This window comes from Pseudoalteromonas sp. Ld19 (genome assembly GCF_045064135.1).
Classification (GTDB): Bacteria; Pseudomonadota; Gammaproteobacteria; order Enterobacterales; family Alteromonadaceae; genus Pseudoalteromonas; species Pseudoalteromonas aliena.
In genome coordinates this window covers 230,686-288,356 of the sequence record NZ_JBISHA010000018.1, presented here as the reverse complement: position 1 = coordinate 288,356, position 57,671 = coordinate 230,686, and the positions used below count along the sequence as shown (strand labels likewise).

56 protein-coding genes and 7 tRNA genes (2 of these 63 only partly in view) are annotated in these 57,671 nt (G+C 39.9%); 26 read left to right on the top strand and 37 right to left on the bottom strand.

Annotated elements, in window-relative coordinates; genetic code table 11:
* From uvrC to ACJJVZ_RS09120, 3 genes are all read right to left on the bottom strand, one after another.
* Positions 1–689, bottom strand: the beginning of a protein-coding gene (gene uvrC / locus ACJJVZ_RS09130) for an excinuclease ABC subunit UvrC (protein ID WP_405599883.1). It extends 1,135 nt beyond the left edge of the window; only the first 689 of its 1,824 coding nucleotides appear in the window; its start codon is at positions 687–689; its stop codon lies beyond the left edge, outside the window.
* 9 nt (positions 690–698) lie between these two features.
* On the bottom strand, positions 699–1,349 hold the full coding sequence (uvrY, locus tag ACJJVZ_RS09125; protein ID WP_007377972.1) for a UvrY/SirA/GacA family response regulator transcription factor: 651 nt from the start codon (positions 1,347–1,349) through the stop codon (positions 699–701).
* Positions 1,350–1,456: 107 nt separating this feature from the next.
* Positions 1,457–2,608, bottom strand: coding sequence for a dicarboxylate/amino acid:cation symporter (locus tag ACJJVZ_RS09120; protein WP_405599881.1), 1,152 nt, complete (start codon positions 2,606–2,608; stop codon positions 1,457–1,459).
* 372 nt (positions 2,609–2,980) lie between these two features.
* Between ACJJVZ_RS09120 and cysK the strand changes: the two genes are divergently transcribed.
* On the top strand, positions 2,981–3,949 hold the full coding sequence (gene cysK / locus ACJJVZ_RS09115) for a cysteine synthase A (RefSeq protein ID WP_193154369.1): 969 nt from the start codon (positions 2,981–2,983) through the stop codon (positions 3,947–3,949).
* Between the two features lie 142 nt (positions 3,950–4,091).
* Entirely contained in the window at positions 4,092–4,526 is a 435-nt protein-coding gene (locus ACJJVZ_RS09110; RefSeq protein ID WP_193154473.1) for a hypothetical protein, read from the top strand.
* Between the two features lie 212 nt (positions 4,527–4,738).
* Here the strand turns inward: ACJJVZ_RS09110 and ACJJVZ_RS09105 are convergent, their stop codons facing one another.
* Positions 4,739–7,015, bottom strand: a complete 2,277-nt coding sequence (locus ACJJVZ_RS09105) for an acyl-CoA dehydrogenase (protein ID WP_405599879.1) — start codon at positions 7,013–7,015, stop codon at positions 4,739–4,741.
* Positions 7,016–7,185: 170 nt separating this feature from the next.
* On the opposite strand from ACJJVZ_RS09105, the gene ACJJVZ_RS09100 reads away from it, so the two are divergent.
* Positions 7,186–9,033 carry a M2 family metallopeptidase gene (locus ACJJVZ_RS09100; protein WP_193154371.1) on the top strand — a complete coding sequence of 616 codons (1,848 nt, stop codon included), beginning with the start codon at positions 7,186–7,188 and terminating at the stop codon, positions 9,031–9,033.
* Positions 9,034–9,119: 86 nt separating this feature from the next.
* Here the strand turns inward: ACJJVZ_RS09100 and ACJJVZ_RS09095 are convergent, their stop codons facing one another.
* The 6 genes from ACJJVZ_RS09095 to ACJJVZ_RS09070 all read right to left on the bottom strand — a co-directional run bounded on the left by ACJJVZ_RS09095 (position 9,120) and on the right by ACJJVZ_RS09070 (position 15,162).
* Positions 9,120–9,923, bottom strand: a complete 804-nt coding sequence (locus tag ACJJVZ_RS09095; protein ID WP_077537560.1) for a putative porin — start codon at positions 9,921–9,923, stop codon at positions 9,120–9,122.
* 574 nt (positions 9,924–10,497) lie between these two features.
* Positions 10,498–11,406: an ABC transporter ATP-binding protein gene (locus tag ACJJVZ_RS09090; protein ID WP_405599877.1), complete on the bottom strand. Its 909-nt coding sequence runs from the start codon at positions 11,404–11,406 to the stop codon at positions 10,498–10,500.
* Positions 11,403–12,230: an ABC transporter permease subunit gene (locus tag ACJJVZ_RS09085; RefSeq protein WP_405599875.1), complete on the bottom strand. Its 828-nt coding sequence runs from the start codon at positions 12,228–12,230 to the stop codon at positions 11,403–11,405. Before ACJJVZ_RS09085 ends, ACJJVZ_RS09090 begins: the two co-directional genes overlap by 4 nt.
* Before the next feature lie 143 nt (positions 12,231–12,373).
* Positions 12,374–13,555: a cystathionine beta-lyase gene (locus ACJJVZ_RS09080; protein WP_405599873.1), complete on the bottom strand. Its 1,182-nt coding sequence runs from the start codon at positions 13,553–13,555 to the stop codon at positions 12,374–12,376.
* Positions 13,556–13,564: 9 nt separating this feature from the next.
* Positions 13,565–14,485: an NAD(+) diphosphatase gene (gene nudC, locus ACJJVZ_RS09075; protein ID WP_077538986.1), complete on the bottom strand. Its 921-nt coding sequence runs from the start codon at positions 14,483–14,485 to the stop codon at positions 13,565–13,567.
* Between the two features lie 173 nt (positions 14,486–14,658).
* Positions 14,659–15,162, bottom strand: a complete 504-nt coding sequence (locus ACJJVZ_RS09070) for an NYN domain-containing protein (protein ID WP_010555312.1) — start codon at positions 15,160–15,162, stop codon at positions 14,659–14,661.
* 137 nt (positions 15,163–15,299) lie between these two features.
* Between ACJJVZ_RS09070 and ACJJVZ_RS09065 the strand changes: the two genes are divergently transcribed.
* Both ACJJVZ_RS09065 and ACJJVZ_RS09060 read left to right on the top strand, forming a co-directional pair.
* The gene (locus ACJJVZ_RS09065; protein WP_193154378.1) at positions 15,300–15,923 is read left to right on the top strand and encodes a hypothetical protein; all 624 of its coding nucleotides are present in this window, start codon (positions 15,300–15,302) and stop codon (positions 15,921–15,923) included.
* Complete coding sequence (locus tag ACJJVZ_RS09060) at positions 15,923–16,678, top strand: DUF3307 domain-containing protein (RefSeq protein ID WP_405599870.1); 756 nt, start codon at positions 15,923–15,925, stop codon at positions 16,676–16,678. The genes ACJJVZ_RS09065 and ACJJVZ_RS09060 overlap by 1 nt, the downstream gene beginning before the upstream one ends.
* Before the next feature lie 125 nt (positions 16,679–16,803).
* Here ACJJVZ_RS09060 and ACJJVZ_RS09055 read toward each other — a convergent pair whose 3' ends face one another.
* Positions 16,804–18,198 (bottom strand): DEAD/DEAH box helicase, encoded by a 1,395-nt coding sequence (locus ACJJVZ_RS09055; protein ID WP_008172585.1) that lies wholly within the window; start codon positions 18,196–18,198, stop codon positions 16,804–16,806.
* A gap of 199 nt (positions 18,199–18,397) precedes the next feature.
* Positions 18,398–19,237 (bottom strand): isopenicillin N synthase family oxygenase, encoded by an 840-nt coding sequence (locus ACJJVZ_RS09050; RefSeq protein WP_149615410.1) that lies wholly within the window; start codon positions 19,235–19,237, stop codon positions 18,398–18,400.
* A 267-nt stretch (positions 19,238–19,504) separates the two neighbouring features.
* Between ACJJVZ_RS09050 and ACJJVZ_RS09045 the strand changes: the two genes are divergently transcribed.
* On the top strand, positions 19,505–20,707 hold the full coding sequence (locus ACJJVZ_RS09045; RefSeq protein ID WP_405599868.1) for an alpha/beta fold hydrolase: 1,203 nt from the start codon (positions 19,505–19,507) through the stop codon (positions 20,705–20,707).
* 58 nt (positions 20,708–20,765) lie between these two features.
* On the opposite strand, the gene ACJJVZ_RS09040 is transcribed toward ACJJVZ_RS09045, so the two are convergent.
* On the bottom strand, positions 20,766–21,533 hold the full coding sequence (locus ACJJVZ_RS09040; protein ID WP_405599865.1) for an alpha/beta hydrolase: 768 nt from the start codon (positions 21,531–21,533) through the stop codon (positions 20,766–20,768).
* Positions 21,534–21,662: 129 nt separating this feature from the next.
* On the opposite strand from ACJJVZ_RS09040, the gene ACJJVZ_RS09035 reads away from it, so the two are divergent.
* Positions 21,663–21,986 (top strand): hypothetical protein, encoded by a 324-nt coding sequence (locus ACJJVZ_RS09035; protein ID WP_002959968.1) that lies wholly within the window; start codon positions 21,663–21,665, stop codon positions 21,984–21,986.
* Positions 21,987–22,057: 71 nt separating this feature from the next.
* Here ACJJVZ_RS09035 and ACJJVZ_RS09030 read toward each other — a convergent pair whose 3' ends face one another.
* The 3 genes from ACJJVZ_RS09030 to aspS all read right to left on the bottom strand — a co-directional run bounded on the left by ACJJVZ_RS09030 (position 22,058) and on the right by aspS (position 24,955).
* Positions 22,058–22,648 (bottom strand): pentapeptide repeat-containing protein, encoded by a 591-nt coding sequence (locus ACJJVZ_RS09030; protein WP_405599904.1) that lies wholly within the window; start codon positions 22,646–22,648, stop codon positions 22,058–22,060.
* A gap of 20 nt (positions 22,649–22,668) precedes the next feature.
* Positions 22,669–22,899, bottom strand: a complete 231-nt coding sequence (locus ACJJVZ_RS09025) for a hypothetical protein (protein ID WP_138585234.1) — start codon at positions 22,897–22,899, stop codon at positions 22,669–22,671.
* Between the two features lie 277 nt (positions 22,900–23,176).
* Complete coding sequence (aspS, locus tag ACJJVZ_RS09020; RefSeq protein WP_405599863.1) at positions 23,177–24,955, bottom strand: aspartate--tRNA ligase; 1,779 nt, start codon at positions 24,953–24,955, stop codon at positions 23,177–23,179.
* A gap of 247 nt (positions 24,956–25,202) precedes the next feature.
* Here aspS and ACJJVZ_RS09015 point away from each other — a divergent pair, with 247 nt between their 5' ends.
* Both ACJJVZ_RS09015 and ACJJVZ_RS09010 read left to right on the top strand, forming a co-directional pair.
* Positions 25,203–26,051: a DUF72 domain-containing protein gene (locus tag ACJJVZ_RS09015; RefSeq protein WP_138584610.1), complete on the top strand. Its 849-nt coding sequence runs from the start codon at positions 25,203–25,205 to the stop codon at positions 26,049–26,051.
* 24 nt (positions 26,052–26,075) lie between these two features.
* Entirely contained in the window at positions 26,076–26,573 is a 498-nt protein-coding gene (locus ACJJVZ_RS09010) for a M48 family metallopeptidase (RefSeq protein ID WP_193154398.1), read from the top strand.
* Between the two features lie 142 nt (positions 26,574–26,715).
* Here ACJJVZ_RS09010 and ACJJVZ_RS09005 read toward each other — a convergent pair whose 3' ends face one another.
* Positions 26,716–27,402, bottom strand: a complete 687-nt coding sequence (locus tag ACJJVZ_RS09005; RefSeq protein WP_405599858.1) for a DUF3334 family protein — start codon at positions 27,400–27,402, stop codon at positions 26,716–26,718.
* Between the two features lie 117 nt (positions 27,403–27,519).
* Here ACJJVZ_RS09005 and cmoA point away from each other — a divergent pair, with 117 nt between their 5' ends.
* The 5 genes from cmoA to ACJJVZ_RS08980 all read left to right on the top strand — a co-directional run bounded on the left by cmoA (position 27,520) and on the right by ACJJVZ_RS08980 (position 31,837).
* Entirely contained in the window at positions 27,520–28,245 is a 726-nt protein-coding gene (cmoA, locus tag ACJJVZ_RS09000) for a carboxy-S-adenosyl-L-methionine synthase CmoA (protein ID WP_138584608.1), read from the top strand.
* A gap of 12 nt (positions 28,246–28,257) precedes the next feature.
* The gene (gene cmoB / locus ACJJVZ_RS08995) at positions 28,258–29,226 is read left to right on the top strand and encodes a tRNA 5-methoxyuridine(34)/uridine 5-oxyacetic acid(34) synthase CmoB (RefSeq protein ID WP_405599854.1); all 969 of its coding nucleotides are present in this window, start codon (positions 28,258–28,260) and stop codon (positions 29,224–29,226) included.
* Between the two features lie 169 nt (positions 29,227–29,395).
* Positions 29,396–30,448, top strand: a complete 1,053-nt coding sequence (gene purM / locus ACJJVZ_RS08990; protein ID WP_138584606.1) for a phosphoribosylformylglycinamidine cyclo-ligase — start codon at positions 29,396–29,398, stop codon at positions 30,446–30,448.
* Entirely contained in the window at positions 30,448–31,095 is a 648-nt protein-coding gene (purN, locus tag ACJJVZ_RS08985; protein WP_138584605.1) for a phosphoribosylglycinamide formyltransferase, read from the top strand. The genes purM and purN overlap by 1 nt, the downstream gene beginning before the upstream one ends.
* On the top strand, positions 31,049–31,837 hold the full coding sequence (locus tag ACJJVZ_RS08980; protein WP_404935926.1) for a DUF3108 domain-containing protein: 789 nt from the start codon (positions 31,049–31,051) through the stop codon (positions 31,835–31,837). The genes purN and ACJJVZ_RS08980 overlap by 47 nt, the downstream gene beginning before the upstream one ends.
* A 75-nt stretch (positions 31,838–31,912) precedes the next feature.
* Here the strand turns inward: ACJJVZ_RS08980 and ACJJVZ_RS08975 are convergent, their stop codons facing one another.
* The gene (locus tag ACJJVZ_RS08975) at positions 31,913–32,677 is read right to left on the bottom strand and encodes a class II glutamine amidotransferase (protein WP_138586868.1); all 765 of its coding nucleotides are present in this window, start codon (positions 32,675–32,677) and stop codon (positions 31,913–31,915) included.
* Positions 32,678–33,440: 763 nt separating this feature from the next.
* Here ACJJVZ_RS08975 and ACJJVZ_RS08970 point away from each other — a divergent pair.
* Together ACJJVZ_RS08970 and fadE are read left to right on the top strand one after the other, a co-directional pair.
* Positions 33,441–34,244 (top strand): SDR family oxidoreductase, encoded by an 804-nt coding sequence (locus ACJJVZ_RS08970; RefSeq protein ID WP_405599852.1) that lies wholly within the window; start codon positions 33,441–33,443, stop codon positions 34,242–34,244.
* Between the two features lie 775 nt (positions 34,245–35,019).
* Positions 35,020–37,476, top strand: coding sequence for an acyl-CoA dehydrogenase FadE (gene fadE, locus ACJJVZ_RS08965; protein ID WP_405599851.1), 2,457 nt, complete (start codon positions 35,020–35,022; stop codon positions 37,474–37,476).
* Positions 37,477–37,872: 396 nt separating this feature from the next.
* On the opposite strand, the gene ACJJVZ_RS08960 is transcribed toward fadE, so the two are convergent.
* Both ACJJVZ_RS08960 and ACJJVZ_RS08955 read right to left on the bottom strand, forming a co-directional pair.
* Entirely contained in the window at positions 37,873–38,772 is a 900-nt protein-coding gene (locus ACJJVZ_RS08960; RefSeq protein WP_405599902.1) for a DUF6136 family protein, read from the bottom strand.
* Between the two features lie 127 nt (positions 38,773–38,899).
* On the bottom strand, positions 38,900–39,490 hold the full coding sequence (locus ACJJVZ_RS08955) for an ATP-binding cassette domain-containing protein (protein WP_405599850.1): 591 nt from the start codon (positions 39,488–39,490) through the stop codon (positions 38,900–38,902).
* Between the two features lie 162 nt (positions 39,491–39,652).
* On the opposite strand from ACJJVZ_RS08955, the gene ACJJVZ_RS08950 reads away from it, so the two are divergent.
* On the top strand, positions 39,653–41,578 hold the full coding sequence (locus ACJJVZ_RS08950; protein ID WP_405599847.1) for an alpha/beta fold hydrolase: 1,926 nt from the start codon (positions 39,653–39,655) through the stop codon (positions 41,576–41,578).
* Between the two features lie 68 nt (positions 41,579–41,646).
* On the opposite strand, the gene ACJJVZ_RS08945 is transcribed toward ACJJVZ_RS08950, so the two are convergent.
* The 10 genes from ACJJVZ_RS08945 to dnaQ form a co-directional block, all read right to left on the bottom strand.
* Positions 41,647–42,366: a helix-turn-helix domain-containing protein gene (locus ACJJVZ_RS08945; RefSeq protein WP_405599845.1), complete on the bottom strand. Its 720-nt coding sequence runs from the start codon at positions 42,364–42,366 to the stop codon at positions 41,647–41,649.
* A 224-nt stretch (positions 42,367–42,590) separates the two neighbouring features.
* Positions 42,591–42,667, bottom strand: a tRNA-Asp gene (locus ACJJVZ_RS08940).
* 54 nt (positions 42,668–42,721) lie between these two features.
* Positions 42,722–42,798 (bottom strand) — tRNA-Asp (locus ACJJVZ_RS08935).
* A gap of 37 nt (positions 42,799–42,835) precedes the next feature.
* Positions 42,836–42,912, bottom strand: a tRNA-Asp gene (locus ACJJVZ_RS08930).
* Between the two features lie 38 nt (positions 42,913–42,950).
* A tRNA-Asp gene (locus ACJJVZ_RS08925) sits at positions 42,951–43,027 on the bottom strand.
* A 31-nt stretch (positions 43,028–43,058) separates the two neighbouring features.
* Positions 43,059–43,135: transfer RNA gene (locus tag ACJJVZ_RS08920), tRNA-Asp, on the bottom strand.
* Positions 43,136–43,176: 41 nt separating this feature from the next.
* A tRNA-Asp gene (locus ACJJVZ_RS08915) sits at positions 43,177–43,253 on the bottom strand.
* Positions 43,254–43,281: 28 nt separating this feature from the next.
* Positions 43,282–43,358: transfer RNA gene (locus ACJJVZ_RS08910), tRNA-Asp, on the bottom strand.
* Between the two features lie 97 nt (positions 43,359–43,455).
* Positions 43,456–44,823 (bottom strand): TIGR03503 family protein, encoded by a 1,368-nt coding sequence (locus ACJJVZ_RS08905; protein WP_405599842.1) that lies wholly within the window; start codon positions 44,821–44,823, stop codon positions 43,456–43,458.
* Positions 44,824–44,832: 9 nt separating this feature from the next.
* Positions 44,833–45,546 carry a DNA polymerase III subunit epsilon gene (gene dnaQ / locus ACJJVZ_RS08900; protein ID WP_182703350.1) on the bottom strand — a complete coding sequence of 238 codons (714 nt, stop codon included), beginning with the start codon at positions 45,544–45,546 and terminating at the stop codon, positions 44,833–44,835.
* A 68-nt stretch (positions 45,547–45,614) separates the two neighbouring features.
* On the opposite strand from dnaQ, the gene rnhA reads away from it, so the two are divergent.
* Entirely contained in the window at positions 45,615–46,079 is a 465-nt protein-coding gene (gene rnhA, locus ACJJVZ_RS08895; RefSeq protein ID WP_077537534.1) for a ribonuclease HI, read from the top strand.
* A 153-nt stretch (positions 46,080–46,232) separates the two neighbouring features.
* Here rnhA and ACJJVZ_RS08890 read toward each other — a convergent pair whose 3' ends face one another.
* Complete coding sequence (locus tag ACJJVZ_RS08890) at positions 46,233–47,018, bottom strand: class I SAM-dependent methyltransferase (RefSeq protein WP_193154410.1); 786 nt, start codon at positions 47,016–47,018, stop codon at positions 46,233–46,235.
* A gap of 53 nt (positions 47,019–47,071) precedes the next feature.
* On the opposite strand from ACJJVZ_RS08890, the gene gloB reads away from it, so the two are divergent.
* Positions 47,072–47,845, top strand: a complete 774-nt coding sequence (gene gloB, locus ACJJVZ_RS08885; RefSeq protein WP_405599839.1) for a hydroxyacylglutathione hydrolase — start codon at positions 47,072–47,074, stop codon at positions 47,843–47,845.
* A 133-nt stretch (positions 47,846–47,978) separates the two neighbouring features.
* Positions 47,979–49,562 carry a LysM peptidoglycan-binding domain-containing protein gene (locus tag ACJJVZ_RS08880; RefSeq protein ID WP_405599837.1) on the top strand — a complete coding sequence of 528 codons (1,584 nt, stop codon included), beginning with the start codon at positions 47,979–47,981 and terminating at the stop codon, positions 49,560–49,562.
* 65 nt (positions 49,563–49,627) lie between these two features.
* Here the strand turns inward: ACJJVZ_RS08880 and ACJJVZ_RS08875 are convergent, their stop codons facing one another.
* Genes ACJJVZ_RS08875 through ACJJVZ_RS08865 form a run of 3 tightly spaced genes read right to left on the bottom strand, consistent with a single transcriptional unit; the run spans position 49,628 to position 51,154 of the window.
* Positions 49,628–50,077, bottom strand: a complete 450-nt coding sequence (locus ACJJVZ_RS08875) for a flavodoxin (protein ID WP_121954066.1) — start codon at positions 50,075–50,077, stop codon at positions 49,628–49,630.
* Positions 50,077–50,841 (bottom strand): tRNA pseudouridine(65) synthase TruC, encoded by a 765-nt coding sequence (truC, locus tag ACJJVZ_RS08870; RefSeq protein ID WP_002963028.1) that lies wholly within the window; start codon positions 50,839–50,841, stop codon positions 50,077–50,079. Before truC ends, ACJJVZ_RS08875 begins: the two co-directional genes overlap by 1 nt.
* Positions 50,834–51,154, bottom strand: coding sequence for a YqcC family protein (locus ACJJVZ_RS08865; RefSeq protein ID WP_405599833.1), 321 nt, complete (start codon positions 51,152–51,154; stop codon positions 50,834–50,836). The genes truC and ACJJVZ_RS08865 overlap by 8 nt, the downstream gene beginning before the upstream one ends.
* A 104-nt stretch (positions 51,155–51,258) precedes the next feature.
* Here ACJJVZ_RS08865 and ACJJVZ_RS08860 point away from each other — a divergent pair, with 104 nt between their 5' ends.
* Both ACJJVZ_RS08860 and ACJJVZ_RS08855 read left to right on the top strand, forming a co-directional pair.
* The gene (locus ACJJVZ_RS08860; protein WP_405599831.1) at positions 51,259–52,287 is read left to right on the top strand and encodes a DUF3549 family protein; all 1,029 of its coding nucleotides are present in this window, start codon (positions 51,259–51,261) and stop codon (positions 52,285–52,287) included.
* The gene (locus ACJJVZ_RS08855; RefSeq protein WP_002963032.1) at positions 52,288–52,587 is read left to right on the top strand and encodes a DUF3301 domain-containing protein; all 300 of its coding nucleotides are present in this window, start codon (positions 52,288–52,290) and stop codon (positions 52,585–52,587) included.
* Between the two features lie 994 nt (positions 52,588–53,581).
* Here ACJJVZ_RS08855 and ACJJVZ_RS08850 read toward each other — a convergent pair.
* Positions 53,582–54,235: a GNAT family N-acetyltransferase gene (locus ACJJVZ_RS08850; protein ID WP_405599828.1), complete on the bottom strand. Its 654-nt coding sequence runs from the start codon at positions 54,233–54,235 to the stop codon at positions 53,582–53,584.
* A 152-nt stretch (positions 54,236–54,387) separates the two neighbouring features.
* On the opposite strand from ACJJVZ_RS08850, the gene ACJJVZ_RS08845 reads away from it, so the two are divergent.
* The 3 genes from ACJJVZ_RS08845 (at position 54,388) to ACJJVZ_RS08835 (ending at position 55,775) form a co-directional block, all read left to right on the top strand.
* Positions 54,388–54,624 carry a DUF2789 domain-containing protein gene (locus ACJJVZ_RS08845; RefSeq protein ID WP_405599825.1) on the top strand — a complete coding sequence of 79 codons (237 nt, stop codon included), beginning with the start codon at positions 54,388–54,390 and terminating at the stop codon, positions 54,622–54,624.
* A gap of 97 nt (positions 54,625–54,721) precedes the next feature.
* The gene (locus tag ACJJVZ_RS08840) at positions 54,722–54,988 is read left to right on the top strand and encodes a hypothetical protein (protein ID WP_193154423.1); all 267 of its coding nucleotides are present in this window, start codon (positions 54,722–54,724) and stop codon (positions 54,986–54,988) included.
* A 13-nt stretch (positions 54,989–55,001) separates the two neighbouring features.
* On the top strand, positions 55,002–55,775 hold the full coding sequence (locus ACJJVZ_RS08835; RefSeq protein ID WP_405599822.1) for a Zn-ribbon-containing protein: 774 nt from the start codon (positions 55,002–55,004) through the stop codon (positions 55,773–55,775).
* Positions 55,776–55,841: 66 nt separating this feature from the next.
* Here the strand turns inward: ACJJVZ_RS08835 and syd are convergent, their stop codons facing one another.
* On the bottom strand, positions 55,842–56,381 hold the full coding sequence (syd, locus tag ACJJVZ_RS08830; RefSeq protein ID WP_405599899.1) for a SecY-interacting protein: 540 nt from the start codon (positions 56,379–56,381) through the stop codon (positions 55,842–55,844).
* Positions 56,382–56,440: 59 nt separating this feature from the next.
* On the opposite strand from syd, the gene queF reads away from it, so the two are divergent.
* A complete protein-coding gene (gene queF, locus ACJJVZ_RS08825; protein WP_405599820.1) occupies positions 56,441–57,286 on the top strand; it encodes an NADPH-dependent 7-cyano-7-deazaguanine reductase QueF in 846 nt (281 codons plus the stop codon).
* 255 nt (positions 57,287–57,541) lie between these two features.
* Here queF and ACJJVZ_RS08820 read toward each other — a convergent pair whose 3' ends face one another.
* Positions 57,542–57,671 carry the final stretch of a peptidylprolyl isomerase gene (locus tag ACJJVZ_RS08820; protein ID WP_405599818.1) on the bottom strand. 776 nt of this gene lie beyond the right edge of the window, so only the last 130 of its 906 coding nucleotides appear in the window; its start codon lies off the right edge, out of view — the gene reads right to left on this strand; it ends in the stop codon at positions 57,542–57,544.

The window sequence follows — 57,671 nt, the reverse complement described above, 5'->3', positions numbered from 1 at the left end:
TGGTCGCGAACTTTTGCCGCCAGTTCAAAGTTGAGTTGCTGGCTGGCTTCTTCCATTTTTTTTATTAAATCAGCAATAACTTCGTGAGATTTACCCGTTAAAAATTTACGTACGTAATCTACTTGCTCACTGTAATCATCATCCGTTACTTTGTTCACGCACGGCGCTGAGCAACGTTTAAGCTGGTATTGTAAGCATGGGCGACTTCTTGCGCGGTAATAAGCGTCTTCGCATTGACGAACAGGAAAGATTTTTTGCATTAACCGCAAGCTTTCAGATACTGCGCCTGCGCTTGGGAAAGGCCCAAAGTATTCGCCTTTAATTTTACGACTACCCCGGTGAAAAGCTAAACGAGGGTGTTTATGGCTGGTCAATAAAATATAAGGATACGACTTATCGTCGCGTAATAATATGTTGTAACGAGGCTGGTATTTTTTTATTAAATTATTTTCAAGCAGCAGCGCTTCGGTTTCAGTATTGGTAAGAGTGACGTTAATATCACAAATATTACTCACTAAAACACGCGTTTTACTGTCCGTGATATTACTTCTAAAGTAGCTACTGACTCGTTTTTTTAAGTGTTTGGCTTTTCCAACATAAATAACTTGGCCACCACTATCAAGCATACGGTAGACACCAGGCTCACTTGATAGCGTTTTAAGAAAATGTGCATGATCAAATTCAGACATAGATTATGATTAGTACGACACGTCTATATCAATCATTTTATGGCGAATAGCCAAATGGGTCAGTTCAACATCTCCACCCACATTTAGCTTTTCAAACATGCGATAGCGATAGCTGTTTACTGTTTTAGAACTTAAGTTTAAACGCTCAGCTATATCTTGTGCTTTTTCACCTTTGGTGATCATAAGCATAATTTGTAGTTCGCGCTCAGATAAACTCTGAAAAGGGTTTTCGTCGGTACGACCTGTCACTTGCGCTAATGCAATTTGTTGTGCAATTTCTGGGGCTATATAACGTTGTCCAGCATGAACACAGCGAATAGCGCGGACCATTTCGTCAGAGCCTGCACCTTTGGTTAAAAAGCCATGTGCGCCAATTTGCATTACCTTGCTCGGAAATGGGTCTTCACAATTAACAGTAAGCACAATGATTTTTACATCAGGGCAATAGCGGCAAATCTTTTTAGTCGCTTCTAATCCGCCCATACCTGGCATGTTCATATCCATTAATACGATGTTTGGCGCATGCTGACGACAGAACTGCACAGCCTCTTCGCCGGTTTTAGCCTCGCCAATTACTTTAAACCCTCGTACGTCATCAAGAATACGCTTGATACCTGTTCGTACAAGTTCATGGTCATCAACTAAAAGTACATTAATCAATGGAACATCCTCATTTACCTAACAACACGCAATTTAATAAATTAATTTGCCATACAAACAGAGATAAAGCGAGACAATAACTAATATTATTGCCTCAGTCTAATAGTTTAAGATGATTTTTTATCGCTAAAACGATCAACCCATAATGCAATGATACCATCACCTGTTACATTACACGCAGTGCCAAAGCTATCTTGTGCTAAATAAAGTGCAATCATTAATGCAACAGCCCCTTCATTAAAGCCAAGCATGCTTGTTAATAGCCCAAGTGCCGACATAACGGCCCCACCTGGCGCACCAGGGGCTGCAATCATAACGACACCTAGCATCATAATAAATGGCATCATCTCCATTAATGAAGGTACTGCCATATTTGGCGATAAAAACATAACAGCCATTGCACAGGTTACTATTGTAATCGTTGATCCAGATAGGTGAATAGTGGCGCAAAGCGGCACAGTAAAGTTAGCTACATCTTCTTTTACATTATTTGCTTTACTTGATTGCAGTGATACCGGAATCGTTGCCGCACTCGACATAGTCCCTAATGCCGTAAAGTAAGCCGGTAGCATATTTTTAACTAATTCGATTGGATTGCGTTTAAGCAAGATACCTGTCGCTATATATAAAACGCTTAACCATAGCCAATGCATAACAAGTGCTGCAATTAGTACCACACCAAATGTTTGCAGCGTATCAATCACCGTCCCGGCTACTGTCATTTCCGCAAATACGCCCGCGATATAAAATGGTAAAGCCGGAATAATTACCTTTGACAGAAGCCCATCAATAACATCACGTCCCTGATCGGACACTTTTTTCAGTGTGTCTAATTCTAGCTGACTCATACCTATACCAAATACAAAGGCAGTAACTAATGCGGTCATAACCCCCATAAGCGGTGGAATTTCTAAATCTATAAAGCTACCTATTTCTGTTGCAATTTCTGATTCGAATGTTATGCCACCACTTAAAAATGGGATAACAGCACTCACTAATAAAAAAGCAAGCGTACCTGCAATAATTGTAGAGCTATAAGCAAACCCGACTGTTTTGCCAAGTAAGTGACCTGACCCTTTTGGTAGGCCTGCAATACCCGATGCAATAAAAAACAAAATAATAAGCGGAATAGTAAAAGAGATAATTTGACCTATCAGCTCTTTTACCGTAAATAAAAGTTCAACACCTGTAATTGGTACGTAGAGTCCGACCAGAATACCGGCAACAATACCGGCAATTAATTTTAAGATTAACTTCATTGTGATTGCTTTATTGAATTTAGATACGTGTTTTTATCATGTTTTACTTAGCTTGTGTCATAAAAATGTTCAACGGTGGTTCATTCGCACAAATAATCAACAACACATGAAGATTTTGCAGATAATATAGGGTAAATGAATAGATTTCATCCGCATTTCAAAGCCAATAAAATAAGCGCGACCTCTGTACATACCTTTAATAACTAAAGTGCCGGCTATTGTGGATTTTTATTTCACTTAGTTATAAGCTCAATAGATATATGTTATAGCCAAACTTTACTTTAGTTTTTTTTAACTCCCAGTAAAGTGTGTCTATATAGTTAGTAGCAAAGGCTGCTAATACGTTGATCAGATTGTATCCAAAGGAACATTATGTCTACTATTTTTGAAGATAACTCACTAAGCATCGGTAATACACCGCTGGTAAAACTTAACCGTGTTACAGGTGGGAATGTATACGCTAAAGTTGAATCTCGTAACCCTAGCTTTAGTATCAAATGCCGTATTGGTGCATCAATGATTTGGGAAGCTGAAAAATCAGGCCAGCTAACGAAAGATAAAGAACTTATCGAACCAACGTCGGGAAATACAGGCATTGCTTTAGCATTTGTTGCTGCGGCACGTGGTTACAAGCTAACGCTGACTATGCCAAACACCATGAGTTTAGAACGCCGTAAGCTATTGAAAGCATTAGGTGCAAACCTAGTGCTTACCGACGGTGCTAAAGGTATGAACGGCGCAATTGAAAAAGCAAAAGAAATTCAAGCAACCGCACCTGATAAGTATATTTTATTACAGCAATTTGAAAACCCGGCAAACCCTAAGATTCACTTTGAAACAACGGGCCCTGAAATTTATGATGCCCTTGATGGTAAAGTAGACTTTTTTGTAGCAGGTGTGGGTACTGGTGGTACAATTACCGGTGTTAGCCGCTACCTTAAAACAGAAAAAGGCCTAAACGTTAAATCTATTGCGGTTGAGCCAACTAATTCTCCCGTTATTAGCCAAACGCTTGCCGGAGAGGTTATTAAGCCAGGCCCTCATAAAATTCAAGGTATTGGTGCAGGCTTTATTCCTGGTAACCTAGATATGACACTAATTGATGGTGCAGAGCTTGTATCTAACGAAGATGCAATTGCAATGGCGCATCAATTAATGAAAAAAGAAGGCATTTTAGTCGGTATTTCGTCAGGTGCTGCCGTTGTTGCAGCCAAACGCATTGCCGAAAAGCCAGAAAATGCGGATAAAAACATCGTCGTTATTTTGCCAAGTGCTACTGAGCGTTACTTATCAAGCCCAATGTTTGATGAAGAATTTAGTGAACAAGAGCTCGTTCAATAAAACATTTTGTAAAAAAGGATGCTTTTGCATCCTTTTTTATTATTTATTAAAAATATTCACAGCCAATCTTTCCCGTCCTCTTTACATCTTCACTATTTAATTACACACTTTAAAAACTGAATAAATAACTATAACGATGATGATGAAAAAAATAGTAACCCTGCTTAGCCTAATAATCTGTCTATTCACTTTGGGGTGTAATGACGATATTAAAGTATCCAGTGACAGTCCTGGTGATTCAGCAGCCGCTTACTTTGATGCATTATATAATCAACAAGACTTACAAAAAGCCACTGCCTACGCAACGCCTAGGCTTACTCGTATAATGAAATCCTACGGTACTGCAAAACAGTTTGCGCGCAACTTAATAAACATGCAATACGATGAAGTGATTATTGAGGTTGATAGATCGAATACGAGCTTACGTGAACAATACGGTGATAAAGCTAAAATTAATATTGTTTTTACCGGTTATATTAATGGCAAAAAAGTTGATGAGATGCGCAGCGTAAATATGATACATACAAAAGGCAAATGGTATGTAGATAAAATACTTGCCGACCCTTACGCACGATAAACAGACTTAAGCAAAAGGCCTTATATTTATAAGGCCTTTTGTATTTTAATTATTATTTAACCTGAGCTCTGGTTAAGATATTTTCAGTGAAAACAAGGCGAATTTACGCGTCAATAGCGGGCCTATTGCACGTAAATTCAACGCGGTTAGCGCTAAAGATAGCTGCTCGAGATAGATTTATTACCCAGAGTTCAGCTTATTTAAGCACTCGCTCAAAGCTCACCTGCTTTAAAGTTATCAACCGCAATGGCTTGTTTTCGCAATTTATTAGCATGATGCATTGCATCTGCGTCAGCCTGTTCGAGTAACTTATTTTCAAGCGCATAGTTTATCGCACCTTCAATATCAAGCGTTGCAGGCACACTACCCTTACGTTGCCATTGTTTTAAGTCTTTAAACTGCGCTTGCATGTCATGCATTGCCAAAAATGCATTTTCCATCACCCCCGTACCCGCATTTTCGTCTACATAACATAAATGTGTTAAGCGGTTTCGAAACACACCCGGTTGAGTCATGTGCTCACAAATACTTTGCGCTATTTCATCACTTGCTCTGTGGTAATGATTACCCACAGGGAACACGATGCGTTTAAGGGTAAAATTAACAACAGGGTTTGAAAAGTTTTTAAAGAAGCCATTAAATGCTTGGCCAATTTCAAATAGTGAATTCTCAATTGCATATTTAACAAAGGGTAAATCTGCTTGTTGGCGTCCTTCGTCTTCGTAACGCTTTAAAACGGTTGATGCTAAATACAAATGGCTCAGCACATCACCTAAACGTGCCGATATCATTTCTTTTCGCTTAAGCTCACCGCCAAGCATTAACATTGCAACGTCGGTACAAATAGCCAAACCTCGGCTCATTCTAGTCAATTGTTTATAATAAACTGCGGTTTCACCGCTCACGGGCGCTTTAGCAAAATAGCTGCGTGTTAGGCCATGCACAAATGCCATGCTGGCATTACTTGCAGCAAATAGTATGTGGTTCATTAATAAACTATCGAACTGCCCAAGTGCTGCGTCATCATCTTCCATTGCAGCGGCTTCCATTTCTTTTAAAACAAACGGATGGCAGCGCGTGGCACCTTGGCCAAATATCATTAAATTACGGGTTAAAATATTCGCGCCTTCTACCGTAATCGATACAGGAATCCCCATATAGCCATGCGCTAAATAGTTATTTGGGCCAACTTGAATCCCTTTGCCCGAATGAATATCCATTGCATCGTTCATTACCGTACGCCCCATTTCGGTCATATGGTATTTAGCAATTGCGGTTACAACTGACGGACTTAGCTTTAAATCAATCGCACCTGCTGTCATTAGCCTGCACGACTCAAGTGCGTAAGTTAAACCACCAATACGCGCAAGTGCCTCTTGCACACCTTCAAATTGCCCTATAGATACACCAAACTGCTGGCGCACCATGGCGTATGCCGATGTCATTTTTGAAGCTAAATGTCCAGTTGCTGCACTCAATGCTGGTAGTGATATACCACGGCCAGCACTTAAACACTCAACAAGCATTCTCCAACCGCGCCCTGCGCATTCATGCCCACCTATAATCCAATCCAGTGGTATAAATACATCTTTACCGTACGTTGTGCCATTCATGAAGGCCATATTAAGCGGATAATGACGCTCACCCGTTTCAACGCCTAGATGATTTGTTGGTATAAGCGCACACGTAATTCCCAGCTCTTTTTTATCACCCAACAAACCATCAGGATCATACATTTTAAATGCCAAGCCCAGTACTGTAGCCACCGGTGCAAGTGTAATATAGCGCTTTGACCAGTTTAAGCGCAGACCCATCACCTGCTCGCCATTGTGCTCTCCCATACACACCACGCCTGAATCAGGAATACTGCCCGCATCAGAGCCCGCTTCTGGTCCCGTTAACGCAAAACAAGGCACATCTGTGCCATTAGCTAAACTTGGTAGCCAACGGTCTTGCTGCTCTTTAGTACCATAGTGAAGGAGTAACTCGCCCGGGCCTAAGCTATTTGGCACCATAACAGTCACTGCAGCAGTTAAACTTTTAGTCGAAATTTTTGACACTATCGTTGAATTAGCAATTGCTGAGAACTCACGACCACCAAATTTTTCAGGAATGATCAGCGCAAAAAAACCTTCCGTTTTTAGGTAATTCCACACTTCTTTTGGTAAGTCTTTATCTTTTTGTACAATTTGATAATCATCAAGCATTGCCAATAAAGTCTCTACTTGATCAGCCATAAATGCGTTTTCTTTATCGCTTAATTCAGGTTTAGGAAAGCGATGTAGCTTTTGCCAATCGGGGTTGCCACTAAATAGTTCACCATCCCACCAAACATCGCCGGCCTCCATTGCCTCTCGCTCTGTTTGCGATAATGGGGGAAGTACCTTTTTAAACATTTTAAATGCAGGACGACTGATCAGGTTTAGGCGAATATCTTTAACTGCAAAAATAACCACCACCACAACCAGTAAAATGATAAATACCGACATGCGCACATTCCTTACACATTAAATTAAATAGTGATTCAATTATGACCTATCCTGATTTAAATACAATCATTGCGAAATCCCTCAATCGGACCAACGCATTCATTTATTCTTTGAAAGTTCACTGTTATTATCACCGCTCTAAATAACAATAAACGAAGGGAATAAATACGATGAACACACCTCGCCATAAGCTGAGTATAAGCGCCTTAATGGTCGCAAGTACTCTTGCTTTAGCTGCCTGCGACGCAGAAATAAACATAGACACCACCGATTCAGCACACACTAAAAAAGCTGTAACAGCTAAAGATGCAAATACATTTATAACAAACACAGAAAAAGAATTGAGTGCACTTTATTTAGAATCGAGCCGTGCAGAGTGGATTTACGCAAACTTTATTACTCACGATACGTCAGCTTTATCTGCCGAGGTTAATCGTAAAATGACCGAAACTGTTGTGCGCTTAGCCAACGAAGCGGCTAAATACGATACACTCGTCCTTGATTACGATGCCCGCCGAAAACTTGATAAACTAAAACTAGCCCTTACATTGCCAGCACCACAAGACGCAGATAAAACAGCACAACTTTCAAATATTGTTGCACAACTTGGTGGTTTATACGGTAAAGGTAAATACTGCAAAGAAGATGGCAGCTGTTTGAGCCTAGGCGACATGACATCTACAATGGCCACCAGCCGAAATTACAACGAACTACTTGATTTATGGCAAGGTTGGCGTCAAATATCAAAGCCAATGCGCCCACTTTACGCGCAACAAGTAGTCCTGACAAACGAAGGGGCAAAAGAGCTTGGTTATGTCGATACCGGCGCGATGTGGCGCAGTAAATACGATATGCCTGCTGATGACTTCACCACCGAGCTTGATCGTATTTGGGGCCAAGTTAAACCATTATATAACTCACTGCACTGCCATGTTCGCGCTAAGTTAGGCGAAAAATATGGCACAGACAAAGTACCACAAAATCAACCTATTCCAGCGCACTTACTTGGTAATATGTGGGCGCAAGCATGGGGTAATATTTACGATGTCGTTGCTCCAGAAAACGCTGATCCGGGTTATGACGTAACCGAATTACTAGCAAAGCATGACTATGACGAACTCAAAATGGTAAAAGGAGCTGAAAGCTTTTTTACCTCAATGGGCTTTGATGCATTGCCAACTACATTTTACGAACGCTCACTGTTTATCAAACCAAAAGATAGAGATGTGCAATGCCATGCATCAGCATGGAACATCGACAGTAAAGACGATTTGCGTATTAAAATGTGTATTCAGCGTACAGGCGAAGAGTTTTCAGTTATTCATCATGAGTTAGGCCATAACTTTTATCAGCGTGCGTACAACAAACAACCTTTATTTTACCAAGAAAGTGCTAACGATGGTTTTCATGAGGCCATTGGCGATACCATTGCTTTATCTGTTACGCCTGGATATTTAAAAGAAATTGGTTTGCTTGAACAAGTTCCAGATGAATCAAAAGACATCGGTTTACTAATGAAAATGGCTCTCGATAAAGTTGCCTTTGTACCCTTTAGCCTAATGGTTGATCAGTGGCGCTGGCAGGTATTTTCAGGTGAAGTAACACCTGAGAACTACAATAAAGCATGGTGGGAACTGCGTGAAAAATACCAAGGAGTACAAGCCCCTATTGCACGTAGCGAAAACGACTTTGATCCGGGTGCTAAGTACCACGTTCCAGGTAATACGCCTTACACTCGTTATTTTCTAGCGCATATTTTACAATTTGAGTTTCATCGCAGTTTATGTGAAATTGCCGGTAACGATAAAGCGATTCATCGCTGCTCTATTTACAACTCAAAAGAAGCCGGCGAAAAGCTAAACGCCATGCTTGAAATGGGCTCATCTCGACCTTGGCAAGAAGCGCTTGAAAGCATAACAGGTAAACCACAGATGGATGCAACTGCAATGCTCGATTACTTTGCGCCATTACAAACATACTTAGATAAGCAAAATGAAGGCCGCAACTGCGGCTGGTAATAATGCACTTGTCTAATAACAACAAAGCCCGCTAAATTAGCGGGCTTTTCAATATTACTTTTGTATTAAATAAGTTTAAAACTTAATTAAAACTGAAAACGCATGTTAGCGAAGTAAGTATCGTTATCAGAGTCATCAGCGTTGTTTCCGTAACCTACTTTTAAACCGATGTTGTGGTTAAAGAAGTGTTGTGCACCAAAGCTGTAAGCATCTTCTTTATCGTAAGATGCAAATACTGATGTCGCTTTACTGAAGTAGTAATTTGTTTCAACATTCCAGTGATCATCAGCTTCATCAAGGCTTAAAAATGTACCTTCAACCGTTAAAAAGTTGCCTTGTTGTAAATCAACAAAGTATTTAGCAGCTACTGAACGAGAATCAAAATCATCATCTGACTCAACAGTTACGCCAACGTAATCTGTGTCATTAAGCATGTGGTTATATGCTAATGAAAATAATGTGTAATTATCGCCATCGTTATTATCAACAAATTTTACTTTTGCAAGTAAATCTGGGTTGAAAAAATAACCCGCTGTTAATGAGTAAGACTCATTGTTTGAACCAAAATCACTGTTTTCGTAAGAAGCACCAACAACAACATCTTTATAGAAGTATTCACCACCAATTGCAGTTACATCACCAGCATCGTTATCAGTGTAAGCACCATAAACGTTACTTTGCTTGTTAATGTATTCAAATTGGTCGTACGGACCTAATGTTTTTTTAGGAGAAAAATAATACGTAGAATCAATTTTAAATTGATCATCATTATTACTATCTGTGTATTGGTAGCCTAAATTGCTAATTGATTGGTAGCTATCTGCTGCCATTGCAGTGGTTGCAGCGCTTGATAATAAAATGCTTGAAATGATAACGGCTAATTTTTTCATTCTGAAATTTCCCTATGAATATTACTTTTTATGCTTAAGCTGTGTAGCTCAAGTCGGAGCGCATCCTAACGCCTAAAAAATGAATGAAAACTGAATGGTGGGTTATATAACAATCTGATTTTAATGAGGTATTTGTAATTAAATATTAGCAAATGTTAATTTAAAGTAGTTGCAACATTAAGTCAACAACTACTTGCAATAAGTATGATTTGAAAAGCCAGTAAATACGGTACAGTTTGCAGCTAAAGTGATCTCTTTTTCAATTATCCGATAAACTTCATTAATAGCATTACCGCAGTTAAAATTTTTACTAATTTAAATTTTTTTTAGTAAAAAATACTTTTTTAGGTATAAATTCAAACCACATTACCTTTTATTTAATTTATTAAGCTTTTTTTAATAACCCTCAAAAGTGTAATTAGCTTAATTTTAAAGCTAATTACACCTACTTTGACCATAGAAACAATTATTAATCAGTAAAAAAAATACATTGTGCACTACTTTATTTCTACTTTTGTTTTTGTCGTCAATAATTTTTCTAAAATAAACGTTATTGCCTTCTCACTATTAATCTTTATATGCTTTCTTGCTTAAATATTTGATTTTCTAGTGTGTGGCCATTAACTAATTGTCTATATTGCCAGTTATGCTGATGACAAAAATTTAGCAATACAACATCAAGCGGCTCGTCTGTTGGCTGATATTCAATAACATACTCTTTATGTTGACTCATATATACGCGACTCACTCCAGTAATTGCTTGAAGCTGTTGCTCAACATTTTGATAAGCTTCACTGAGCATTAATGTATAAAAGTGTTTATCGGTATTATTAGTTTTTGTTTGATGTTCGCTTAGTACACCTTTATCTAAATGAAGTACCTGTGAGCATAGTCGCTCAAGTTCAGTTAAATCGTGAGAGCTTAAAATAAAAGTAGCCTGTTCACTTAATTCAGATACCAGCTCGCGCACTTCTCTGGCATGAATCGGATCAAGCCCTGCCGTTGCTTCATCAAGCATGACAATTTCTGGTGAGCCAATAAGTGCTTGCGCTATCGTTACACGTTTACGCATACCGTGCGATAAGTCCCCTGCACGCTGCTTTGCAGTTTCTTTTAATCCCACTAAATCAAGTACACGTAGTGCTTCGGTTTGGCTTTGCTTGGCCCCCATGCCTTGTAACTTTGCATAAAAAGCGAGTTGCTTATCTATACTAAAGCGAGGGTCGAGCTGAGCATCTTGCGGTAGCGCACTTACCTTATTAAATAAAGCAGCACTGCCAGGCTTATGCCCTAATATTTCAAGACTGCCTTTACTTGGCGCTATATAGCCACATAACAAACTAAATAAGGTGGTTTTACCTGCACCATTTGGCCCAACAAGCGCCACTGGTGAGCCTTTGTTAATTTCAAAGTTCACATTATTAAGCGCCAATTTTGCACCGTACGATTTACTCAAACTGCTAGCTGTAATTAATGGTCTCATAGTGAGCTCCTTGCAAAAATACGTTGGGCAACGATAAGTAACACGGCGGTTTGAATAAGTGGAATACCCAACGCGCTTAATAATGGTAAATTTTGTCCGGCTAATAGCTCTATTTGCACACCCGGAAATAAATAATCAAGCATACTAAATGCGGGTATTTGCCATTCAAGTATGCCCACAACAATACCACCTGCCGCAAAGTATAAAATTGCCAGCACGATAGATAAACGCGATGATCGAGCAAAGGTATTTATTAACGTCATAAGTGCTACAAATGGGCATAAAGTAATCACTAATATTAAAAATATAGAAAACGCACGACCAAAACCACCAGCAAGTAAACTAGGATCTCTAAAGCCCAGCACTGCTAAAGTAGCTATAAGTGTTATACCCACCAAACACGCTAATACCGCCAATTGCCCTAAAAAACGACCAAACAGTATTTCAAAGCGAGTGGAGCGCAGTGATAAAAACCGAAGTGTACCACGCTCTCTATCACCTACCGTTTGGTCGCTACATATAAACAAGCCAAAAACAGGAAAGCTATAAAGCGCTATTAGCCAATACATAGCAAACTCAGATTCAGGCCAGTCTAGTAGTTTACTTAAACCAATGGAGCCTGATATATCACGCGCTATTTGCTCAAAATTGGGGGAACTGACGATGCTAACTGCTTGCCCTATTGGGTAGCGTAAAATTATAACCCACACTAGCGCAAAAGCAGCAAGAGCAATTAATCCACGTTTAGTTAAAAACATACGTACAAGCTCAAATCCCGCTATTTGCGTTAATCGCCCTACGTTTATCGGTAATGGTGTTGCCATTGACTATCCTTAATGACGTTTTATTTTCTGTGTATTTATCCACATTAAGTGTAAACATCTTGAATTACCAGCAAAAAAAAGCTCACCTATGGTGAGCTTTGTAACAATACATTTAAATGTAACAACATAAACTGTATTAAAAATTATAAATACTGTTTATAAACCTCAAGTGCTTGGCTTAAATCGCTAATTAAATCGTCTACATCTTCAAGGCCTATGTGCAGGCGAATAACCGGCCCTAAATCCCAGCCTGTATTTGAACGCAAGCCTTTCATGGTTAAATTAGCCGTTACTAAACTTTCAAAACCGCCCCACGAAAAGCCCATTTTAATATGCTCAAGACTATCTAAAAATTCATCAATCGCTTTTTGATTGCCGGTTTTCATCACAAAGGAAAACAACCCATTACTGCCATCAAAATCACGTTTAAAAAACGCATGCCCTGGGCATGTTGCAAATGCAGGGTGGCGAATATGATCAACAAGCTCATGTTGTTCAAGCCATTTAGCAACTTCTATTGCTGCTTTTTCATGTTGATTTAAACGCACACCCATTGTACGCAGGCCTCTAAGTGCTAAATACGCATCATCGGCACTGGTACATTGCCCTAGTAAGTACGAGTTTTCGCGCAAGGTTGGCCAATACTTTTTATTAGCAACAGCCACACCCATCATCACATCTGAATGGCCGACAATATATTTAGTTGCGGCTTGAACACTAATGTCTACACCGTGCTCTAGCGGGCGATAATGCAAGCCATTTCCGTAGGTGTTATCAAGCATGGTCATTACATTATGCTCATTGGCTACTTTTACCATAGCGGGTACATCTTGCACTTCCATCGTAATAGAACCTGGGGATTCTAAAAACAACACTTTGGTATTTGGCTGAATGTAATCTTTAATACCTGCGCCAATGGTTGGCGGGTAGAAGGTTGTTGTAATGCCCAATCCGGCTAAAATCTTATCGCAAAAATCGCGGGTAGGTTCGTATGCATTATCAACCATTAAAATATGATCACCGGTTTTTAAAAACGATAATAACACTTGGCTGATCGCTGCTGCGCCACAGGGATATAATGCACACCCTTCGCCGCCCTCAAGTTCTGTAATCGCTTCTTGTAGCGCAAAGTGTGTTGTTGTCCCTCGGCGCCCATAAAATAACGTTTTATCGCCACGGGTTTTAGCCGCTTCTTTTAAATCGGCTACGGTATCAAATACAATGGTAGATGCACGCTGTACAACGGGGTTTACTACGCCATGTGTATAGGCTTTTTTGCGCCCTGATGATACCAGCTGAGTGTTTTTATTACTTTTACTCGACATTGTTAATCCTTAAGGGTTTGTACGCCAATGCTCAATTAAATAACGAGAGATAGAATCGGTTCTAGGCAGCTTTAAATGCTCACCTTCTTCGTGCCAATTACCAAATTGTGCTAAGTCTTCACGACTAAACCATTTTGCATCGTCTAGCTCTTCTTTATCTACGTTAATTTGTTCAGACGTTGCCTCTGCAAAAAAACCAAGCATAATGGACGATGGGAACGGCCACGGTTGAGATGCAACATAACGTACGTTTCCAACCTCTATACCAGCCTCTTCTTTAACTTCACGCGCAACGGCTTGCTCAAGTGTCTCCCCAGGATCTACAAACCCAGCAAGCGACGAATACATACCAGCAGGCCACGCAGCTTGGCGACCTAACAAGCATCGCTCTACTCCATCAGCAAATACCTTAGTAACAACCATAATTACCGCAGGATCGGTGCGCGGAAATGTAGGATGCTTACAGTTTTCGTTTTCACACAACCGAGAGTGCCCAGCTTCCACTGAACGATTTTTACTACCACAACGTCCACAAAAACGATGCGTGGCATGCCAATAACATAAACCTCTCGCAAGGGCGGCTATTGAGGCATATTTAATGGTCACTTGAGGCCCATATTGGCGAATGTCAAAAAACTGCGCGTCCTCTATTAAAGGTGTAAGTACGCTTTCATCCAGATCAGAGACATCCAGTGCAAACACACCCTGTTTAGCATTGTTTAAACCAACAAAAATAGCACTCGTTAAATCTAAATGGGCCACTTGTTGATATCTTAAATAGCTTACTTTTGGGGTATCTTTAATAAATAGGGTTTGATTATTTTTAACTAAAACCCATTTACTTTGCGCCGACATTTGCGCTTTAAGCCACGATGGGTCTTTGCGAAAATTTGAGCCTCTGTCTAGTGGCATGTTGCTGTAATGAAGCATGTAAGTCCTTGGTAACTCGTTATGCTTTAAAATTACCATAATCATTTAGTAAACCCAATTGATTACAGTAATAAAAAAGCCTATATAAGGCTTAATTCATCTATTACGGCTTTGTATTAAAATCTCTCATGTTGCAGGCACTTAGCTTGCACTTTTTTAACTATTTTTTGCTGTTAAAGTAGCAAAGTATTATCAATTAAATGAAATTGCTCTGCGCTTTGTTTTAATACCTCAGCGGTTAACCTGTCGGCACCATAAACATCGCACGGTACATTATATTGATTTTTTAAATGTCCAAGTAACAAAGCAAAGTCACCATCGCCAGAGAGCAAAATAACCTTATCAAGATTTTTACCCTGCTCTAACATATCTATTGTTATGCCTACATCCCAATCGCCTTTAGCACTGCCATCACGGCGTTGAATAAATGGCTTTAGCTTTACCTCAAAACCAATCGCACGCAAAATATTTTGAAACTGATTTTGCTTTTCATCCCCTCGGTAAATTGCATATGCAAAAGCACATTCAATATTGTATTGCGCCTGCATTACTCGCCAAAACGCATTGTAGTCAAAGTTTTTTCCGTAACTCTCGCGGCACGTGTAATAAATATTTTGTACATCAACAAAAATACCGACTCGTGGTTTCGTGCTTTGCTGCTCGTTTTGTAAAGTCATTTAGTGTCCTAGTGAGGATTAATAGCAATTAAAATAAGTGTACCTTGCAATTTATATTTAAGTAACCTAAATTAGTTACATACTCTTATGTAACCAATATTGGTTACATATTAAAAAGTAACCATTTTGAGGTTTTTATGATTGGTGTGATCAGCGGCGATATTATTAAATCGCAAACTATCCCTAAGCAGCAGTACGATGCCATGCTTTACCAACTAGAGCAAAGTTTGCGAAATATTTCGGGTGAGCAAACACTTTGGAATATATATCGAGGCGATGCCTTTCAGTTACAAGTTAATAATCCTGAGCACCTTTTTAGAAATGCCATACTAGTGTATTTACACCTTAAATCCTCAGGTTATGAGCTACGCCAAAGCTTAGCGCTTGGGCAAATAGATAACCCACGCAGCGATATAAAAACAGCAACCGGCTCTGCTTTTACGCTTTCGGGGCAAGGCCTTGATAAAATAGGTAACCAACGCTTTGTTTTTAGTATTAACGAGCGGCAGCTCGATGAAAGCTTAAATCTTAATTTAGCCTTTGCTGACGTATTGCTCACTAAAATCACGCAAAAACAAGCAAATGCCCTTTATGTCTATTTAACATCACCAGACAACAGCCACGCTGCAATGGCTAAAGAGCTTAAAACCAGCCGTGAAAATGTAACTAAGCTACTAAATTTAGCGCACTACCAACTTATAGAACGCTTTATTAAGCACACACAACACGTTATAAAAAATATAATTAAAGGAGGTGAATAATGACGTTTTCACTTTTACTGGTCGCGCTTATTATTGGCCACTTACTCGCTGATTTTTACTGGCAACCTATGAGTTGGGTAAACGACAGAAACACCCGCCACTTTAAAGCCAATAAGCTTTATTTTCATGTACTAGTGCATGGTGTAACAAGTGCACTCATTATTACCGTGTGGGAATACACATTTGGGTGGCAGCAACTAAGCAGTGTTTTAATTGCCACAGCGAGCATTATGGTGAGCCATTACTTTATTGATATAGCTAAATCGTATTCTAATAAAGGCGTGGTGCCTTTCTTACTAGATCAAATAGCGCACATACTCGTTATTATTGCGCTCAGTATTTGGCTAACTGATAACAGTAGCTTTATGACAGCAATTAATAATATGCTCACTGATCCCAAAATACTGTGGGTGGTATGCGGTTATTTAATTATTTTAAGCCCCTGCGCCGTATTTATAAGAATGATGTTAGAGCGTTTAACAAGTAACTTTTCAAGTACTGGTAGCTTACCACTTGCAGGGCAAAGCATTGGTATGCTTGAGCGCGTACTTATGCTGAGCTTTATATTGCTTGACCAATTTGCAGGGCTTGGCTTTTTACTTGCCGCAAAATCGGTATTTAGGTTTGGCGATTTAAGTGCCAGTAAAGATAAAAAACTTACCGAGTACGTTATGCTCGGTACACTACTTAGCGTAAGTGTGACTTTATTTGTAGGTTTAGGTGTTAACTATTTAATCAGGCAGGAAATACAGTAAGTACAAATTACAGGCAATAAAAAACGCGCTGCTTCTATTTATTCAAAAGAAGGGAGCGCGTTTTTTGTATCAGCCTTTAACTAAATTCTAAATTAATTAAACGCCAACACAATCATTAATAATGATTAATCGTTATTTGTGCGACGACGGCGTTGGCCATTACCACCAACAGATTCACGCTTTGCCCATGGGTTTTGCGCGCTGTCATCTGTTTTAGCTGCTGGCTTTTTAGAACCACCACGGCGTGGGCCTGTACCATTACCACCATTGTTAGGCTTTTTACTGTTAGGCTTGCTGCTATCAGATTTAGGCTTATTAAAAGGCTGCTTTTTCTTAGGCTTTTTAGCCGGTAACGGACGAGCATCTAATGCGCGTTCAGCTACTGGGTTAATAGGCTCAAAACCATCTTCTTCAGCACGCGGAATAAGCTCGCCAATAAAACGTTCAATACCGTATAAATCAACAGCATCTTCTGTTGTTACAAACGAAATTGCATGACCCGATGCACCAGCACGGCCTGTACGGCCAATACGGTGAACGTAATCTTCATATACGTTTGGTAAGTCGTAGTTAACAACATGCGGTAATTCAACAATGTCTAAACCACGTGCAACAATGTCTGTTGCTACTAGTACACGTACTTCACCACTTTTAAAACCATCAAGTGCTTTAACACGTGCGCCTTGTGATTTATTACCGTGGATAGCCGCGCCTACAATATCATCGCGCTCTAGTTGTTTAACTAAGCGGTTAGCACCGTGCTTTGTGCGGCTAAATACTAACACTTGTTGCCAATCGTTAGTGCGAATCAAGTGGCTTAGCAATGCTGTTTTACGTGTTTTATCTACCGCGTAAACGCACTGAGTAACACTTTTAGCTGTGGTATTTTTTGCAGCAACTGAAATTTCAACAGGGTCATTAATTAGCCCTTTTGCTAGTGCACGAATTTCGTCAGAAAATGTTGCCGAAAACATCAAGTTTTGACGTTTAGCAGGCATTTTAGCAATTAAGCGTTTAATATCGTGAATAAAGCCCATGTCTAACATACGGTCAGCTTCATCGAGTACAAGCACTTCAACGCTATCAAATTTAACTGCATTTTGATTATGTAAGTCAATTAAACGACCCGGCGTTGCTACTAAAATATCAACACCTTTTCGAAGACGCTGCATTTGTGGGTTAATTTTAACGCCACCGTAAACTACAAACGAGCTCACATCTGAATGCTTAGCGTACTCTTCAACGTTTTCACTTACTTGCAAAGCAAGTTCACGTGTAGGCGTTAAAATAAGCGCACGTACGTGATTACTTTTAGCTTTAGGGCCCGACGACAAACGCTCAATAAGTGGTAATGTAAAACCAGCCGTTTTGCCAGTACCTGTTTGCGCAGCCGCCATAACATCACGACGTTCAATAATTGCAGGAATTGCTTGAGCCTGAATCGGCGTTGGCGTTTCATAGCCCTTTTCTAAAACCGCATTAACCAAAGACTGTGATAAACCTAAACCTTCAAAACTCATATAAACTCTCTTTTAAATAAGGCTACATTAGCCAGTTGCGCGCATTATACCTGTAGTAGCTAAGAATGCATGCCATTATTTGCGTTGCAGGCAATTGAGCATAGTTTATTAAAATTAAACCTTCGCTCAAGTTGCTCAAAATGCAAAAAACGGCCATAGGCCGTTTTTTGTTTATACTTAATTACTCTAAGTATTAGAGTTACTTAACACCTAACTCACGCAAACGTTCTTGCAAGTAGCTATCTGCCGTGTAGCGCTCTGACAACACAACATCTGGATGCGGGTGTAAAAATAACGGTAGTGAAATACGCGATTTAGTAGATGCTTTACCCGTTGGATTAATTACACGGTGAATTGTCGATGGGAAATACCCGCCCGACGCTTCTTGTAGCATGTCGCCGATATTAATAATTAAGCTGCCAAAATCACATGGCACGTCTAACCAACCGCCATCTGTTTTTTGAACTTGTAAACCAGGCTCATTAGAAGCTGGTAATACAGTCAATAAATTAATATCGCCATGGGCTGCTGCGCGAATAGCACCAGGCTCTTCATCACCCGTCATTGGTGGGTAATGTAGGATACGTAACAATGTTTGCTCAGAATCGGCAATCATGTCTTTTAAATCAATCGAAAACTTAGCACGTACATCGGCCGGCGCTTCAGCCTGAACCCAGCTTAACAACGTGCCCGCAAATTCACTTGCTAAACGGTAGTATTCACGTACATCAGCTTCAAGCTGGGCAGGAACGCGACCTTTAGGGTACACATGAAAGTACTCTTTAATGTCTTTTATTGTAAAGCCTTTCGCCACTTCCGATACTGAAGGCGGAAAGTAACCGTCTTGAGTGTCTTTAGAGAATAAAAAGTCGTGCTTTTGCTCTGAGTTAAAGAAGTCTTGCCAATTTTTGTAAATAGACTCAACTAAAGACTGTGGGATTGGGTGGTTTTTTAAAACGCCAAATCCAGTATTTCTTAACGATTCAACAAATTGTGCAGCCGCATCGGGAGCTTTATAATCAACAGTAGGTAATTGCATTGTACGTTCCAGTGAATAGGTTGTGTGAAGTGAGTTGCTTTCAATAGTGCTAAATTACTTATATAAAGTAGCAAAGCCTTCATTATAGCGCTATGTGAGGATAGACAAATGACCTCAAAAAAATAAGGACATATGTCCGCAAAGCTGCGCCACCATCGCTTGATTTGATCAAGATCAATTTACAAAAAAACGTTGAATTTGCAAGGTTTAGTACTTATATCTGGTCTACTATTGTAATGTATTTTATTTGTGTAAATAAGGCTTCTCATGCGACAAAAAGTATCTTTTAAAAGTGGTGATTTAGAACTTGCCGGCCAACTTGAACGCCCGTCTGGCGATATTAAGTTTTACGCGTTATTTGCCCACTGTTTTACATGTGGTAAAGACATAGCAGCAGCCACACGGATTAGCCGCGCATTAACACTACAAGGTATCGCGGTACTGCGTTTTGACTTTACAGGTTTAGGTAATAGCGATGGTGACTTTGCTAACAGTAACTTTTCATCAAACATTCAAGACCTAGTATCAGCGGCAAATCATTTACGTGAACATTTTGCGCCGCCGCAGCTACTTATTGGCCACAGTTTAGGCGGCGCTGCGGTACTTGCTGCTGCTGAGCATATTCCTGAAGTATCGGCTATTACAACTATTGGCGCACCGTCAGATGCGCAGCACGTAGCGCATAACTTTGCAGCACACCTTGATGAAATTAACGCAGCAGGTGAAGCTAAAGTAAACTTAGCCGGTCGTGAATTTACCATCAAAAAGCAATTTATTGACGATATAGCCAAGTACGATAAAAGCCACATTAGTAAACTTAAGCGCGCATTATTAGTAATGCACTCGCCTATTGATGCAACGGTAAATATTAGTGAAGCTGAAAAAATTTATGCATCAGCTAAGCACCCTAAAAGCTTTATTAGCCTAGATAACGCTGATCACCTTTTAACAAATAAAAACGATGCCGACTACGCTGCACAAATAATTGCAACGTGGGCAAACCGTTATGTTAAGTACGACAAAACAAAATACACGGCAAGTTTAACGGGTGGCAATGTACTCGTTGAAGAAAAAGACCATGTATTTACTCAGCACGTAAGCACAAAAGATCATACTTGGCTTGCAGATGAGCCAATAAAAGTAGGCGGTAAAAACTTAGGTCCCGATCCGTATCATCACTTATTAGCAGGGCTTGGTGCTTGTACGGCAATGACGTTGCGTATGTACGCTACACGTAAAAACTTACCACTGGAGCATGTAAAAGTAGAGCTTGATCACACTCGCGATTACAACAAGGATTGCAACGACTGCGAACAAACAGGTAACCTTGAGGCCATTACCCGTAAAATCACCTTACGTGGCGACTTAACTGAGCCACAGCGCCAGCGTTTACTCGAAATAGCCGACAAATGCCCTGTGCATAAAACACTGCATAATAACCCGGTTATTGTAAGTGAACTGGTAGAGTAACTACCATAAAATTAATATAGCGCAGGTAACACTGCGCTATGATTTAACTTTTATAAACCTAATTTTTACTATCTAAAAACGCCCCTACTTCTTTACTCATTCTATCCACCAGCCATTTTGGTCCACCATCGTACATATCATTATGGCGCGATTTTTCTATTAGTGTTTGTGTAACAGGAAACTTATCCAGCTCTGAATCGTTTAACAGCACATTCGCATCAGCTGGGTAATCATTACCGCGTAGTGTAAGCACGCGAATGTTTTTATTGCGTGGGATCAACATGCGGCGATGATCGAGCGTAATAATAGTGCGAACCTCGTTTGGATAAATAGAGCCGTATAACGCCGAAATATCCCCGCCGTTTGAGTGCCCAAATAAGGCGAGCTTTGTAAAATCATACGTTGGATATTTACTCGCGAGCTCATTAACTAAAAACTTAAGCGTTACTACACCACGATGCCAGTTTTCCATGCGAGTGGTTAAGTAAGGTTGCTCACGATTAAGGTAAGGGTCGGTTTTTAGTTCATGTGCTATAGCTACTGTTAAGTATCCGCGCTGATTGAACACATTACTAACAAACGTATATTCATTATGGCTAATCCCGTAGCCCGCATTAATAAACGCCACAGCGCATTTTACTTGTTTAGTGCACTTCGCACTGTTACTTGGTAGTGTAATATTGATAGGAATCGTGCGATTGCGGCTTTTATCAGTTATAACGTCATCGTTTGCAAATCTTGTTGTGCTTATTATTGGTGTACTTATTACTGGTGTACTTAGAGCTAGTGCGCTTAATATAAAAAGATTTTTAAGTGTTTTTTGCATATTTAAACTTATATAAATTATTGTTTTTAATTAAAAATAACTTTTACTTTATAGCTTTGCATTCTCTATTGTCAAACTATGCGATAATAGCCGCCATTGTTTTAATATATTTAGTAAAAGATCCAATAAATGAAATCATACAATAGCATTCAAGAACGTATAGAAATTTTAGAAGACAAACTAACAGCAATACATGACGAAATCGAAACACTAAAAACCCCTGCTAAAAACAACAATGAACGTATTATTTTTAAGTTTATTGAAACAGGCAGCACAGGTAAAACGAAGGATTTTGTTCGTGAGTTAGGTATTAAATCACCACGTGACGGTTTGTTTTCGTCAGGTGACGTTACAAAACTAATTAAAGATGGCGCTGAAGATATTTCACCAGCGTTATTAGAAATCGCAAGACAGCTTGCCAGTGCACGTAATAAAAATGGCCCAAGCCGTTAATTACGCAGTCACGCAGTATCTAGAAGCCCAGCCAAGCTGTCGCTTCTAGATATGTAACTATTTAAACTAAATTAATCACACAGCTCTATATTAAGGCTGCTAAGCAAATTAAGTGCTTCGAAGCGATCAAACTTAGCATTCGCTAAAATATTATTATTCAAATCTATATTAAACGCTGTAGCACCTACAAAATCACATTTTGTTAAGTTAGTTTGAAAAAACTCACTATCGCGAAAATCTGTTCCTGTAAATTCACTACCGCTTAAATCAGCGTGTCTAAAATCAACATTTTTAGCAAAGCAATGTGTTAGTTTGAGGGCTTTAAGGGTTAATTCAAAAAAAGAACTATTACTGAGCTCGCAATAATTAAAACTCACCGGTGCATTAATACTAAGCGCAGGCCAATCTACGTCAGCCCATTGCAAACTATTTAATTTACAGTGACTAAAATCCACATTTTCAAGCGAGCTGTAATTCCATTTAAGTGACGATAAATTACAGTTTTTAAAACTGCATTCTATAAATCGGCAATGTTTAAACTGACCGTCTGCAAAGTCGCAATCGGTAAATGTGCACTGTTCAAATTCTGAATTTTCAGTTGTTTGCTCTGCATGTTGCAAAGTACTAAATTGTTGTTCGAAATAATGAGTATGATTGGCAATTGGCACTGTTGACTTAATTTTTAATGAGCATAGGCGCTATTTTTAGGTAAATCTTTTCTTAGCGCAAGCACAGCAATAAAAATTAAACCAAATAGTGGGAATAATGCTAAGCATCCACCAACAAAGGCCAAAATGCTTGGCATGTTACTTTTACGCTTGCCGACTTTATAACTAATAAAGGCAAATATAGGGATGCAAAATAAAATGAAAAAAACTAAAAACTCACCAAATAGAGTTAAATTAACAGACATAGGAATTCCTTTTCATGATTGGTTAATACCAAACTGCATAAATCTGTGATCAATTTAACGAATTAAATTGCACTATAACGTCGTTAAAAATTTTTTATTTAGAACAACTAGATACAAAAATTTTTGCCTAGTTCTAGCGTAATTTTCTTAACGTTAAATAGACCCTATATATAAGCAGATTGGTATAAATTATGAACACCTCTAAATTTAAGCACAAAAAAACCCTTAAGCAAACAACTCAAGGGTTTTTATATTAATCGCTATTTGCTAAACAGAATTACTCTTCGCTAGAAGGCGCTTTTTCTACAACACTAATTGCAAGTTCAGCTAACGAATCAAGGTTAGGCTTACTTGGCGCGTTAGTTAATAAACACGACGCTTGTGTTGTTTTAGGGAAAGCAATAACGTCACGAATGTTATCAGTACCACATAAAAGCATAGCTAAACGGTCAAGACCAAATGCTAAACCAGCATGTGGTGGCGTGCCGTATTTAAGTGCATCAAGTAAAAAGCCAAACTTATCTTGTTGCTCTTGCTCGTTAATACCTAAAATTCTAAATGCGGTTTCTTGCATATCTGCATTATGAATACGTACCGAACCACCACCTACTTCGTAGCCATTTAATACCATATCGTAGGCATCTGAAATAGCCGCAGCTGGCTTTGCTTCAAGCTCACTGGCGTTAATGTCTTTTGGAGCTGTGAATGGATGATGCACAGCATGCAACGTGCCTTCGTCATCTTCTTCAAACATTGGGAAGTCTACAACCCAAAGTGGTGCCCAGCTATTAAGGTTAGTGATTTCTAAATCAACACCAATCTTAACGCGCAGTGCGCCCATAGCTTCATTTACTGTGTTGCGTTTATCAGCACCAAATAAAATGATATCGCCAGACTGTGCATTAGTACGTTCAAGCAATTTAGTAATTACGTCTTCGCTTAAAAACTTAGCCACTGGTGATTGAACGCCCTCAGCGCCCGCAGTGTGGTCATTTACTTTCATCCACGCCATGCCTTTAGCGCCGTAAATACCAATAAACTTAGTGTAATCGTCAAGTTGTTTACGAGAGAGCTTAGCGCCACCAGGAACAGTTAATACAGCAACGCGACCTTTTTCGTCGTTAGCAGGACCTGAGAAAACATTAAACTCTACGTCTTTCACTAAATCTGCAACATCAACTAATTTCATTGGGTTACGTAAATCTGGCTTATCAGAGCCGTACAGGCTCATTGCCTCGCTGTAAGGCATGATTGGGAAATCGCCTAAATCAACGTCTAACAATGTTTGCCACATTTCGCGGACCATTTTTTCAGTCATACCACGTACTTGATCAGAGCTCATGAACGAAGTCTCTATATCTATTTGGGTAAATTCTGGTTGGCGATCGGCACGTAAATCTTCATCACGGAAACATTTAACAATTTGGTAGTAACGGTCAAAACCCGACATCATCAACAATTGCTTAAACAACTGTGGCGACTGCGGTAATGCGTAAAAGCTACCTTTATGAACACGGCTCGGTACTAAGTAATCGCGCGCGCCTTCAGGTGTTGCTTTAGTAAGTACAGGTGTTTCGATGTCTAAAAAGCCGTTTTCATCTAAAAAGCGACGAACAAAGCTGCTTGCTTTAGCACGTAATTTAATACGGTCACTCATTTCTAGACGACGCAGGTCTAGGTAACGGTATTTTAAACGACGCTCTTCTGAGTTTACTTGGTTAAAATCAAGCGGTAATGGCTCTGAGCGGTTAATAATATTAAGCTCAGTACCTAAAATTTCAATCTCGCCAGTCGCCATGTCTTTATTTACTTGACTATCTGGGCGTGCACGTACAGTGCCTTTTAGCTGAACACAAAATTCTTGGCGAAGTGTGTTCGCTGAACTCATTAGCTCTTCAATGTCAGAGTCGAATACAACTTGCACTAAACCTTCTCTATCGCGTAAATCGACAAAGATAAGTCCACCAAGGTCACGTCGTTTGTTGATCCAGCCACATAGTTCTACTTCTTGATCTACGTGAGTTTTATTTAGCTGTCCGCAATATATAGAGCGCATAGTTTTCCTGTCAGATAAAAGGCTTAAACGGTTAAAGTTATTTGTTTTAAGGCGTGTGATTTAAAAAACAGGTCACCACAATACAAATAAAGCCGCTAGCAATCTAAAAATAATCAAATTAAGCTCTTCATTATACTCAACTAACATTAAGATGCTAGGGCGTGTACGGCTTTTACCCTTGAATTTACAGCAGCTCGTTTTGTTATTTGCTACACTATCGCCACTTTATAATAAGGCGCTAGTTTGTATGTTATATATTGGATGCCCACAGTGGTCGAGCAACGCATGGAAAGGCAATTTATTTTCAAGCCAATGTAAAAACGCCGATATGCTTAGCCAATACGCTCAGCATTTTAATTCAGTTGAAGGCAATACCAGCTTTTACGCCGATCCATCGCCAAGCACCGTGTTGCGCTGGGCAAACAGCGTTCCCGACGATTTTAAATTTACGTTTAAGTTTAATCGTCGCTTTAGCCACGAATTGCACCTTACTAATGTGCAAACCGAGCTTACTGATTGGCTAAACTTGTTTACTCCTATTTTAGAAAAAACTGGGCAAATCATGCTGCAATTACCTAAAGCATTTGGCCCTGACGACTTACCCAAACTCGCCCAATTTATTAGCCTATTACCAAAAGAGGTTAATTACGGTGTAGAGGTACGTCATACTGCGTTTTTTCAAAAAGGTGAAGCCGAAATAGCGCTTAATCAGTTATTAATGGCAAACAACATAAATCGCATATCGATGGATACTCGCGCCCTCTTTGCCGTAAAACCAACAACCGAAGCGCTAATAGATGCACAACAAAAAAAGCCGCATTTACCCGTGCATGCCATTGCTACAAGCACGCAACCCATGGCGCGCTTTGTTATAGCCGATTTACAAAACGACTATAAACCCTTTTATAAACCGTGGCTAAGTAAAGTAAAACAATGGCTTGATGAAGGAAAAACACCTTATGTGTTTTTTCATACGGCAGATAACCGAGAAGCGCCATTATTAGCAAGGCAGTTTTGTAAGGACCTTGGTTATAATCACAAAGCATTAAACCCATTTACTGGCGAAAAAGAAGCCCACCAGCAAGCACTTTTTTAAAAGTAAAACGACAGAGAAATAATAATGAGTGAATACGCACGTTACTTTACCGGCTACCCAGCTAACATTGTTGAGCAAGTATTAAGCCTTATAAGTAACAACAAGGTATGTGACTACTTACTTAAAAAGTATCCGCAAGCACACACTATTACCAGCGATAAACTACTTTATAGCTACGCCACAGAGCTTAAAAAACAGTATTTAAAAAACGCCCCACCGTTTGGTCGTGCGGCATTTAAAAAGCAAGGCGACATGATCACTAATGCACTTGGTACACATACGTATCGTATGCAAGGTAAAACCCGCAAACACGATTTAGCAATAAACAGCGACTTGCTGCGTGCCCCAGAGCCATTACTAAAAGCGTTAGTGGTACATGAGCTTGCCCACTTTAAAGAAAAAGATCACAACAAAAGCTTTTACCAACTGTGCTGCCATATGGAGCCGAGTTATCATCAGTTAGAATTAGATTTACGAATTTTTTGTGTGGTAGTGGCGATGGGGGCAAACCCTTATAACTAGATGCTTTACACTGAGCCTACATAATTTGCGATAAAAAGTTAATTGCGAAACTAAGATGCCTAGCAAAAACAGAAAAGCGCAATATAAAATCGCGCTTTTTGTTTTATCATTTATTACAAGCTACCAGCTTAAACGTTTCGCTTTAAAGCCCTAAGCCTGCCATGAAGTCGTCATCGTCATCATCTTGTCCAGAAGACGCAGCCGCTTTAGATTTTTCAGCTTGTTGCTTTGCTTCATTTTCAATGATGTCATCAGGGTCTATAGCTTCTATAATGTCAAAATCATGCAGTTTAATAAACTCAGTTTTATCCATAGCAAGCTCTAGATAAAAGATATTTTGCTTACTGGTGGTAAACGTTACGCGGCGGGCTTGTGGGCGATCCATCGTAGTATCTACCGAGATCTGAACTTGTTTGTTAATTGCCATCATTTTTGGCTGATTTTGCGTGATAGAGGTGTGTAATTGCTCGCGCACTTTTGAAGTAAAGTCGCCAACAATTTGGTTCATTAACTCACCTAACACGTTAGACACATCATCAGATAAATGGCTGTGCGCTATTTCTTCTTCAGGCATACCCATATTGCGCATGTAATCGCCATAAATTTCCATCGCAGCTTGCGAGGTAAAGTTTGTAATTACAAGACCGGTAAAACCACCATCAAACAATACAAAACAACCAATGTCTGGTCGCATACAAGTACGTGTTATTTTTTGAACCATAGCAGAATAACTAATGCCATTACCGCTGGCTGATGTAAGCACACCTGTTACCGAGTGACACAGGGTTGCTAAGATATCGTCTGTACTAATAACCTTACTTTTACTCATTTAATAATCTCTTTTTGTACTTATTATTCATAATTCTAGTCAAGCTACTGAATTTATCACTGACTATCCAGTATAAAATGTTAAAATAGCACTATTATTTTTAAAGAGACTGCTTTCGTGACCATAAAAGACAGTATTTATGCCTCTGAGCAACAAGTTAAAGACTTTAGTTTTGATCAAAATGTAGTCGAAGTATTCCCGGATATGATCCAGCGCTCTGTGCCTGGCTATGCCACTATTGTAAGTACGATGGGCAAACTTGCTGGGCAATATGCACAAAGTAATTCTAATTTATATGATTTAGGCTGCTCACTGGGTGCCGTCACGCTTAGCATGCGCCGTAACATTCGTACCGATAACTGCCATATAATAGCCGTAGATAACTCTCAAGCTATGGTTGAACGCTGTAAAGTACATTTACAAGGTTTTAAGTCTGATGTGCCAGTTACTGTCACTTTAGGCGATATTAATGAGCTTGAGATTCAAAATGCATCGGTTGTTGCAATGAACTTTACATTACAGTTTATTCCACATGCTCAGCGCCAAGCGGTGCTTGAAAAAATATACGCGAATTTAAAACCTGGCGGTGTATTGCTGCTAAGCGAAAAAATTAAAGCTGAAAATGAGCAATGCGATAATTTATTAATAGATTTGCACCACGACTTTAAACGTCACAATGGTTACTCTGAGCTTGAAATAAGCCAAAAGCGTACCGCTATTGAAAACGTAATGCGTCCCGACACACTCAGTACTCACGTTAATCGTTTAAGTGACATTGGCTTTAGCCAAACGCAAGTGTGGTATCAATGTTTTAATTTTTGCTCAATGGTAGCAATTAAATAAAGAGAGTTATTAATGTCTCAATGGTTTAATCAATTTTACGCATCTATTGCACAAAGCCCACTTAGCCACTGGTTAGAAACCTTACCTGCGCAATTAAAGCATTGGCAGTTAGAGGCAAGCCACGGCGATTTACCTAAATGGCAAAAAGTGCTTAAAAACTTGCCTGAGGTTTCAACACGTCATGTTGATATTTCTACTAAGGTAGAAATTGGCGCTGCTGGCGAAATAAGTGAAGGTGAACAAAAACAAGCACTGCATTTATTAAAACGCATGATGCCATGGCGCAAAGGCCCATTTAGTGTGCACGGTATTGAAATAAATACAGAGTGGCGCAGTGATTGGAAGTGGGACAGACTCCTACCGCATATTGAGCCACTAAAAGGCCGCACTGTTTTAGATATTGGTTGCGGCTCTGGTTATCATTTATGGCGTATGCGCGGTGAAGGTGCAGAATTTGTGGTGGGTATTGATCCATCTGATTTATTTTTATGCCAGTTTCAGGCTATTAAACACTACAACCCAGACGAAAATGTGCATTTACTGCCACTAGGCGTTGAAGCATTACCCGAGCTTAAAGCGTTTGATACGGTTTTTTCGATGGGCGTACTTTATCATCGTCGCTCACCTATCGACTTTTTGGCGCAGCTAAAAGCGCAGCTTCGCCCAGGCGGTGAGCTTGTACTTGAAACGTTGGTAATTGAAGGCGACGAAAACACAGTATTAGTCCCTACCGATCGTTACGCTAAAATGCGCAATGTGTGGTTTATTCCAAGTACTGCAGCACTAAAGCTATGGATGGAACGTGTTGGCTTTAAAGATGTGCAAATAAAAGATTGCGCTATTACTACTTTAGATGAACAACGTAAAACCGATTGGATGGAAAACGAGTCATTAATCGATTTTTTAGATCCAAACGATACCAGCAAAACCATTGAGGGTTACCCTGCTCCGCTTAGAGCCATATTAACGGCCAAAGCGTAAAACGTTAAAAGCACCTACGGGTGCTTTTTTGTGTAATTAACAACCTAACAGCGGACAAGTGTCCTTGTTAATTATTTCAAAGGTATATTTGCGCTAGCCGCGCTGTTGCAATTGTTGTAAAATACGCGCGTTTCTAAGCAACCCAAAACAACTATTTTGAGGAAAACCTGTGAGCGAACAAAAACAGTCTCTTAGCTATAAAGACGCGGGCGTAGATATCGACGCTGGTAATGCACTTGTTGAGCGTATTAAAGGCGTAGTTAAAAAAACGCGTCGTCCTGAAGTGATGGGCGGAATTGGTGGTTTTGGCGCACTTTGCGAAATTCCTGAAGGTTATAAGCAACCAGTACTCGTTGCAGGCACAGATGGCGTAGGTACTAAACTACGTTTAGCAATCGATTTAAAAAAGCACGATACGGTTGGTATTGATTTAGTTGCGATGTGTGTAAACGATTTAATAGTTCAAGGTGCTGAACCCCTGTTTTTCCTAGATTACTATGCAACAGGTAAGCTAGATGTAGACACAGCAGCCGACGTAGTGACAGGTATTGGTAAAGGGTGTGAAATTTCAGGTTGCGCCCTAATTGGTGGCGAAACAGCTGAAATGCCAGGTATGTATGATGGTGAAGACTACGACATGGCAGGTTTTTGTACAGGCGTTGTAGAAAAATCAAAAATTATTGATGGCACAAAAGTAGCCGCAGGCGATCAGCTTATTGCCCTTGCGTCAAGCGGCCCTCATTCAAATGGTTTTTCTTTAATTCGTAAAGTCCTTGAAGTGTCAAACGCAGATACCAGCGCTGACTTTGAAGGTAAAACATTAGGCGAAACCTTACTTGAGCCTACGCGTATTTACGTTAAGCCTTTACTTGAGTTATTTAAAAGCGTTGACGTACATGCTCTTTCGCACATTACTGGCGGCGGTTTTTGGGAAAACATTCCACGCGTATTGCCTGCGTCGGCAAAAGCTGTTGTTAAAGGGGATAGCTGGCAGTGGCCACCTATTTTTAACTGGTTACAGGAAAACGGCAACATTACTACACATGAAATGTACCGTACATTTAACTGTGGTGTAGGCATGGTTTTAGTGGTCCCTGCAGATAAACTTGAACAAAGCTTAACAATGTTAAAAGGCTTGGGCGAAAACGCTTGGCACCTTGGTGAAATTCAAGACGCAGCCGCTGGCGAAGAACAAGTTGAAATTGTAGGTGGTGCTAAGTAATGGCACCCACTCGTCTGGTAGTTTTGATCTCAGGTAGTGGCTCTAATTTACAAGCCATCATAGATGCCTGCGAACGTGGCGAGATAAACGGACATATAGCGGCTGTTATTAGTAACAAAGCAGACGCTTATGGCCTAGAGCGCGCTAAACAAGCAGGTATTGCCACAAAGGTGCTCAGTCATAAAGATTTTGACTCGCGCGAAGCGTACGACGCGCAATTAATGAACATTATCGATTCTTTTATGCCGAATCTAGTTGTATTAGCTGGGTTTATGCGTATTCTTACTCCTAGCTTAGTGCAAAAATATGTTGGAAAAATGTTGAACATTCATCCATCTTTGTTGCCTAAGTATCAGGGGCTGAATACCCACCAAAGAGCAATTGATGCAAAAGACGATGTTCATGGCGTAAGTGTTCATTTTGTTACTGAAGAATTAGACGGCGGTCCCGTTATACTTCAGGCGCAAATACCTGTACTCAAGGACGATACAGCAGACACATTAGCAAAACGCGTGCATGAGCAAGAGCATATAATTTATCCTTTGGTGGTCAAATGGTTCAGTGAACACAGACTTACTATGGAAGCAGATTATGCAGTTCTTGACAAAAAACAACTTCCTGCACACGGCGCGCACTACCCACAATAAAAAAATAAGTGCCTTGCTATTATGTGCGGGCGCTTTACTTCCAACTAGCCTGATTGCAGGCGAATTGACCCAGTATCAAGCTAACTATGATATTTTGCGTAAAGGTAAAAATCATGGTGAAGCTGTGCGTGAGCTCAAAAAAATAGCCGACAATACTTACCAGTTAACATACCACAGTAATATTGAGTGGATGATTTTCTCTGACTCTCGTGAAGAAACATCAAAATTTACTTTTCAAAATGGCAAGGTTACTCCGCATCATTACTCGATGATCCGCACCGGTACAGGCCCAGATAAAGACTACAAAATAGACTTTGATACGCAAAATAAAGTAGTCACTAGCAGCAGTAGTGAATACCCACTTGAATGCGAATGGACAGATGATTTTCAGGACGCTATTTCATATCAAGTGCAAGTACGCGAAGGCTTAAAAAAAGGTGAAACAAGTTTTTCATTCCCACTGATTGATAAAAAAGGTAATCGTCGCGACTATAACTTTGAAGTTGTAGGAAAAGAGATGATTCCGTTACCAATCGGAAACGTAGATACAATTAAAGTGAAGCGTTTATACGATAACGATAAACGCCAAGCTATTGCATGGTTTGCACCAGAGATGGATTACATGTTAGTGCGTATGTGGAAAGGTGAAAAAGGTACAGAGCAATTTGAAGTACAAATGAATTCCTTTACAGTTACCCAGCCAACTGCTGTTACAGCAGCGCCGACACCTGTCCAACAATAGCTATTTAGCCTGAACTCTGGATAATCAACCTATCTCGAGCAGCTATTTTCAGGTTATTTAAATAAAATGGGTGAGTTATATAAGTTCACCCATTTTAAATAACACAAACTCCCCTGGCTGCATTTTTTGCCATCGCTCATCATTAGTCAAAGGCCTTGTGGCTATCACTGTTACTACATCGTTTGGTGTGGTTTCTTGTTGAAAATCAACCACCATATCGGCATCAATTAATGTTGCTTTACCAAATGGCGCACGGCGCGTTATGTAATGTAAGTTATTAGTGCAATAAGCTAAAACAAATACGCCATCGGTAAGTAGCATATTAAACACCCCTTTTTCACGCAGTGTATGCGAAAGCTTAGCGGCATATCTGAAAACCGACGCCATATTACTTGGACGCTTAGGGTATTTTTCGCGAATTTTATCAAGCAACCAACAAAACGCCAGTTCGCTATCGGTATTTCCCACCGGACGATAATATTCTGTTTTTAAATCATGATAATTAGACAATTGCCCATTGTGTGCGTATGTAATCTCGCGCCCCCACAACTCACGTGTAAATGGATGAGTGTTTTCTAGGCATACTCGCCCGCGGTTACCTTGGCGAATATGGCTAATTACTGACACACTTTTAATAGGGTATGCTTTAACCAGCTTTGCAATTTCGGACTGATAACTCGGCTCAGGATCTTTAAAGGTTCTACAGCCTTTACCCTCATAAAAGGTAATACCCCACCCATCTTTGTGAGGTCCCGTATTCCCACCGCGCTCTAAAAGGCCTGAAAAACTAAAACAGATATCAGTAGGCACATTGGCTGACATACCAAGTAACTCACACATAAAATAAATTAACCTTTAAGTTTATATAGTTAAAAAATTAACCGAAGTAAAAAACCATTAGTGATCACAGTTTTGGTCACACATATATTCTTGTAATTGCTATATTATACCAATTCGCTTAATTTAAATGCTCTATTTTAAGGTGAGAAAATCGTGTCAATAACAAGGCAAAAAATTCGTTCTCTAGTTGCTCTTGGTAATTGCTCCTGTATTGCTCTATCTCCTGCATTCATGCAGTCGTTAGCGTCAGGTTTAATCCCTCAAATTAATTAACCTGAACTTTGGTTAAGAGATTTACTAACGTATTAAATAATGGTGATATTTAAATTTATTTTCTCTAGCCAGAGATTTTCAGTGAAAACAAGGCGAATTTACGCGTCAATAGCGGGCCTATTGCAAGTAAATTCAACGCAGTTAGCGCTGAAAATAGCTGCTCGAAATAGGTTTATACCAATCTGCTTATATATGGGGTCTATTTAACGTTAAGAAAATTACGCTAGAACTAGGCAAAAATTTTTGTATCTAGTTGTTCTAAATAAAAAATTTTTAACGACGTTATAGTGCAATTTAATTCGTTAAATTGATCAAAGATTTATGCAGTTTGGTATTACTATCCAGAGCTCAGATTAATTAGGTATTATTGCAAATGGGTATTACATATCCTGAATTCAGGGTACTTATTTTCAAAAATTTAATACAGTTATTTTAGAGTAAACACACTTAATTCGCATACCATTAAACACGTCATAATGAAGGAGCAATAATGCATAGATTAAAAGAAAAAGTGGTCTTAGTGACTGGCGCTGCGAGGGGAATTGGGCAAGCTATTGCACAATTATTTTGTGACGAAGGTGCAACTGTAATCCTCAGCGACATTAATGATGAACTAGGCCAAACAGTGTCATCTTCTATAAAAGGTAAAGCTGAGTATCACCATTTAGATGTTTCAAAGGTCGATGACTGGGAATTGATAAGACGTTATATTGAAAGCAAATATGGCAGACTTGATGTATTAATTAATAATGCAGGAATTACGGGATTTCTTGAAACAACAGGGCCTCATGATCCAGAAAATCTAAATATTGAGAGCTGGCATAAGGTGCACAGCGTTAACTTAGATGGTGTCGCTCTAGGGTGTAAAACGGCGATCGCATTGATGAAAAAGTCAACATCAGCAAGCATTGTGAATTTATCGTCTCGCTCTGGCATTGTTGGTATACCTGGAGCCGCAGCTTATGCATCAAGTAAAGCTGCAGTAAGAAATCATAGCAAAACAGTCGCCTTATATTGTGCACAAAACAATTACCCTATTCGCTGCAATTCAATACATCCAGGCGCAATTTTAACGCCAATGTGGGATGCAATGCTAGGTGAAGGAGATGCCAGAGAGTCAGCCATTAAAGCAATCTCTAGTGATATTCCATTAAATACCATGGGAGACGCTAAAGATGTTGCATATGCAGCACTTTACTTAGCTTCTGACGAATCGAAATATGTGACCGGAATTGAACTCAATGTTGACGGTGGTATTTTAGCGGGTAGCTCTGCTTCACCATCAGAAGAATAGTTCAAAAAAATATTTTTATCTGGATCTCTCAACGTTAGGGCATGTTGACCTTTGTGGATTGAAATTTGTTCAATCTGGGGGCAGTTGAATCGCGGCGCGAGGTTTGTAACCGAGTGGGCTAAGTAAAAACCGAGCAACAAAGAGTCAACCGTCCCTAGAATAAATCCAAAGGGCAGCACATGTTTGGCATTTATGCTGCGTTCTCGCCTATTTATGGGGAACAACCACACATCATAGGATCTGCCTTGCTTAAATACCAAACAGCCTGCTGAAAATTCAACCACCAAAGGTCATGTGCCCTAAGATCTATCGCCATTTCCAACACTCTGTTTGAGTCAGTATTCATAATGTAATAATAAACAGTGACACCGATTTTGTTATAAGATCATAAAATTATAGTTATGATCAACCTTAGCGCGCATAATAATACCAATTGCATCAAATGGTGATCTATTATAGCGCGAAGAAAATAGCACAATAACAAGGCGAAAATTGTGACATGCCGTTGTTCTATATGAATAATTTTCAACGCAGTTAGTGAATTATTTAATGCGATAGAATGATCATGTTTTTAATAAAATTGGTATATATATGCTGCCAAGGTTTAACCCACAAAGCTTTATTTATATAGCTAAGGTTTATCGTGCCGACTTTAGGTAAACTAATCTCGCCCTTTAACTATTTTTACTATAATTTAACGCTTCAATGTACTTGAAAATTACTGTCACTAGCGCTACTCTAAGTGAGGTGGTCTGACCTCTATTAAGGAATAAAAATGACACTCATATTTACACTCGGTTTAATCGTACTGCTTTGCACTGCGATTTACCACAGAGCGAGTTGGAACACAGCACTTGGTGTTTCTGCCGCAACCCTACTTATAGGTACCTTCGCCGGTGCTTTTGGTTTAATTAGCTGGTTGATCTTCTTGGTCATCGCGGTTCCTCTTTCTGTTACTGGCATTCGTCAGCAATATATCATCAAGCCAATTTTTGCTACGTTTAAAAAAGTAACGCCAAGCATGTCTGATACTGAAAAATCAGCCATTGCCGCCGGTACAACGTGGTGGGAAGCAGATTTATTTTGCGGTAACCCTGATTGGAAAAAGCTTCATCAATACCCTGTACCTAAGCTTACAATTGAAGAACAAGCTTTTGTCGATGGCCCAGTTGAAGAAGTGTGTGCCATGTTGGATGATTGGGAAGCAACACACGAACTAACCGACCTTCCACAAGATGTATGGCAATATCTAAAAGATAATAAATTCTTTGCTATGATCATCAAAAAGGAATACGGCGGTTTAGAGTTTTCTGCATTTGCACAATCATGTGTACTTCAAAAACTAACAAGTAAATCAACGTTACTCTCGTCAACTGTTGGCGTACCTAACTCTTTAGGCCCTGGTGAATTATTACAACACTATGGAACAAAAGAGCAAAAAGACCATTACTTACCGCGTTTAGCTAGCGGCCAAGAAATCCCTTGTTTTGCCTTAACCTCACCAGAGGCGGGCTCTGATGCAAGCTCTATCCCAGACTACGGTGTGGTGTGTAAAGGACAATGGAATGGTGAAGAAGTTGTGGGTATTAGCTTAACGTGGAACAAGCGTTATATTACACTTGCACCCGTTGCAACCGTACTTGGTCTTGCATTTAAATTACAAGATCCAGATGGCTTAATTGGCGACAATAAAGAGCCAGGCATCACCTGTGCACTTATCCCAACAGATACTCCTGGAGTTGAAATTGGTCGTCGACACTTTCCGCTTAACGTACCATTTCAAAATGGTCCTACTCGCGGTAAAGACATTTTTGTACCACTTGATTACATTATTGGTGGGCCAGATATGGCTGGTCAAGGCTGGCGCATGCTGGTTGAATGTTTATCGGTTGGTCGTGCAATTACATTGCCGTCAAACTCTGCCGGTGGCATTAAAATGATTGCTGTAGCAACGGGTGCTTATAGTCGCATTCGTCGTCAGTTCCGTTTACCTATTGGTAAAATGGAAGGTGTTGAAGAGTCACTAGCTAAATTAGCTGGTTATGCTTACAGCTCTGATGCTGCGGTTAGTATGTCTACGGGCGCGGTTGATTTAGGCGAAAAACCATCGGTTGTGTCTGCCATTATTAAATATCACCTTACAGAGCAAATGCGTGATGCAACGATTCATGCAATGGACGTACTTGGTGGTAAGGGCATCATGCTTGGGCCAAATAACTATTTAGGTCGTGGCTATCAAGGTGCACCTATTGCCATTACTGTTGAAGGTGCAAACATCTTGACCCGTAATATGATTATTTACGGTCAAGGTGCAATTCGCTGTCATCCATTTGTACTTACCGAACTAGGTGCGTGCGAAATTGAAGACCGCGAAGAAGCGCTTAATGTATTTGATAAAGCGCTAATGGGTCACATTGGCTTTACTATGTCAAACCTTGTACGTACTAAGTGGCTTGCACTTACTGGTGCTCGCTTTACAAGTGTGCCGTACAACGACGAAACCGCTGAGTTTTATCGTATTGCGTCACGCTTTAGTGCATCGCTTGCACTTATGTCAGACATAAGCATGGCTGTATTTGGCGGATCACTAAAACGTAAAGAACGTATTTCTGCACGTTTAGGTGATTTACTAAGTTACTTATACTTAGTGTCTGCAACGCTTAAGCGTTACAACGACGAAGGCCGTAAAAAAGAGGATTTTGCTCTAGTAAAATGGAGTTGCCAAGATCATCTTTACCATTGCCAACGTGCACTTGCTGACTTAATCAATAACATGCCTTCTGCACCACTACGTGGCGTATTAAAAGTATTGTTATTCCCATTTGGCCGCCCAGTACGCAAACCAACTGATCAGCTTGAGCATAAACTTGCTAAGTTACTTCAAGTACCAAGCGAAACACGTAATCGTTTAGCAAGTTACATATACTTAAAAAATGAGCCACTTAACCTTGTAGGTCGTCAAGAGCAAACGCTTAAAGATATCCTTGAGGTTGAACCGTTATTTGACCGTGTATGTAAAGAAAAAGGCCTTAAACTTCCATTTTTCCAGCTGGATAAAGTAGCGCAAATGGGACTAGAAGCTGGCATATTAAGCCAAGCAGAAGCTGATAAACTTGCTGCTGTTGAACAGTCTCGTTTAGATGTTATTAACGTTGATGACTTTGACCCTGCTGACTTACTTGCAGGTAAAGCCGCGCGTAATAGCGTAGTAAAAAATGCTGATGCGGCTTAACTAATTTAGTAAAGCAAGCAGCCCTGCTGTAAAAACAATCCAAACCAGCGCATAATGCGCTGGTTTTTTTGTGCAAAATAAACCTGCAACAAGCACCATGGTAAGCATAAACTCAACAAAATCATATTCAATCTATCAAACGTAATGCTGTAAGTTACAAAGGTCGCTAAAAATAACAGCATTCTAGGGCCTGTTGACCTTTCAGGATTAAAATTTGTTCAATCTAGGGGCGATTTAATCGCAGCGTGAGGTTTGTAACCTAGAGGGCTCGGTAACTGCTCCTGCGTTACTCTAATGGCTTACATCCCTGTAAGAATAAGTAAAAACCGAGCAACAAAGAGTAAATTGCCCCTAGGCAGAACCCAAGGGCAGCGCATGTTTGGCATTTATGCTGCGTTATCGCCTATTTATGGGGAATAACCACACTACATAGGCTCTGCCTTGCCTAAATACCAAACAGTCTGCTGCAAATTTAACCTCGAAAGATAAACAGGCCCTAGGTATAAACTGGCTAATATAAAACGTCCGTGCTTTTTGGCATGTCTTAAAAAACAAGCAATATTGTGCATAAACTTTAGCGCAATCAAATTGTAATGAGCTGCAAAATAATACAATAAAAGCCATAGCCACAGCATCAAGTATATTTACGAGATCAGCACGCTCAGCGACTAACGTAGTCGAGGCCATAAACACACATAAAAGTAACGACATACGCCATACTAGTGTCCAGCTGTGGTTTACAAAGTAGCAAAACCAAAAACCAAACAGTGACCGAACACTAACACGCCCATTTATATTAACTCTAGGTATAAGCAAGCTAATGCTAAAGATGATTAAAAAACCAATATGATAAATAAGCGGCGGTATGTTGATGGGAGTGAATAAAAAAAGGCCGCTTAACATAAAACCATAAACCAGTGCGCTAGGTTTGTATAAACACACAATGCCTAATCCTAACTGAATAAACATAAATACTATAAAATGCGGCACCTTTAACCACTGTGCAAAGGTAAGATCAAGCGCTATCAACAAACTAGCGATAAGCCAGCCATTGCTGATAAATAACAATTTAATATCGGCAAGGTGAAGCCAGCTAGGGTGAGCGATCGTAAGTTGGAACAGCCGTTGGTTACTATTTTTAATCGCCAGTTTCATTGCGCTTATCATCACGCTTTGCAATAACAAGTAAAATAGTGCCATTTGCGCGCCATATAAAGGCGTATCTGCACTATCTATAATTTTCCCTAAGCCTAAAAAAAGTAATAATACAAAACCAAGAGCGGATGATCCCAACACCACTAAAAATAACAAACCAAAGTTTTTAGCTGTTGAAGCAATTGCTTAAGCTCAAACGTGTACGCTAAATACCGGTAACCTATAAACGCGAGATACTGATTAAGTTTGCTTTTTATACTTATGATACTCATAGCGAGATACACTTAAAACCATGCTCAATAAACACAGCAGGCTCATGGCAAGTAATGATAATTTGCCCATTGGGTTTGTCAGCCAAATAAGCATCGAGTTGGCTTAAAAGATAATGAATACTGGTTTGATCGAGCGCAGCACTTGGCTCATCTAATAATAAATAAGGTGATTTACGCATCAATGCTAAAATTAGCTGGCATTTTTTTTGATTGCCCGACGACAGTGCTTCGAATCGCGTATTTAAAAATGCATTAAAGTTAAACCCGTTAACCAGCGAATGGGGCCAATCGCAACCTAATGTGTTAACAGATAAATCAATAATTTGATTTGCAGTTAAAAAATCTGGTAACGCAATACGGTCACTGGCAATTGCTACGGTTTTTGTTGGAGTGTTCAATCGGCTACCAGCAAATAAAAGTGAACCACTTTGCGGCTTTTCAAGTCCTGCTAGCATCATCAGTAATGTCGTTTTTCCTTGGCCGTTAGGCGCTTCAATACACCCCTTTTGATCTGAGAAAACTTTGTTGTAATCTTTAAAAACAACATTGCCAGAAAATTGCTTATTTAGGCCAATGACTTCAATCATAAATATATCCTTTAATGAGAAGTGTCATTATAGCTATTGATATATTTAAAACGACAGACCCTTTGTAACACTTTGTTGCAGTTAACAATCAGTAATCACTTGCGTTTAAAAAGTGTTCAGGTGAGACTAAAAATTCAAAACAATAAACAACAGGATGTCGATATGAAACAGTCTTTAAAATTAGCAAGCCTTACCTGTGCGATAACGCTGGCATTGGCTGGTTGTAGCCAGTCAACAGTATTTAATAGCACCGCGAATCCGCAAGTTACTCAAACTCAATCAGTTAAAAATTATGACGCTGGTACCTTTTTTGATACTACCTCTATCACAGGAAATAGTTTCTCCTCAACAGGCGACAAAATTTTAGTCAGTAGTGATGAAAGTGGTATTTACAGCTTGTACGAAGTAGATGCGAAAACTGGCGGAAAAACTCGTTTAACCAACTTTGAGGACAGCACTTATCCTGTGCGTTACTTTCCAAATGATGATCGAGTGCTATTTACCAAAGATTCAGGTGGGAATGAACGATACCATGTATACGTGCGTGAAGCTGATGGCACAATGACAGATCTAACGCCAGGGGATGAAACCCGCGCCAGCTTTGCCGGTTTTACCAACGATGGTAGCCAATTTTTCATCACCAGTAACAAGCGCGATGCTAAATTTATGGACTTATACCGAGTTGATAGTAAAACCTACGCAGTAACACCGGTTTATCAAAATACCTTAGGTTTAAATGTGGGGGCAATCAGCCCTGACGGCCGTTATATTGCACTATCCAAAAGTAATACTAACAAAGACAGCAATACTTTTATTCTTGATACCTATAAAAAGTCACTCAAACCGCAGTTAATTTCAAAGCATGATACACCAGCGCAATATAGCCCTGACACCTTCTCTGTTGATAGTAATTATTTATATTACTCAACAGACGCTAAAGGTGAGTTTTCACAGGTATGGCGTTATGACTTAGCCACAGGTGAACATAGCGCTGCATTAAAAGATGATTGGGATGTGAGTTTTATTTATTTCTCTAAATCGGGGCGTTATCAAGTAAGTGGTGTAAATGCTGACGCGAGCACCAAAGTAACCGTGATCGATACCCAAACAGGCAAAGAAATTGCGATGCCTACATTACCCGCAGGCAACTTACGCAGCGTTAACTTCTCAAATGACGAAAAAACGATGGCGTTTTATCTAAACTCAGATACGTCGCCAAGTAATTTATTTGTGTGGCAAGTTGGCAGCAATCAAGCAAAACAGCTTACAAATACACTAAGTAAAGAAATTAACCAAAACGACTTAGTTGAAAGCACAATCGTTCGCTTTAAAAGTTTTGATGGCCTTGAAATACCTGGCGTTTTATACAAACCAAAACAAGCAAGCAGCACAAATAAAGTCCCTGCGCTTATTTGGGTGCACGGCGGACCAGGTGGGCAAAGCCGCACCGGTTACAGTGCCATGCAGCAACATTTAGTGAATCACGGTTACGCCATTTTTGCCGTTAATAACCGTGGCAGCTCAGGCTATGGTAAAACATTTTTCCACCTAGATGATAAAAAGCACGGCACCGACGACTTACAAGATATTGTATTTGGTAAGCAGCACTTACAAGGTCTGGATTGGGTTGATGCTGATAGAATCGGTATTATGGGCGGCAGCTATGGCGGCTTTATGACCGCAGCAGCGCTTGCTTTTGAACCGGAAGAATTTAAAGTCGGCATTAATATTTTTGGCGTCACCAACTGGGTGAGAACGCTGAACTCAATTCCACCTTGGTGGGAAAGCTTTAAAAAGTCACTATACGATGAAATGGGCGATCCTGAAACTGATGGGGAACGCCATCGTGCTATATCACCATTATTTCACGCTAAAAACATTACAAAACCATTAATGGTGATCCAAGGTGCAAACGATCCGCGCGTTTTACAAGTAGAAAGTGATGAGCTCGTCGCGGCAGTAAAAGCCAATGGCGTACCCGTAGAATATGTGTTGTTTGATGATGAAGGCCATGGTTTTAGTAAAAAAGAAAACCGTATTACGGCCTCAAATGCTTACTTAAACTTTTTAGATACCTATTTAAAATAGTCCGTTAGCCCATACAAGTATGGGCTAAATTTAAGATAAAGGCTGTGTGCTTGTTCGCATGCAGCTTTTTATGGATGACGCGTTAATTTTGGTTCAAATAACGCAAGCGCTAAACCAAACACAACTGCAAATAGTCCAATAAATTCAAACCAGCTATTACCTGCATGTGAGGTGAAGCGTGGGATAGCATCTGTTGTATAAACACGTTTACCACCAGTCACTTCTTCAACAAATGATTCGCCAATATACTCATCCATTAATTTAAAAAGCTCAACACGCCTAACAAGCATCTCTTTAAGTTTTTCTGCACGCTTTTTAGCATTGGGATCTATTATATAATTTTTCCAATGATTGAAAACATTGAGTGGTTCATCAGCTTTAATAATTCCAATAGAGCGATACTCATAAAAGCGTTCATTAAACACATAATTTTTATGACCTACATAAAATAATGCACAACCAAACGAAATTAAAAACATGACTAAATAAATCAGTGTTCGTTGTTTAGCAGAAGTATTAACAGCTTGTTTTTTAAGCCACTGTTCAACATCTGCTATTTGTATTAACCTCGCTTTATCATGACTAGCTGCAAGCGGTTTCATAAATTCATCAATAGAGATATCTAATGCCAAAAGTAAAGATCTGAAAATGTCGTTAGAAGGAATTGATTTATCATTTTCTAGTTTTGATAAGTAACTTTGCTCTATACCCACTTGCTCTGCAAATTCAGGTTGGCTCAATTTTTTATTATTTCTCAGCTGCTTTAGTTGTTGACCTAATGTGCTCATTTTAGTGCTTCCTTTTTTAAAGTGAGACTAGATTCTTGGCTATTCATGCAGATATAAAAAGCTGAATATTAAAGAATAGGCAGGAATATTAGCAGGTTAGCAGTAAGTAGTCGATTTTTTAGCTGATAGCTGATAGCTGATAGCTGATAGCTGATAGCCAAAGAATTTTTTATTGAATTATTTAATCAAGGATTTTATAAACTTATTATTGAGGAAATAACAAGTGGCGGAGTGGACGGGACTCGAACCCGCGACCCCCGGCGTGACAGGCCGGTATTCTAACCAACTGAACTACCACTCCGCAGTGGTATGTGCATGGGGTAATGCACTTACTAATTTTAATCATGATATCAAATGGCGGAGTGGACGGGACTCGAACCCGCGACCCCCGGCGTGACAGGCCGGTATTCTAACCAACTGAACTACCACTCCGCAGAAATATCATTGTACTTGTTATTACTTAATTTGTTGGCGGAGTGGACGGGACTCGAACCCGCGACCCCCGGCGTGACAGGCCGGTATTCTAACCAACTGAACTACCACTCCAGCATACAAATTTTGTAATATAACAGCGTTTAAATAGTTGGCGGAGTGGACGGGACTCGAACCCGCGACCCCCGGCGTGACAGGCCGGTATTCTAACCAACTGAACTACCACTCCAGCGCATATTTAAACTGTTATTTTTTCTTATTGGCGGAGTGGACGGGACTCGAACCCGCGACCCCCGGCGTGACAGGCCGGTATTCTAACCAACTGAACTACCACTCCATAATAAGAATATGTTTTACAACCATACGTTGTGTAAGTGTTGGCGGAGTGGACGGGACTCGAACCCGCGACCCCCGGCGTGACAGGCCGGTATTCTAACCAACTGAACTACCACTCCAGCTTTTACTTACAAGTTTTTTCGAAAATGGCGGAGTGGACGGGACTCGAACCCGCGACCCCCGGCGTGACAGGCCGGTATTCTAACCAACTGAACTACCACTCCATATTTTCGTTGCTGTTTAGGTCTCCCTGACAGCGGCGTGAATAATACGAACCAACCCCTATTTCGTCAAGGGCTTTTTTGTTTTTTTATAGGTTTTTTAGTCATCTGACATCGAAAGGTTTAAAATTTCACCTGATTTGTCATTTTTTGAGCCGTTTTTACCAAGTTGATTTTTTTCTGAGTCGGTAACTTTGTCTTCGCTCACTTTCTTTTTCTTTAAAAAAGGCAGCTTCACGTTAAATTTTATCGATTTTTTCTGGACGAATACACGAATGGATAACCAACCTATTAATAAAATGATTAAATTACAACCAACTATGAGACTCGTTAGCATAGCCGCTGTCATTTTTTCTTCTTCTGGTTCGCTCTGAATTATTATCTCAGGTTCACTAATTGCGGGTATTTCGATTTCTGGAATAACTTCTATGGGTCGTGCAACTTCAAATTTATACGTTGGCAGGGTCGCCATAAATTCGCGACCATTAATATTTGTGCCAAAAATGGACAATTCGATATTATATCGCCCCCAATCATAATTTTTGGCACTTAGTTGGCGTGATTGATTAGCGACCGCATCTATCACAAACATTTGCTCTTCGTTGTTAGGGTAGTAAATCTTTCCTTGGATAATTACGGTGGCAGGGTCAACCATTGTGTTATCGATATTAATTGTTAGAAGATGATCGTCTCCATCTTTACCTAGCTCAATATCGTAACTTAGGGGAGGTTCGTGAACGATTAATGGGTTTTGCACTATTTGACGTTCAAGCAGAGGCGTTATAATAGAAAGTACGGGAGTCCACTCACCAGCAGGAAAACTAAACGTTAACTCTCCTGTAAATACGCCATCCCTCGCACGCTCATCTAAATCATAGCCATCATCTTTATACGTAGCAACATATTCCCTACCCGCCCCAAAATTTGCATATTTTTCTTTATTGGTGCTAATAAAGCTAAGGTCTAAGTTAACTACATCTTTGAAAAAATCAGCATTGATCAGCTCGCCATCATTTAGTATTTGGCCAGTAACTTTAATTGTTTCGCCTCTAAAGATTAAAGAAGGGAATGCTTGTACTTCTAAATCTATTTTCCCTAATGCAATAACTCGACTATTAGAGCGGATCCTACCTATGGCCTGCCAAGGGCCTGGCATAGGGTTTTTAATACTAACAATGTCGTAACTAATTTCATCATACCAGTCGACCTCTAGGTTTTTAGCAAGCTCACTCACTAAGTACTTACTTCCATCGGGCCTAACTAAAACGACGGCTGGAGAACCTGGTTCCCTAAAAATTAGCAATGTTATTTTATCTAGGTTGCTATCTATACGAAAACGATTATCCAGCAGAGGGATCTCATTTTGTTTCCCGTCGCGCTTTAATAGTTCAACTTGCTTAACGCCGTACGCGCTGCTTGTAAAAATACTAGCAACACATAACACGGTTACAAAATATATCGTTTTCATTATATCGCCTTATTCAGCGCGCCATATACATTGGCCGCCTTCTTTATTTACAAGATCTAATCGGGCTTCGTGTGCACTTTGCTCAGCATCGCTTGCTCGTAATACTATTAGTGGGGCTCTGTCACTATTTAAACGCTTAATACCCCCTTTTCGTTGTTCACTGCCTTCCTCTTTATTTTGATTTAAGTTTAGCTTTGTTTGACCGCCTGTCATGGCAAGGTAAACGTCGGCTAAAATCTCAGAATCCAGTAATGCGCCATGTAACGTTCGCTTAGCATTGTCTACATCGTAACGGCGGCATAACGCATCAAGGTTGTTCTTTTGGCCTGGGTGCAAGTCACGCGCCATTTTAAGCGTGTCGAGCACTTGGCAGAATGTATTCGTTTTAGGATAGCCCTGATTAAGCAATGCAAATTCGTTATCCATGTGGCCAATATCGAACGGCGCATTATGAATAACTAGTTCAGCCCCTTCAATATAGTCGAAAAACTCTTGGGCAATTTGATGAAACAGTGGTTTATCACGCAAAAACTCGTTAGTAATACCGTGAACGTCGATTGCTTCCTCTTCGCTTGGTCGTTGTGGGTTTATATAAACGTGAAAGTTATTGCCTGTTAAACGACGGTTTACTAACTCCACACAACCAATTTCTATAATACGATGCCCTTGTTTAGGGTCGATGCCGGTGGTTTCTGTATCTAAAACTATTTGTCTACGTGCCATATCGAATTTAGCCTGATTCTGGTATCTTTCTATAATCACTTTATTGTACATAAAATCAAGGTAAAACAGTGCAAAAAACCGTAGAGATTTACACCGATGGCTCATGTTTAGGTAATCCAGGCCCCGGCGGTTATGGTATTTTTATGATTTACGATGCCCATGAGAAAGAATTAAGCCAAGGCTATAAACTCACAACCAATAACCGAATGGAAATGCTCGCGGCCATTGTAGCCCTTGAATCACTCACTCGAGAATGCAAAGTAAACCTAACAACCGATAGCCAATATGTTAAGCAAGGTATTGAATCGTGGATCACTAACTGGAAAAAACGTGGCTGGTTAACATCCGCTAAGAAACCGGTTAAAAACGTCGATTTATGGAAACGCCTAGATAAGGCATGCAGTGAACACACTGTGACATGGAAATGGGTTAAAGGGCACAGCGGCCACAAGTACAACGAAATAGTTGACGACTTAGCACGCGATGCCGCAGGCAGTAAAGATTTACTAGAAGATGTAGGTTACCAACCTTAATTAGCTGTTGTTACCCAATTTTATTAAAAACATGTTCATTCTATCGCATTAAATAACTCACTAACTGCGTTAAAAATGATTCATATAGAACAACTATATGTCACAATTTTCGCCTTGTTAATGTGCTATTTTCTTAGCGCTATAATAGATCACTTATTTAATGCAATTGGTATTATTTTCTTGGTCGCACGTTTTGTAATGCTGCTTTGATGTTTGCCTAAGCCCCGCGCCTTTTACAGGTGAAAATTGCGGCCTTGCATGCCATTTAGGCTTTATTGGCGTAAGTGGTGCCACTCTTTTTCGTGCCACCAGCATATATACACTGCCCATAGGCTTTAAATACTGCTTTGCAAATGTACGCCAAAACTCAAACCTTGAGAGCCTATTACCTCTTGCCAGTGATGAGTAGATAAAACGTTCATCACTAACAATTTCAAAACCAAGTAAATTTAACCAATCTTTAACCCTCGCAGGGGTAAAAAAGCGCCCTGTCCACGGCAGCTTTTGACCACTAAAAGGCAACATTTGTGCAAGCCCGCACAAGCTAAACGGATTAAAGCCAGTAATTAATATATAGCCGCCAGGAATAAGCGTGCGATGCGCTTCTCGTAAAATATGATGTGGATCTGAGTGATACTCTAAGCAGTGGCTTAATATACAGGCATCAATACTGTGCTCATAAAATGGCAGCTCATCGATATCTGCCACAACACCTGTATGAGGCCCTGGCTCTGCTACGCACACCTGATGTTTAATCATACTTATGCTTGTGTTCAACTCGCCACTTAAATTACCCAACTTAAGCATATGATAGCCAAACATACGCGGCAGCCATTGCTCCATCTTACGTTCGATATCTGTGCGCAAGTAATCCCCATGAGGAAACTGCTGCCACGACAGTGGTTTGGGTCCTTCTTGAAAACTAAGGGCTGGTTTCATTTTTTGAGCTCGTTATACTATGTGGTAAGTGTCACTTTATAGAGCAATTTACAATGGTGCAAGTCAAAGCAATCAAAGCCTTTTCTGATAATTACATTTGGTGTCTAACTACCGATAACAGTAACCAAGCATGGGTGGTTGACCCAGGACAATCCGAGCCTGTATTGACGTATTTAGCGCAGCATAACTTAACGCTTGGTGGGATTTTAATTACGCATCATCACTACGACCACACTGATGGCGTCACTGCATTAGTTAACGCTTATTCAGGAACCTCGGTTTATGGCCCTGCTAATAGCCCGTTTAAAGGCGTTACCCACCCACTTAATGATGGTCAAAGCATTAGCGTACTTAATATTAACTTTACTATTTTAGCGACGCCTGGACATACACTTGACCATATTTGCTATACAAATGATGAACTTGCTTTTACAGGTGATACATTGTTTAGCGGTGGATGTGGGCGATTATTTGAAGGCACACCAAAGCAAATGTGGGAATCGTTTAATAAACTAAGAGCGCTGCCTGCAAGCTGTAGTGTGTATTGCACACACGAATACACGCAAGCTAATCTTGCCTTTGCCAAAGCGGTTGAACCACGCAACCCTGAACTCCTTGCCTACAGTAAAAAAATAGATGAATTACGTAGTAACAATCAAATTTCCCTACCGACCTCTATCGGGCAAGAGCTGAAAATAAACCCATTTATGCGCAGTGACCTACCAATAATGACAGAGCAGGTACCAAAAGAGTTTATATTACTCACAAAAAATAATGAACCTTGGGAAAACTTTGCTAGTCTTAGGATGTTCAAAGATAATTTTTAGCGCATTTTAATTTAAAATCATAGACTTAAAATAGATAAATAATTTCAGCCTAGCGTTAAAAAGTCATCCAGTGGCAATATTTTCTCATTACAGGTAGTATTCGCCGAGTTTTTTACCCAATGTATTGGTATTTATGAATAAACCTCCCCTATTAGTAGTCTTGGCGTTCGCGCTAAGCGGTTGTCAAACAGTCACAACCTTAGAGTCAGACTCTCAAATTGCCTCGCAAGCAAATCAGCAGCTAGGCGGCGCAAGTCCCAACGATATTAACAATGCATTGATGGTAAACGCACAATATCAGCAAATTGACAGTGAAGAACAAGAAGCCCCCGTGTTTGATGATGTATGGGAGCGCATCCGCTATCAACTTTCTATCGACATACCACAAAACCGCCCCGTTGTGGCAGAGCGTAATTATTACGCAAGGCACCAAGCTTACTTAGATCGTATTTCCAAACGCGCAGAGCCCTATTTGCATTTTATTGTTGAAGAGGTCGAAAAGCGTGAGATGCCAATCGAAATTGCACTATTGCCAATTGTAGAGAGTGCATTTGATCCGTTTGGTTATTCTAATCGCAGTGCATCTGGCATTTGGCAGTTTATGCCTGCAACCGGTGAGCGATTCGATTTAAAACAAAACTGGTGGTACGACGGTCGCCGTGACATTGTGCAATCGACTCGTGCTGCACTTGATTACTTATCGTATTTACATAAAACACTCGAAGGCGATTGGTTAAATGCGATTGCTGCGTATAACTCGGGTGAAGGGCGTTTAATGCGCGCGATCAAAAAGAATCGTAAAAAGCACTTACCTACCGACTTTTGGTCTCTTGATTTACCAAGAGAAACAACAGCCTATGTGCCTAAACTATTAGCCCTTGCTGATTTATTAAAACGCTCAGATGACTTTAACGTCACATGGCAGCCTGTTATTAATGCACAAGTAGTTGAAGTGGTTGATGTTGGCTCTCAAATCGACTTAGCACTGGCTGCCGATATGGCTGATATGACGCTTACCGAGCTATACAGGCTAAACCCTGGCTTTAATCGCTGGGCAACGGATCCAAATGGTCCTCATTCTTTATTATTGCCCGTAGATAAAGCAGAGCAATTTAGTCAAAAACTGGCACGAACAGACATTAAAGATCGTTTACGCTGGCAACAATATACAGTAGCACGCGGCGATAGCTTATCGGTAATTGCTAAAAAGTTTACAACAAGTTTGAGCGCTATTCGTTCGCTTAATAAACTCAAGTCAAATACGATTAAAGTAGGCCAACAATTATTAGTTCCGCTGACTGATGGCGCAATAAATAGCGAGCATTTACCAAAGCAAATGCGCTTAGCAGCAAATAAAAGCACACGAACTAAACTTACCCATAAAGTAAAAAGCGGCGATACATTGTGGGATATTAGCCGAGAATACGATGTGACTATGGATGAATTAGCTAAATGGAATAAGCTGAAGAAAAATTCTGTGTTGCGTTTAAATCAAAATCTTACTGTCTATAAATCAATAAACAAGCCTCAAAGTGCTATTGCCAGCACCAACCGTACGATTACGTATAAAGTACGCCGAGGCGATTCACTTGCACGTATTGCGTCTAAATTTAACTTAGCTGTTAACGATATCATTAAGTGGAATAATTTAGCTGGTCAAAAATACTTACAACCTGGCCAAAAGCTAAAACTTAAAGTAGATGTCAGAAGTAGTTAATTTATAAAGCTATAAAAGCAAAAAGGAGCGCATGCGCTCCTTTTTCAATACTTTAATGTTAAAGGTTAAGCTGGTAGTTTTTCTAGCCATACCTTTAGCCAAGGCTCGGCTACCGGCCATGGTTCAAAATCTTCACAGGCATCTATTTCTAGGCGGTTGCCTACAGGCTTTGCTTGTAAATCGCGTAGTAGCTCGTCAAAACTACGCCCTGCGCCACAAAATGTATCACCGTAACATCTGTCACCCATTGCAATTACACCAAACGGTTTATCGGTAAGCATTGGGAAAGTGCTATTCATTGCAAAGTACAATCCTGCCAAATTACTCGGTACATCACCTTGGCCTGTTGTGGAGGTAACAATTAAAATATGCGATGCATTTTTTATATCATCAAGTGATGCTTCAGTAATTACTGTTGCAGTATGACCCGCTTGCTCAATTGTGGTTGCAACTTCATCGCTTAAACGCTCTGCACCGCCATTAACGCTGCCTACAAAAATACTAATATGTGCCATTAATAATCCTTTTCTTGCTCTGGCCAACCTAGCTGCTTACATATTTCAAGCATGTCTTCACCTAGTGGCGCTTTAATTGTTATTGATTCATTACTATAAGGGTGCACAAAACTAAGCTCTGTTGCAAATAACATTAGCCGTCTTAGCTCAAAATGCTCTCTAAAAAATTGATTATGCTGGTTATCACCGTGATTCACATCACCAATGATAGGCAGTGATAAGTGCTTTAAGTGTCTGCGAATTTGATGCTTGCGCCCTGTTTTTGGAAAACACTCAACTAACGAATAACGCACTGTTGGGTATTTACCAATGGGAATAGGCAGTGCAGCTTGGTGCAAACAATTAAACTGAGTTTGCGCTTCTTGCGGTGCTTTATCTTGATCTGCAAACTTATCGGCTATTTTATCGAGCTCTTCTTTCAGTGGTTTATCTAAAAATACCGACTCAGGTGCAAAACCACGCACTAAGGCCAAATAGCGCTTAGCAATGGTCCCTTCAATAAATAGCTGGTTCATATCGCGAGCCGCTTCTGAGCTCAGTGCAAACAGCAATACACCCGATGTTGGTCTATCGAGCCTATGTACTGGAAATACATGTTGCCCTAGTTGGTCGCGCAGCATTTGCATAGCAAACTGGGTTTCGTGTTTATCTAAAAACGAGCGATGCACTAATAAACCAGAGGGTTTATTTATAGCCACATAGTTTTCATCTTGATACAAAATTGTCAGCTCGCCATATTCAATAGGCGCTGGGCGCTCACTCATTTGGTTCTCCTAAAAAGGTATCAAGGGCTGTTAGCAATTCAATTATTTCAGCATTTCCTGCTTTATTCATAAGCGTCATTTGCGCCATAGGGGCAATATCAAAGTTACGTGACAATGGTTGCTTATGCATTATTAGTTGTTGTACTTTTTCAATAAATACAAATTGTAACCACTGCTCAAACGCCATTGTATCGTGGCAAAAAGGAGTGTTTGAAAGCAGTGCATCAGCGTCTATTGGCTCACTTTGCCAAAGCGCATGCTTTTGTAAAAGTGCCGTTAGCTGCACTAAATAAGTTTGGGTTTGCTGGTACATAACCACCCTCTTTTATATATGTAATGCAATTATACCCTGTTCCCTCATAGGCGGCTATGGCGTATAATTAATGTAATTTTGCAGTAAAAACAGTTGAGAAAACAATGAGTGATCAAATAGCTACATTAGGTCAGCTTTTAGATGGTGCGGGTACTCAGTGGCGTGCTTTTGATATTGGCAGGCACATTACTAAGCTTGATAAAAAACAGTTTTTAGCTATTGAACAAGCTCAAGTGCCTTACCCTTATCCACTTGCAGGGCATGCATGGCTCGCCATTCAATTTTGGGATATTAAAGCCAGTAAAGAGCCATATGTATGGTTTTTAAAGTTCCCACTTGATGAACAAAGTATGCTGGTAAGTGCTAGTCGCGATCACTTTGCTGATATGGTTATTCAAGCGCTAGGGACTGAAATTACAGGTGAGCAAGCCGATGGAAAGCTTGATAATAACCCTTATGTTTTTACGCCAAACGCAAATAAATTAGCGGCATTTAACGCTCAAGTAAAAGTACTATTAAAACAGCCTGCGTCGCAGTACTACGAGCATGCGCAGTTATACTTTAGCGGTAAGATTGGTTTTGGTAACTGGCAAAGTGTTGCACTGCAGGGTATTGCCGATTTTGCACTGCGCTTAGACAGCGATACAAACTTAAGTAATCTGCAAAAAGCATGGCCACATTTGCCCGTTGAAGTACTGCAACCACTCAGTGCCATGCTTGAACACGTTGAAATACCAACATCAATGAGTGAGTTACTTGTTAATTACACGCAGGCCGCAATTAGTAACAACGACACAGTGGCTATAACCGCAGCACTAAGATCTGCATCAAAAGGTCAAGCTCAAGGGCTATGCGCTCAATTAGTTGATAATGTATTAAGCTCACCGGTGGGGCAAGACTCTGATGTATTATTAACAATAGCTGGACGGTGTTTTAAGCAATTAGAGAACCCTGAACGCTTACATGTATTTATGGATAATTGCGCACATCATCAAAAAATTGAAGAATTGTTTCCCAGTATTTTTGCTGACTTAGTTGCAATACCGACTATTCGCCCGCATTTATTAGGCTTATTACGTAAAGAAAATCGTAGCGAAACCCTCGCGCGTGCAATTGGAAGGTTATTCTCTTAAATGGCAAGTTTATGGACGTTCATACTTATTGGTAGTGTAATTTACTTATTTTGGCTTAACCGAAAGGTTGCTGAAGCGGCGAACGTTCATGCTAAACGTCAAAGTGAGCAACTGCAGGTGCAGTTGATGAGTGTTGCATGCACAAAACGCCGCTTTGGTTTTTTAAAGAACGGCAAGCCAGGCATCAAAAGTGAATTTATATTTGAATTTTCAAGCGATGGTGAAAATGCTTATCAAGGTGTATTAATTATGGAGAATGAGTTTTTGAAAAGTGTGGTTGTTCCGCCGCATAAAATATAAGCCTTGTTATACCAATTTGCCTATATATGGGTCTATTTTACGTTAAAAAAATTACGTTAGAACTAGGCAAAAATTTTTGTATTTAGTTGTACTAAATTGAAAATTTTTAACGACGTTATAGTGCAATTTAATTTGTTAAATTGATCAAAGATTTATGCAGTTTGGTATTATATTATACTGGCATTATAGATAGGTAATTAATCCAACACAAAAAACTAAGGCGTAACTAAAGTTACGCCCCAATTGGACTGCTTCCTGCTAGATATCCGTTATCTATAAATCCGTATTATCATCCCCTGAACGAGTAAACAACCTTGTCTACCCTCACATTGCATCCTGCAATATCCATAGCCATCTTGGCAAACCCGCGTAAACTAACGCTTGGCTACATCCAGTAGCATCATCCATGTTAATCCTTTGAAGTAGCTCCTGCCACTTTTGCATCCTGCAATGTCCTTTGGCCTCCTTGGCAAACTGCGTAATCTAACGCTTGGCTACATCCTGTAGCATCGTCCATGGTAATCCTTTAAATAGCGCCTGCTATTTTTGCATCCTGCGTTATCCTCTTGCCTCCTTGGCAAATTGCGTAAACTAACGCTTGGCTACATCCTGTAGCATCGTCCATTGTAATCCTTTAGTAGCTCCTGCCACTTTAGTGCATTATGCACTTCCTGTTCGTCCTTGTTAACTTGTCCTTTTTGCATCCTGCGAGCTTCTGCTATGTTGCCTATTCCGTATCCTTGGCAGTAACTCAGTCATTGAGCTATGTCGTCTTGACAAAGAGAAGTTTAAAGCAATCAGGGGGGAGAAATAGGACTTAACATTAAATAAATAAACGTCACAAAAATGAAAAATAAAAATAGATTTTAAATAACAATAGCTTGAATGAAAAAAGGCTACTTATTAATAGCCTTTAACTGAGAATGCTCACGACAATGTAAGATATATCTCACGGTCTTATGTCCGTTTGGGCGCATTGGCTTACATTATAATTTTAAATAGCTGGCTCAATTATTGATTTAAACAGTAACTCGCCCTCTACTTGGTTAAAAGTAAGGTGTTTAAATGCTTCAAATTTTTCGGTTTTAAAAAATTCAATATGCTCTTTACGCGTAACAAATACAGCCATACCGGTTGAATTAGTATTTGATTTAACTAAATCATCTAACCCTCTTAATAAATAGCGACCAAACCCCTGCCCATGAAAATGCGGATCTACAGCGATAAATGCTAAAAAGTAGTAATTACCTTTATCTGTAAGGGCATCTCTAATTGTTTGTTCTTTTTCAATTAACTGATTGGTCTGCAAATAACCAGCACTTAGCATCAACTTTAATCGCCAGTGCCAATAACGTTGGGCTTGCAGTTGGCTATTTGATTCAAATACACAGGCCACTGCTTTTAATTTATCGTCACGGTATAAACCAATAAGCGGTTGTTTCTCTTGCCAAAAACTACTGAGTTCTTCGCGAATTAATGATCGTAATTTTTTTTCATAAGCCGATTTATTTTCTTCACTATGACCGAGCATGTTTTGTAATACGGGATCGTCATGATAAGCCTGGTAAATTAGGCTCGCTGCAGTACTAATATCTTCTGCCGCTAAATACTGTACGCTGAACGTGTCTGCTTGTGTGGCTACACTCATTGTATTTCCTTTATTATTTTAGCTATAGGCTGTTTAACTTTATACCTAACTATATACCTAAAATTATTAACCGTAAATTCAGCGAGAGTTTAACTAGCAAGAGATACAGTAAGGTACTAGTATGAATTTTCATTCATTTAAGGAGCAAGATCATGGACACGACGAAACACGACATCACAACACTATTTGCACAACTTGGGTTACCGAACTCAGAAGCTCAAATAGATGAGTTTATTGCCTCGCATGACTTACAAGACACAACACTGCTCCAAGAAGCTTCTTTTTGGGATGAAGCACAACAGCACTTTTTAGCTGAATCCCTTGCAGAAGACGGTGATTGGAGTGAAGTAATTGACGAGTTAGATGTACGCCTTCGTCAAAGTAAGTAATTTTATTTAATGTCCCTCTCCCTTATTTATTGCTAACATGGCACCTGCGCAGCATTTACATGCTGCGTATTTATTTTATTAAAGAGTTATATACCTAATGAATTCAGTTGTATTTGATGCAATTAAAGTCCTTCTTGGTGAAGGCAAAACTCCTACTGTAGCATTAACTAAAAGTCGTTTGGCACAACCGGTTCCCATGCCGATGATTATTGCTGCTGTAAGTCAATATAAAAATAACCCTGATTCAATTAATAACTTCATGAGAAACCCACAGCAGCCAGATAATACTGAGCTTAAAACCAGTCAGTTAGATAGAATTGAGCAAAAACTCGATAAATTGCTTGCGCTGCTAGAACAAAAATAATTTGAGACTATACATGTTCGTTGTTGATTTAACTTTTGATTGCTACCAAGACACCACCCTAGAGCAAGCCGAACAAGCAATAAATCGCTTAGTGAATGCGCTTCGTTTTAATGGTCAAATAATGGGTGAAGAATTTCCAACCGTTTTAAAGGATGGCTTTTTTATTACCCGTGTTATGTGCCCGACGGAAGATGCCATGCATCCGCTAAATAATAGTCCGTTTGTTAAACACAGTATCGAAAAATTACACAGTGCTGGATTACTTGCACCAAAAGTAAAAATAATTGGACAAGATATTCACTCCAACGGGGCTGATTGCTGTAAAGAGCCATCGAGCTATGTTTTATATACCACGTATGTACACACTTGCAGCCCACTTTATTGTGGTGATGACTTTTTACCTGTGCCGTTATTTCGTATTCCAGCAATTGCCAATGGTGATTACAAAACACTTATAAAGTGGCAAGAGGACTGGCAAGCTTGCGATCAAATTCAAATTAACGGCGCAACCCGTTGTGAATTCCCCGCACTTGAAGAAATATCGAGTATTAAAAGCGACTTATTTAGACGCGGAAAAGACATAACAAAACGCATTAGCTTTTTAACCAAAAAACCGACCTATTATTATTTATACCGCGTGGGCGGTGTAGATAAAGCGTCTGAGCTTGAGCGAAAATGCCCTAGCTGTAATGGCAATTGGAAATTACCTGAGCCGTGGTTTGGGTTATTCGACTTTAGGTGTGAGCCGTGTGGTTTAGTATCTAATATATCGTGGGATTTTCAGTGATCACGCTAAATCAATGAGCAAAAACAGCTTGGTGCTAACTGCACCGAGCTGATTGTTGAATAGACTCTAAACCTCTAGCGACTTTAAAAAAGCATCAATATTTGGTGCCAGTACATGGTGTGTTTTTTTGCCTACGTGCTCTAAACACACTTCACCGGTGTGAATCAAAACACTTACCAGCAAATCATCTTGATCTGTTAAACCAATAAACACCGTTTCTGGCTGTTTTAACTTACGTTTCATTAAAACGTGACCCGTTATATTTTGTTGTAATAAATTAAAGTCTTCTTCATTCCACGCTTGAAGTAATTCCACTTTGTGGCCATCAATACTGGCTAAAATACTGCCGCCGTACATATACCCGTATAAAATACTAAGCTCTTTTGGAAATTCAAGCTCAAGTGCACTGGCTAAATTGTTTAGTGACCCCGTAGGCTGCTGCAAAGCCCCCTGCCACTGAATGTTTCCTTGCTCGTCTACCTCTCCTACTTCGCACGGACTTGGCCACTGCTCATCATGAGCAATCAGCGGGTATTTTGAGGTTTTTTTAAAGGTTTTTTCACTAAATTGTGTGTGAAGTTGGGCTAACTGCATAGCAACAGACATACTGTGAAACTCATTCAAATTAGATATAATGCTCCTATTGTAACTATTTAAGAGCAAACATGACAGATTACAGCAATTCTCCAGATCTAAAAGGCAGTGTATTAGGCCAATCTACCGAGTATGTGGATGTGTATACACCGAGCTTGCTTTTCCCTATTGCACGCAAGCTAAATCGTGATGCTTTAAATATTGATGAAGCCGCACTCCCGTTTAAAGGACAAGACATTTGGACTGGTTACGAGCTTTCATGGCTTAATGCTAAAGGCAAACCACAAGTGGCTGTCGCCCTCTTTATTTTTGAATGTCAGAGCAGCCATATTATTGAGTCAAAGTCGTTTAAACTTTATTTGAATAGCTTTAACCAAACCCGATTTGAAAGCATTGAGGTAGTAAAACAGCACTTAATTGATGACTTATCAAGCGCGGTTAACAGCCCCGTAAAAGTAACCTTATATAAGGCTGATGAATTTAATTGCTTACCATGCACCCCCCTGCCTGGCGAATGTATTGATGACTTAGATATTGAAATTGATAATTACCATATTGACGCGCATTCGCTTAAATCACAACGTGATGAACTCGTAACTGAAACCCTGCATAGCCACTTACTAAAATCTAACTGCTTAATTACCTCGCAGCCTGATTGGGCCAGCATTATTATTAGGTATACGGGAGAGAAAGTTTGCAGAGAGTCACTATTACGTTATTTAATTTCGTTCAGAACACATAACGAGTTTCATGAACAATGTGTAGAGCGTATTTATAGCGATTTAACCACGCAGCTTAATATTAAAGAGCTAGAGGTTTACGCACGTTATACCCGCCGTGGTGGGCTTGATATAAATCCGTATCGCTCTACGGATTATAACGATACACCGTTCGCGGTTAAAATTAATCGTCAGTAAGTTTTTTTACACTGGAATATGAGTGTTGAAAAAGGAGCCTTGGCTCCTTTTCTATTTGTATATTTAATTAATACCAATTCGCTTAATTAAGTGAGCTATTTTGAGGCTAGGAAAACGTGTTGATAGCTAGGCAAAAAAATCGCTATTTAGTTGTTCTCGGCAATTGCTCCTGCATTGCTCTACCTTCTGCATCCATGCAGTCGTAAATGAGAATTTTTTAACGCAGATAGCGACACGTTTAGCCCCGCAAAATGATTAAGTATTATTGCGGATTGGTATAACTTCGCGCTTAGTGGGTATCGGCATGCCACACACATCAACGTAGTTATGTGCTTTAACAAACCAAGGTTCATTACGGTTTTTACGAGCACTGATCAAGTTTTTA

Bases quoted from the DNA above. Each gene is read 5' to 3' on its own strand.
- ACJJVZ_RS09120 (WP_405599881.1), bottom strand. From the start codon at position 2,608: ATGAAGTTAATCTTAAAATTAATTGCCGGTATTGTTGCCGGTATTCTG.
- cysK (WP_193154369.1), top strand. From the start codon at position 2,981: ATGTCTACTATTTTTGAAGATAACTCACTAAGCATCGGTAATACACCG.
- ACJJVZ_RS09110 (WP_193154473.1), top strand. From the start codon at position 4,092: ATGAAAAAAATAGTAACCCTGCTTAGCCTAATAATCTGTCTATTCACT.
- ACJJVZ_RS09105 (WP_405599879.1), bottom strand. From the start codon at position 7,015: ATGTCGGTATTTATCATTTTACTGGTTGTGGTGGTGGTTATTTTTGCA.
- ACJJVZ_RS09100 (WP_193154371.1), top strand. From the start codon at position 7,186: ATGAACACACCTCGCCATAAGCTGAGTATAAGCGCCTTAATGGTCGCA.
- ACJJVZ_RS09095 (WP_077537560.1), bottom strand. From the start codon at position 9,923: ATGAAAAAATTAGCCGTTATCATTTCAAGCATTTTATTATCAAGCGCT.
- ACJJVZ_RS09090 (WP_405599877.1), bottom strand. From the start codon at position 11,406: ATGAGACCATTAATTACAGCTAGCAGTTTGAGTAAATCGTACGGTGCA.
- ACJJVZ_RS09085 (WP_405599875.1), bottom strand. From the start codon at position 12,230: ATGGCAACACCATTACCGATAAACGTAGGGCGATTAACGCAAATAGCG.
- ACJJVZ_RS09080 (WP_405599873.1), bottom strand. From the start codon at position 13,555: ATGTCGAGTAAAAGTAATAAAAACACTCAGCTGGTATCATCAGGGCGC.
- nudC (WP_077538986.1), bottom strand. From the start codon at position 14,485: ATGCTTCATTACAGCAACATGCCACTAGACAGAGGCTCAAATTTTCGC.
- ACJJVZ_RS09070 (WP_010555312.1), bottom strand. From the start codon at position 15,162: ATGACTTTACAAAACGAGCAGCAAAGCACGAAACCACGAGTCGGTATT.
- ACJJVZ_RS09065 (WP_193154378.1), top strand. From the start codon at position 15,300: ATGATTGGTGTGATCAGCGGCGATATTATTAAATCGCAAACTATCCCT.
- ACJJVZ_RS09060 (WP_405599870.1), top strand. From the start codon at position 15,923: ATGACGTTTTCACTTTTACTGGTCGCGCTTATTATTGGCCACTTACTC.
- ACJJVZ_RS09055 (WP_008172585.1), bottom strand. From the start codon at position 18,198: ATGAGTTTTGAAGGTTTAGGTTTATCACAGTCTTTGGTTAATGCGGTT.
- ACJJVZ_RS09050 (WP_149615410.1), bottom strand. From the start codon at position 19,237: ATGCAATTACCTACTGTTGATTATAAAGCTCCCGATGCGGCTGCACAA.
- ACJJVZ_RS09045 (WP_405599868.1), top strand. From the start codon at position 19,505: ATGCGACAAAAAGTATCTTTTAAAAGTGGTGATTTAGAACTTGCCGGC.
- ACJJVZ_RS09040 (WP_405599865.1), bottom strand. From the start codon at position 21,533: ATGCAAAAAACACTTAAAAATCTTTTTATATTAAGCGCACTAGCTCTA.
- ACJJVZ_RS09035 (WP_002959968.1), top strand. From the start codon at position 21,663: ATGAAATCATACAATAGCATTCAAGAACGTATAGAAATTTTAGAAGAC.
- ACJJVZ_RS09025 (WP_138585234.1), bottom strand. From the start codon at position 22,899: ATGTCTGTTAATTTAACTCTATTTGGTGAGTTTTTAGTTTTTTTCATT.
- aspS (WP_405599863.1), bottom strand. From the start codon at position 24,955: ATGCGCTCTATATATTGCGGACAGCTAAATAAAACTCACGTAGATCAA.
- ACJJVZ_RS09015 (WP_138584610.1), top strand. From the start codon at position 25,203: ATGTTATATATTGGATGCCCACAGTGGTCGAGCAACGCATGGAAAGGC.
- ACJJVZ_RS09010 (WP_193154398.1), top strand. From the start codon at position 26,076: ATGAGTGAATACGCACGTTACTTTACCGGCTACCCAGCTAACATTGTT.
- ACJJVZ_RS09005 (WP_405599858.1), bottom strand. From the start codon at position 27,402: ATGAGTAAAAGTAAGGTTATTAGTACAGACGATATCTTAGCAACCCTG.
- cmoB (WP_405599854.1), top strand. From the start codon at position 28,258: ATGTCTCAATGGTTTAATCAATTTTACGCATCTATTGCACAAAGCCCA.
- purN (WP_138584605.1), top strand. From the start codon at position 30,448: ATGGCACCCACTCGTCTGGTAGTTTTGATCTCAGGTAGTGGCTCTAAT.
- ACJJVZ_RS08975 (WP_138586868.1), bottom strand. From the start codon at position 32,677: ATGTGTGAGTTACTTGGTATGTCAGCCAATGTGCCTACTGATATCTGT.
- ACJJVZ_RS08970 (WP_405599852.1), top strand. From the start codon at position 33,441: ATGCATAGATTAAAAGAAAAAGTGGTCTTAGTGACTGGCGCTGCGAGG.
- fadE (WP_405599851.1), top strand. From the start codon at position 35,020: ATGACACTCATATTTACACTCGGTTTAATCGTACTGCTTTGCACTGCG.
- ACJJVZ_RS08955 (WP_405599850.1), bottom strand. From the start codon at position 39,490: ATGATTGAAGTCATTGGCCTAAATAAGCAATTTTCTGGCAATGTTGTT.
- ACJJVZ_RS08950 (WP_405599847.1), top strand. From the start codon at position 39,653: ATGAAACAGTCTTTAAAATTAGCAAGCCTTACCTGTGCGATAACGCTG.
- ACJJVZ_RS08945 (WP_405599845.1), bottom strand. From the start codon at position 42,366: ATGAGCACATTAGGTCAACAACTAAAGCAGCTGAGAAATAATAAAAAA.
- ACJJVZ_RS08905 (WP_405599842.1), bottom strand. From the start codon at position 44,823: ATGAAAACGATATATTTTGTAACCGTGTTATGTGTTGCTAGTATTTTT.
- dnaQ (WP_182703350.1), bottom strand. From the start codon at position 45,546: ATGGCACGTAGACAAATAGTTTTAGATACAGAAACCACCGGCATCGAC.
- ACJJVZ_RS08890 (WP_193154410.1), bottom strand. From the start codon at position 47,018: ATGAAACCAGCCCTTAGTTTTCAAGAAGGACCCAAACCACTGTCGTGG.
- gloB (WP_405599839.1), top strand. From the start codon at position 47,072: ATGGTGCAAGTCAAAGCAATCAAAGCCTTTTCTGATAATTACATTTGG.
- ACJJVZ_RS08880 (WP_405599837.1), top strand. From the start codon at position 47,979: ATGAATAAACCTCCCCTATTAGTAGTCTTGGCGTTCGCGCTAAGCGGT.
- ACJJVZ_RS08875 (WP_121954066.1), bottom strand. From the start codon at position 50,077: ATGGCACATATTAGTATTTTTGTAGGCAGCGTTAATGGCGGTGCAGAG.
- truC (WP_002963028.1), bottom strand. From the start codon at position 50,841: ATGAGTGAGCGCCCAGCGCCTATTGAATATGGCGAGCTGACAATTTTG.
- ACJJVZ_RS08865 (WP_405599833.1), bottom strand. From the start codon at position 51,154: ATGTACCAGCAAACCCAAACTTATTTAGTGCAGCTAACGGCACTTTTA.
- ACJJVZ_RS08860 (WP_405599831.1), top strand. From the start codon at position 51,259: ATGAGTGATCAAATAGCTACATTAGGTCAGCTTTTAGATGGTGCGGGT.
- ACJJVZ_RS08855 (WP_002963032.1), top strand. From the start codon at position 52,288: ATGGCAAGTTTATGGACGTTCATACTTATTGGTAGTGTAATTTACTTA.
- ACJJVZ_RS08850 (WP_405599828.1), bottom strand. From the start codon at position 54,235: ATGAGTGTAGCCACACAAGCAGACACGTTCAGCGTACAGTATTTAGCG.
- ACJJVZ_RS08845 (WP_405599825.1), top strand. From the start codon at position 54,388: ATGGACACGACGAAACACGACATCACAACACTATTTGCACAACTTGGG.
- ACJJVZ_RS08840 (WP_193154423.1), top strand. From the start codon at position 54,722: ATGAATTCAGTTGTATTTGATGCAATTAAAGTCCTTCTTGGTGAAGGC.
- ACJJVZ_RS08835 (WP_405599822.1), top strand. From the start codon at position 55,002: ATGTTCGTTGTTGATTTAACTTTTGATTGCTACCAAGACACCACCCTA.
- syd (WP_405599899.1), bottom strand. From the start codon at position 56,381: ATGTCTGTTGCTATGCAGTTAGCCCAACTTCACACACAATTTAGTGAA.
- queF (WP_405599820.1), top strand. From the start codon at position 56,441: ATGACAGATTACAGCAATTCTCCAGATCTAAAAGGCAGTGTATTAGGC.